Here is a 57,671-nt window from a genome sequence, read left to right as displayed (position 1 = left end):
GAAAACGTTGCAGAAAACCCAATTGCACGCAGAAGCAACACTGAGCTTAAAGGGTACGTACAACAAGCCGCGATTAAAAAGCAGCAAAACTTTGCTCAAGCTGGCGTACTTTACCGTGGCTTTAGTAAGCAAGAACGCACTAACTTAGTTAACAACTTAGCTGGCGATTTAGGCAAAGTAAAAGACAGCAAAGTTATGCACAAAATGCTCAGCCACTTTTACAAAGCCGACAGCGAGTACGGTACACGTTTAACTAAAGCCGTAAATGGCGATATTAAAATGGTTAAACAACTAGCCGCTAAACTTTAATAATTTTACCCAACCAAGAGGAAGGATCGACTCTCCTTCCTCTTTTTTTAAAAGGTAAACCGTATGCGTAAATTCCTTATTATATTTACTTTAGTGATGAGCTTTTCAAGCTTTGGTAATGAACAACAAAGCACTGTAAATGAGCCAACAACCGCCCAAACACAGTACGAAAGCCTACTTGCTTATTACTTTGCAGCCGCACGCACCGACGACACCGCCGTAATAACGCAGTTTGTTGATGCTGGCATTCCTATTAATAGTTACAACAACAAAGGTTACACCGCGCTAATGATTGCCACTTATCACGGTAATAAAAGCACGGTTAACACGCTTTTACAGTTAGGCGCTAATGCCTGCCTTGAAGATAAGCGTGGTAATACGGCCCTAATGGCCGCTATATTTAGAGGCGAATTTAGCATAGCTAAAACACTTGTCAGCCTTGATTGCGATAACGCCCATCAAAACAAAGCCGGCCAAACAGCAGAGCAATTTGCACAAACTTTTGGTCAACAAAAAGTACTCGACTTACTAGCGCAGGTGAATAGTGACGCAAAATAGCTTGTTTTTGATTTTTTGCCATTAGGACATGAACACGGGAAAAATAGTATTATTGCCTCTACTGGTCTAACCAGCTATTCTTTTCACCTGTGTACTTTATATGGAAAATAATAACTCTAATGGCCACACCACACTTTGATCACATCACTATTACCTGCAATAACAGGCAAACATTAAGCGCGCATGTATTTAAACCAGAAGGCACCATAAAAGGCGCAGTAATGATTGCACCTGCAACGGGGATTAAGCAGCAGTTTTATGCAAACTTTGCTACTTACTTGCAGCAAAATGGATTTGCCGTTATTACGTTTGACAACAGCGGGATAGGCCAATCACTTAAAGGCAGCATTAAAAATAGTAAAGCGAATTTGCAATCGTGGGGCGAGCAGGATATGCCCGCAGTGCTAGAACAACTTCAAAAAACATTTCCGAATACCCACTACCATTTGATAGGTCACAGTGCCGGCGGGCAGCTAGTAGGTTTAATGCACAATGCCACTCAACTCAGCTCACTGTTTAACTTTGCGTGTTCCTCGGGCAAATTAACCAATATGCGCTTGGCGTATCAGGTTAAAGCACACTTTTTTATGAATGGGGTTATTCCGGTGAGTAATGCACTATTTGGCCATACTAAATCACAATGGTTTGGTATGGGCGAGCCTTTACCTAAAGGCGTAGCTCAACAGTGGCAAAAATGGTGTAACGCACAAGGGTATGTTAAATCAGCATTTGGCAATACAGTATTTCAACATTTTTATAATGAACTAGTCATACCTTCGCTTTGGATTAATGCCAGCGATGATGATATAGCAAATAACGATAATGTTGCTGATATGCTTTCTGTTTTTCCAAAACTTAACGCACAAACGCTACATTTAAAGCCCAGTGAATATAACCTGAAAGATATTGGCCACATGAAGTTTTTTAGTAAAAGGTCTGCCGCTTTATGGCCTTTAGCACTAGACTGGCTAAACAAACATAGTATTTAACACCATGGTGTGTTTAGCTCCCTATACGCTAAACACACACCTGCTAACTCCATCTAACCTCTGCATACCTAAGCATATTTACGCGCTGTTAAATTTAAAGCCACTTTAGTAATTGACCTTTCGGTCAGTAAAGCTACAATCAATCAACACGTTAAACACGCACAATCAATAATGACTACACAAATAAAACCAAATAAAAAAGAAGTCACTCGGGAAAAAAACCAACTGCTTATATTAAATGCCGCCGAGCAATTATTTTCTCTTAATGGGTATGACGGCGCAAGCATGAGCATGGTTGCAAAAGAGGCTAACGTTCCAAAAGCTAACATACTGTATTACTTTAAAAGCAAAGATGGCCTTTACGAAGCGGTAATAGACAGAATAATAGCAAATTGGAACTTAGGCCTTGATAACGTCACCGCTGAAGACGACCCCGCAGCAGTGCTTTATAACTACATAAAAAGTAAAGTAATACTTGCCGTAAACCAACCTCTTCAATCTCGTTTATTTGCCAATGAAATTTTGCGTGGCGCCCCCTATTTACAAAACTACTTTAGAACAAATACACGGCCTTGGGTTAAACAAAAAATTGATGTGTTTCAATCCTGGATGGACGCAAAAAAAATAGACCAAGTGGACCCCCATCACCTTTTATTTACTATTTGGTCAACAACACAATACTACGCAGACTTTCAAGCAGAAGTACTGCTAGTCATGAACAAATTAGAATATGATGAAACCGACGTGGCACAAATAACACAATCAATTGCCCACATAATTTTAAAAGGTATTGGCTTAAAAATACCCGCCCCAAACGAGGCCTAACACATGGAAAACTTTACAACCCCTGACCTATTCGACGATCACCGCAGCTCGGTTCAAGTAGCAGATAGTGGATTGCGCCACTTTGGTAAAAAAACCACCTTTAGTGGCCAAGCAGTAACGGTAACCTGCCCAGAAGACAACTCGCTTGCCGCCGATGTTTTCCACCAAGATGGTAAAGGGAAAGTGTTAGTAATTGATGGGTTTGCTAGCAAACGTTTTGCTTTTATTGGCGACATTATGGCCGAACGCGCGCTACAAAATGGCTGGGAAGGTGTTGTAATAAATGGTTGTTGCCGCGATATAGAAATACTTGCAACAATGGATTTACCTGTAATGGCGATTGGTTCAACCCCTCGTAGCACACTTAAGCGCGGTTTTGGCGATCAAGACCAAGTTATTAATATGCTAAATACCGCAATAGCACCAAACGATTGGCTGTATGGCGACGTTAATGGCCTAATAATTAGTAAAGCCCCCCTTATTTAATAAATTCGTGTAAATAATAACAACTAGTTTGGTGCAGCAATGCACCAAGTTGGTTTGTTTTGCGGTTAAAAACACCCACTTTAAAACTTCAAAATTATAAATCCGCCTCTGCAACCCCCAAAAACCTGACCAATCGGACAGGAATTTACTTTTGGCATTTGTTTTGCTTGTATTAAGTTCGCTAAAACCAAACCACCGATGCAAAGTACAATTAGTGCTCAGTTAATAAAAATAAGATATTACGTAGAGAGCTGAAAAAAATAACAACACTATTCTCTTTTACTCAATTTAAAATTAGTAAATAACCATTTGGTCAGTTTTATGTAGATGGGTTACAAAATGAACACGCAATTAAAAACTAAAAACACAGGTATATTTTGTGACCATGGCCCCAGTAATTGGCAATCAAGTCAAACGGGCATACTAAGCACTAAGCGCCTAGCCGTAAAAGATGTATTTGCAGTTAAAGGCGAGCGCAACAGCGCAGGTAACCCTAGCTGGTTTAAAGCAGCAAAACCTGCCCAGCAAACAGCAAGTAGTGTTAACAAATTAATGGATGCTGGCTGTATTTTTAAAGGTTTTACCCATACCGACGAGCTTGCCTATAGCTTAGAAGGTAATAATACTCACTATGGCGCAGCACAAAACCCCAAAATAAAAGGGCATGCATGCGGTGGTTCTAGTATGGGATCAGCCGCCGCAGTAGCCGGCAATTTAGCTGACATCGGGTTGGGCACCGATACCGGAGGCTCTATTAGAATACCCGCAAGTTACTGCGGCTTATTTGGTATTAGGCCAAGCCATAACGTAATTGAAAAAGACGGCCTAATCCGGCTAGCTCCCCCTTTTGATACCATTGGCTGGCTTACCCAAAGTGCAGAACTATTAGAAAAAGTAGGGGACGTATTGTTACCAAGCCAAGCTATTAATAGTGTAAATACCTTGGTTATTTGTGAGCCCTTATTTGAGCTAGTCAGCCCAGTTTTACAAGCACCACTTAAACAATTGCTTAAAAAAACCAAACCTTATTTTAAACACCACAAAGAATTTGAACTACCTAACATCAGCTTATTAAGCGAACTCGCTGATAGTTTTAGAATATTGCAAGGACGTGCTATTGCTAAAGCGCACAAAGATTGGCTTCAGTTGCCGGAGCAGCCTCCCCAGTTTGCTCCGGCAATTGCAGCCCGTTTTAAAATGGCATTGGCACTAACCGCCCAAGAAGAAAAAGAAGCACTTAACGTTCAAACCCAATGGCAAACATTAATTGCTAAAAACCTAAATTCAACTAGCTGCTTATTTTTGCCAACAACCCCAACAACCGCACCTAAATTGGGCGCCGACACAAGTGCCTTACGCATGCAAATAATTACGCTATCGGCTATTGCGGGCTTGAGCCGCTCGGCGCAAGTTCACTTACCATTGGCTAATCTAGCAAATGGCCATCCATATGGGTTTTCACTCATGATGAGCCACAATAACGATAAAAGCTTACTTGCCTGCGCAACACAACTAGCTGCATATTTTAAACAGGAAACTCTCACATGAACGCACACAACATTGCCTTTACGGCCCCGCACTTTTCAGCGACCGAGGCAGGCACCTCAATATTAAAGCAAGGCGGCACAGCCACCGAAGCTATGGTTGCAGCAGCCGCTGCTATTAGCGTGGTTTACCCACATATGAACTCAATTGGTGGCGACAGTTTTTGGCTTATTGACAACCCAAACCAAAGCACACCCACCGCTATTGATGCATGCGGGCGTGCACCAAACAACATCAGCGCCTACAGCAATGAGCCACACATACCAGAGCGTGGCGGTTTAAGCGCATTGACTCAAGCGGCTACACTTCGTGGCTGGCAAAAAGCCCTTGAATTAGATGAGCACGCAGTCCTTTCGCTAAGTACTATTTTAGCCCCAGCTATCAAACTTGCCCGCGAAGGGTTTACTGTTACCAAAAGTTTGCAAGCAGGCTGCGAAAAACTCGCGACGGTTACCAATACAAATGATGCATTTAAAGCACTATACATCCCAAATGGCAAACCGTTAAAAGCAGGCCAACATTTTAAAAACCCAAAACTTGCCGATACCTTTGAGCATTTAGCTAAACATGGCTTAAATGCATTTTATGAAGGCGAACTTGCCGACTCGTTTGCAGCCGATTTAGCCAAAGCTGGCAGTATTATTACCCCAAATGATATTGCCAACACGCAAGCCGATGTAGTAAGCCCGCTAAATGCTAATTTGTCGGGTATTAATTGTTATAACTTACCTGCACCTACTCAAGGCGTACATTCGCTACAAATAATCGGAACCGTTGATAAGCTAAAACACAAAGCTAACACCGAGGGCGATTGGACCCACTTAATTGTAGAAGCCACCAAGCAAAGCTTTACCCACCGACCAACGCTTTGGGCCGACCCTAAAGCGCTTGGCGATGATTATAAAAACGCACTAACCGATGAGCGCTTAAGCGAGCTAGCCAACAATATTGATATGAATACCGCCAAAAAATGGCCGTTTGATGCCCAGCCTGGCGATACAGTTTGGATGGCAGCACGTGATAAGAACGGCCAACTAGTGAGCTTTATTCAAAGTATTTACTGGGAATTTGGTAGCGGCATACTCATGAGCGAAGGCGGATTTGTATGGAATAACCGCGGGCTAAGTTTTAGCTTAAACACTAAAGATACCAATGCACTAGCGCCAAATAAACGCCCAGCACATACCCTTAACCCGGCTATGGCTAAGTTTGACGATGGCAGACGCCTTGCCTATGGCACTATGGGTGGTGAAGGCCAACCACAAACTCAAGCCGCTGTATTTGCGGGATACGCGTGGCGAAATAAGTCAATTAGCCAAGCGGTAAGCGATCCGCGCTGGTTACTTGGCCGCACATGGGGCGACACCAGCACAAATTTAAAAATAGAACACAGCCTCGCTGCCCAAATAGACAATGAATTAAATAAACGTGGCCACGACTGGGTAAGTGTCGAGGACAACAACGAAATGATGGGTCACGCGGGTGCTATTTTAGATACCCCTACAACCCTTGAAGCTGCAACGGATCCTCGCTCTGATGGCCGTGCAACTGTTTCATCAACGTAGTAGGAACACACATGACAGAAATAATGAATCAATGGCCAATTATTGCGGCCTTAATAGCAACCGGTATTTTTGCCGGAATTTTAGCAGGACTTTTTGGTGTAGGCGGCGGTATTGTTATCGTACCTGTGCTGTATTTTTTACTACAAGGTTTTGGCGTAAGCCCTGAGTCGGCCATGATGATAGCCACCGCGACATCGCTTGCCACCATAGTGCCTACGTCTATTTCGTCTATTCGCTCGCACCATGCAAAGGGCAACATTGACCTTGCTTTAATTAAATACTGGGCGCCGTTTATTTTAGTAATGGCCGTTGTAGGCAGCTACTTAGCGCACTCAATACGCGGTAATGCACTGGTACTTATGTTTGCGTGTATTGCTATTTTAGTCAGCCTTAACATGTTGTTTAGAGCCGGCGCACCAGCCCTTGTAAGTAAATTACCGGGTAAATTTGGCCAAGGCGTAATGGCAAGTATTGTTGGTGGCTTATCGGTAATGATAGGCATTGGCGGCGGCACAATTGGTGTGCCAATGCTTAACGCATTTAACGTACGTGCCCATGTTGCCGTTGGCACAGCAGCTGTATTTGGCTTATTAATTGCGCTACCGGGCGTAGTTACCTTATTAAGTATTGGCACCACGCCAACCGATGCTCCCCTAGGTACGTGGGGGTTAGTTAACCTCCCTGCCTTTTTACTTATTATTCCACTCACTATTTTGTTTGCGCCTATTGGCGTAAAAATTGGTAGCAAGCTGGATCAAAAACAATTAAAACGCGCCTTTGCCGTTGTATTAATGATAACGGGCATTCGCATGCTTATTCAGACAATCGGAGCCTAAAACATGTTTAGCAACACGCAAATTCAAACTTTAAACCCGCCGCAGCGTTTACTCATGGGGCCTGGGCCAATTAACGCAGATCCACGCGTACTGCGTGCTATGTCGGCGCAGCTAATTGGCCAATACGACCCAGTAATGACCGGTTTTATGAACGAAACCATGGCCCGCTATCGTGAAATATTTAAAACCAAAAACGAATGGACCATGTTAGTTGATGGCACATCGCGCGCAGGCATAGAAGCCGTTTTATGCTCTATTTTACGCCCGGGCGATAAAGTACTGGTGCCCATTATGGGCCGCTTTGGCCACTTGCTTGCTGAAATAGCCGAGCGCGTTGGCGCTAAAGTGCACACCATAGACGTACCCTGGGGCGAAGTATTTACCCCCGAAAAAATAGAAAAAGCCATTGTTGACGTAAAACCCCATGTACTTGCCATGGTGCAAGGCGATACTTCAACAACCATGAACCAGCCGCTTGAATACATTGGTGATATTTGCCAAAAGCACGATGTATTATTTTACTGCGATGCCACCGCCTCAATTGTAGGTAACGATTTACCCGCCGATGAGTGGAAACTCGATGCGCTGTCGGTTGGTTTGCAAAAATGTTTAGGTGGCCCGTCTGGCTCTGCCCCTTTAACACTGAGCGATAAATGCGCCGATTGGATCCAAAAACGTAAAAAAGTAGAAGCGGGTATTCGTACCGCGGAGCATACCGACGGCACCGAGCCATTTGTACGCTCAAACTACTTTGATTTAGGCATGATCATGAATTACTGGGGGGAGGAGCGCCTTAACCACCACACCGAAGCCACCAGCATGCTGTATTGCGCATCAGAATGTGCACGCATTGTTATTGAAGAAGGCGTAGATAACTGCGTTGCCCGCCACAAATTACACGGCGATGCCATGCTAACGGGAATTCAAGCACTGGGCTTGAACGTATTTGGCGACATTAGTCATAAAATGAACAACGTAGTGGGTGTGTATATTCCCGAAGGAATTAACGCCGACCATGTACGCGGACAAATGCTAACCGACTTTGGTATTGAAATTGGCACCTCGTTTGGGCCACTGCATGGCAAAATTTGGCGTATTGGCACTATGGGCTACAACGCCCGCAAAGATACCGTATTACAAACATTGGCAAGCCTAGATGCCTGCCTGCATGCCAACGGTTACAAAGGCCCTAAAGGCGAAGCCGCTATTGCCGCCCTTTCCCATTACAAATAATAAAAAGGATTTAGCATGACGATTGCAAGCCCACTCCATGAGCCATTATTAAACAGCGAGCTGGCTAATAAATTTGCTGCACGCGCCTTAGCGCGTTGTAAAACACTTAGTAGCCTATCGCAAATGCAAGGCGGCATTCACCGTGTGTATTTATCTAAAGAGCACAAAGAGTGTAATAGCGTTACTGCCGAGTGGATGGCAGAGGCGGGCATGCAATCGTGGCAAGACGAAGTAGGCAATTTTTGGGGGCGCTTGGCATCATCAAACCCAAACGCTAAACGCTTAATTATAGGGTCGCACCTTGACACCGTACCCAATGCCGGCGCATTTGATGGCATTTTAGGGGTTTTACTCGGTATTGAAATAGCCGCCCTTGCACACACGCTTAAGCTTGATTTACCCTTTCATTTAGATGTTGTGGGTTTTTGTGATGAAGAAGGCACCCGCTTTGCCACCACATTAATTGGCTCAAAAGCACTAGCAAACGAGTTTGACCCCCAGTGGTTAAATATACAAGATACAAACGGCATTACCATGCGCCAAGCCATGCTGGATTTTGGCCTAAACCCTGATGATTACGCAAAAACTGCCCTTAACAAAAACGAATTACTCGGTTATTGGGAAACCCACATAGAGCAAGGCCCCGTGCTTGAGTCGGTAAATCAGGCGCTAGGCATTGTTACAGCCATTGCAGGGGCCAAGCGCGCTATGATCACTTTAACAGGTCAAAGCGGCCATGCGGGTACTACACCAATGAATTTACGCCAGGATTCGTTAGCAGGCTGCGCCGAACTGATTCTTGCCATAGAACAACTAGCAAAAAACGCGAGTAATGGTGAGGTAGCCACCGTAGGTCAAATTCATGCTCGTCCAGGCGCTACAAATGTTATTGCTGGTAAAACAACCATAAGCCTAGACGCACGTGCACAGAGCGACACCGATCTCGCTAACTTACTAAGCGCCATACAAAGTAGCGCTCAATCTATAGCAAAAAAACGAAATTTAACACTTGATTGGCAGTGGACTCATGCCGCCGAAGCCGTAGCGTGCGACACTCAAATTCAGCATTTATTTACTGGCGCATGCAAACTTAACAACCAAGCATCGCCTTCACTTGCCTCTGGCGCTGGGCACGATGCAATGGCCATAGCCCCTATTTGCCCTGTTGGTATGTTGTTTATACGCAGCCCTGGCGGCATAAGCCATCACCCCGCAGAAGCTGTTATTGATGAGGATGTAACAAAAGCACTCAGCGTAATGTACAGCGCACTTGTACTGTATACACAAACGTTAAAAGAATAGTGAAGCTAATAAGTAATCCAGAGGTTAAAATTTAAGTATTACTCTATTTAACGATTAACCTTGTGAGGTTTTACTCGCATATCTCCAAGATGAGTTACAGCTACAGCTAAAGCAGTAATAGTAAATACCTGCTTTTTATATTCAATTGTAATATTACTGATGTTTAAACGGCGTATTTACGTCAATTATTTAATAATGTAACTAGGTGGTAGGTTAGCAATCAGATTGCGGCTGTGTTTCCATGTATTCTTCCACAATTTCTAGCTGCCCCTTCTCCGTTCTTTTTAGAAGCATATAATAGCCTTTATCGGTATAACATTTCTTTTCAGAATATCGGTGTGCCTTGATCTTGTAGCCATTTCCTTCAGGCTTTATTGCTATGTTTTTGAATGTGCTTTTGTCATTTTTCATTTTTGCCAATGGCATTACACGTTGGACAAGCACCTTCCACTGTTCACCCGTAATTTCCATTTGACGCTCCGTACCATGCGGGTAAACACGATAGGAATGAATTTTGGCATCGTTTGCATATAAAGAAGCAACTTTCACGTCAAAATTACTACCTAACTTCGTATATTCATCAAAAAAACTTTTCGCATTTTCCGATGCATGTGAAATGCTCGACATTAAAACTGCAACAGCGAGTATAACTTTTTTCAAATGTTGGCTCCTTACTAAGATTGATGATTGCTAACGCTCGCATATATTGCGGGGAATGCTTGGCTATAATTAGCAGAGAATGAGTCTCAAAAGAGCATTTAACGCCATTTTTAATGTGCTTGATATATGCTGACTATGCCTGCTGCGGTAATTTTAATTGCTTATAAACTTTCTTACACTTACCACAGGTGATATCTAATTCGAACTTATAGTTAACGCACTGAAAAAAGAAGCCATACACTTTACTTCCAATTTTTATAAACGTCAGAACAAACGCTGTTGCCACCATAAAACTAAATTCATAAGCGCCATTTTCGTAGAGTGCTGAATCTATACACAACTCAACAAATAAAAGTGCCACAACCTTATAGTGCTTGCCAATTACCGCAATAACAAATGTAAAAAAAGCTATAAAATAAGCAAAACCTTGTGACTCTTCAGCTAAAAAAGCCAAGAAACCTATTGGAATAGATAAACAAAGGCTAAGAAAAAGAAATCCCACCATATCGATTTTTGACATCCAAAAATCAGTTTTAAAACTATTTTTTGTTTTGCACTTACTACACTTTAACAACAACTACTCCAAATAAAGGATATGACGCTTGCCGTAAACGGCACACATAATATAGCTTAATAATCCCACCAAACAACTGCAATGTAAACAAGCAATTAGAGGTTATAAAAGTGATTTTTTATAAGATACAAAAGCCGTATTGATAAGGTTATTGGGTTGGGTTGCGAATTAGAGTAAAAGTTGTGGATTATATACATTGTTTGTTTTTAATAGGGGTTTACAGCGCTGCCTTTGCAGCATTATTAATATAGCTATAGTGGAGTATTTAATTAACCTCAAAGTTTATATTATCAAAATACGGGTTGTGAGTGAGCGCTTTAATTACACTAATGCCGGTAAGTTCTATGAGCTTTAGCTCGCCACTTGCATTTAAGGCAATGCACTCTTGTTTGAGTGCATTGCGTTTTGTATCAGTTGCTACACCACATACACTATCACCATTTTTTAATACAAGCTCAATATTCAGCCTGTGCATACAAGCAATTTCGATGTAATCGTAATGGTTGCAACTGATCATAAAGTTCTCTTTACATTATTTAGCTGGCTTAAGCAGCATTAAAGTGGCAATAACAATTAAGTTGCCTATATACCATAAATCTTTAATTACAAATTGGCCTAATCGATCTAATAACGCGCCTGAACTTAATGCGCCGGTGGCGGTAATTAAAAATGTTTGGGTCATTAAAAAAACACTTAAACACGCTAAACCACTAACAATAATGAGCTTTTTATTATTAAGTAAAATACCCACGCCAAGAAGCACTGCAAATAATATATCAAACCCGCCAATTACGTTTGATGCGCCTTGTACGCTAAATACCGTGTATAACCACGACATAAACGGTGAGGTTTCTACTAAGCCCACAATGGCTTTAGCTTCAAACTCATAAAATTTCATGCCGCCAATCCACAGTAACACCATAGCAACCGGTATAAAGTTTAAAAAAACATGTTGTTTGTCGGTGAGCTTATTTTTATAAAACAAAAATAAATACAAAGGAATAACAGCAAAGTATTTAATAATGCCTTGCCCACTGCCAATAATTGGAAAGCCTCCTAACTGTGGCATCCAACGGTTACTAGCCAATAAAGTAAGTAAAGGCACAATGCAAACAATTAACGCTAAAACAGCTACTGGCATAGGCTTTAGTAATTTTAAATGTGCGGCTAGAGTGGCGAGTGCCAATGCAATCATAGCGGTGCCTGTGAGCAAACCTAACGTATCTACACTGAATAACGTATCAAGTTCATAAAAGCTAAAGGTCGCTGTAAGTGTGTTTGGGTTTGCACCTAAAGCAAACGATACACCAAGCAACGCAAAGCTGAGTGTAAGTATGAAGATGAGTGCGTTATTTGTGTGTGTTAAGTTCATTATGTGCTCATTAAATTTGTCATGCCTAATAAAGACCTTGTTCTTTATAAAAAGCATTCAACCTAGCCAAACAAATATTCACTCATATGTAACTTAAAAAGTTATATAAGCGCACTTTTCAAAAACAAAAAACTCACATAAATAAACATATCCTTTTGGTCAGGTTGATGCGTAAAAACTATTAAAACCCTGCCTAAAAACCAACAAAAAAATTTAATCACCTCATATAAAAAAGAATAAAAACAAAATAAACCTCTGATATAAAATATAAAAATAAATACACACCCTTGTTTTTAATGCTTGTTAAATTAACTAAACACCAAAAAGCTAACCGATCGGTCAGATATGGCATATTAACTGCAAAGTATTAATCATAATAAAACAGCTTTTTTCTTACTTGCGCAATAACAATACGAAAAAGCAAACAACAAACCTTATTAAAAACAGGGTGTTAAAAAGCTAAGGGGGTCTGTGTGATTCAGTTTCTATTAAATGACACGCCAATTGAAGAACAAGAATGCTCGCCAAGTCTCACCATTTTGGACTGGCTACGCACCAAAAAAGGGAAAGTGGGCACTAAAGAAGGGTGTGCTACAGGCGATTGTGGCGCGTGCACAATTTTAGTCGGCGAAGAAAAAACAAACTTAAACGGTAACCCTGTTTGGCACTACCAAACCATGAACAGCTGCCTGCTTTTATTAGGCAATGCACACGCAAAACACATAGTAACCGTAGAAGCTGTAACAGCGGGGCTTTACCCAACCCTTGATGACTTACACCCAGTACAACGCGCATTAGTAGAGTGCCATGGTTCGCAATGCGGTTTTTGTACCCCAGGTATAATAATGAGCATGTTGGCGCTTTATATTAATCAACCGAGTTACCCAGGTAAAAAAGCTGCTATTCATGCTTTAGGTGGCAACTTGTGCCGTTGTACTGGCTACAGCCCTATTTTACTCGCAGTAGAAAAAGCCTACAGCTATGAGCGCAAAAATGAGCCTTACTCAGCCATGGCCGCTCAGTTTAAAGCCTCACTTAATACGCAATATGATGACGATGTTCCATTTTTAAAAAATGGCCCACGCAAATTCTACTTGCCACAAAATGCTAAGCAGCTAGTTGAACTAAAAGCGCTTTACCCGCATGCACACTTGGTTGCTGGTGGCACCGACTTTGCCATAGAGCTTAGCCAAAATATGCTATTACCCGATGTAATAATATCCCTAAGCCAAGCTAAAGAGCTGTGCACATTAAGCGATAACGACGGCGAGCTACATATTGGTGCAGCACTCCCTTACAGCCAGTTTGTAGATACTTTTTACAATTACTACCCAGAGTCTAAAGAGCTATTTGAACGCCTAGGCTCTAACCAAGTACGTAACAGTGGCACCTTAGGTGGCAGCATAGGAAATGCCTCTCCAATTGGCGATCCAGCTCCTTTACTCATTGCACTTAATGCCACTATGGATTTATTAAGCGCAGCAGGCACACGCACTATAAACGTGGCCGACTACTTTGTTGATTACAAAAAAACAGTCATTAAAAGCGATGAAGTCATTAGCAAAATTACCGTACCTAAACGCCCAGACTCGTTAAAGCTTGCGTGTCATAAAATTTCAAAACGCTTTGAAGACGATATATCTACTGTGTGTTTAGTACTGGCTATAGAGCAAACGCAAGGCGTAATTAGCAATGCCCGCTGCGCCATGGGCGGTATGGCAGCAATACCCAAACGCGCCACGCACATAGAGCAAAAACTTAATGCTCAGCCCTTACAAGTAAGTACGTTTATAGATGCCGCAGCCGCTATAAATGACGACTTTTCTCCAATGAGCGATGTACGCAGCAGCGCACATTACCGCACTACAGTAAGCAAAAACTTGCTACAGCGTATTGGTATTGAGTTTTGCGATGCACAGCCTAGTAGTAACAATAAAAATAATAACAACATTACCATTACGAGGATCTCACATGCGTCACTTTGAAATGGATAAACTAAAAGCCCAAGGCGGAAGCGTTGGCCAATCTAAGTACCACGAAAGTGCAATAAAACAAGTATGTGGCAATGCAAACTACGCCGACGATAACCCAGAGCCTCATGGCTGCTTACACGCCTACCCTGTACTTGCGCCCATTGCCAGCGGCTTTATTAAATCAATTGATTCAAGCAAAGCGCTTGAAGTGGCAGGTGTTAAGCGTATTTTATCGGCTGATGATGTACCCGGTAAGCTTGATATTGGCCCAATATTCCCAGGTGATGTGCTATTAACCAATCACGAAATTCAATACCACGGGCAACCTGTGCTGGTAGTCGTTGCCGACAGCTACGAAATGGCGCGCCGCGCTGCTCGCTTAGTGGTTATAGAGTGCGAGCAAACCACCCCCATACTTGATATTAAAAAAGCGATAAAAAAAGAGCACTGGGTAAGACCGCCACATTCACTCAAGCGCGGTAATAGCGAGCAAGCCATAAATAATGCAGCCCACCAACTTAAAGGTGAAATACACATAGGCGGGCAAGAACACTTTTACCTTGAGGGGCAAATAGCACTCGCTCAGCCCGACAACGATGGCGGGATTCATGTGCAATGTTCTACGCAGCACCCAACAGAGGTGCAGCACTTAGTTGCCAAAATTTTAAAAAAGCCATTTAGCTTTGTAAACGTAGAAACCCGCCGAATGGGCGGTGCTTTTGGCGGCAAAGAAACTCAAGGCGCGCCGTGGGCTTGCCTTGCAGCGCTTGCGGTTTATCACCTTGGCTGCGCCGTTAAAATGCGCCTAGCCCGCAGCGACGACTTTAAACTTACCGGTAAACGCCACCCATTTTATAATCAATACCATGTAGGGTTTGACCAAAATGGCCTAATTGAAGGCGCTGATGTAACCGTAAATGGATTTTGTGGTTATTCGCCTGACTTATCCGATGCCATTGTAGACCGCGCCATGTTTCATGCCGATAACGCTTATTACTACCCAGCCGCCACCATTAAAGGGAATCGCTGTAAAGTTAATACTGTAAGCCACACCGCCTTTAGAGGATTTGGTGGCCCGCAAGGCATGATTATGGGCGAGCTAATAATGGACGACATTGCAGCTAAATTAGGTAAAGATCCGCTTGAGATCCGAAAACTTAATTTATACAAAAAAGGCCGCGACACCACGCCGTATCATCAAACAGTAGAGCAGCATATTTTAAAAGATATGATAAGCCAGCTTGAGGAGTCGGGTGATTACTGGGCACGTAAAGATGCCATTAAAGCCTTTAATGCATCATCGCCCATTATCAAAAAAGGCCTTGCGATGACGCCGGTAAAATACGGTATATCGTTTACCGTACAGCACTTAAACCAGGCGGGTGCACTCGTACATGTTTATAGCGATGGATCAATTCATTTAAACCATGGCGGCACCGAAATGGGTCAAGGGCTTAATACAAAAATAGCGCAAATTGTAGCCCATGGCTTTGGCGTTGATTTTGACGCAGTAAGCATAAGCGCGACCCGTACCGACAAAGTACCAAACACCTCGCCAACCGCCGCATCAAGCGGTACCGACTTAAACGGTATGGCGGCACTAAATGCAGTAAACACCATAAAAGAACGCTTAATAAACTTTATAAGCGAGCACTTTGAAGTAGACAGCCAAAGTATTGTATTTAAAGATAACCTCATTACCTTTCGCAAAGGCGAAATTAGCTTTAGCGAACTTGCAAACCTTGCTTACATGAACCGTATATCGCTTTCATCAACCGGTTATTACGCCACCCCTAAAATTCATTACGACAGAGCTAAAGGCGAAGGCCGACCGTTTTTTTATTACGCGCACGGCGTAGCACTGAGTGAAGTAGAGATAGATACGCTGACAGGTGAAAATACCGTAACCCGTGTTGATATTCTGCACGATGTGGGCAGTTCAATAAACCCAGCACTTGATATAGGGCAAGTTGAAGGGGCTTTTGTGCAAGGTATGGGCTGGCTTACCACCGAAGACCTACAATGGAACGATAAAGGCCAGCTTGCCAGCTTTGGCCCTGCTAACTATAAAATCCCGGCTATTGGCGATACCCCTGCCGAATTTAACGTAAATTTATATAACTCTGCCAACCCAGAAACCACCGTTTTTAGATCAAAAGCAGTTGGCGAGCCGCCGTTTATGTTGGCCTTTAGTGTGTGGAGTGCGATTCGTAACGCCATAAGCAGTGTGGCTGATTACAAATACACCGCCCCACTTGATACGCCTGCTACACCTGAACGTGTATTAAATGCAATTGAGCAAACCGCCAGCTGGTTTAAGGAGCAGCAACATGGCTAATTTAAATGAGTCGTTTCAGGGTTTTCATACGCAAAATTGGGCGCAAGCTATAAACGAGCACGAACAAAGCGGCACTAATTATGTTATTGCTACTGTGCTTGGCACCAATGGCTCAACCCCCCGTGGCACAGGCTCTAAAATGGTAATAAGCGGCGAGCATATTTACGACACCCTTGGCGGTGGTCACCTTGAATACGTAGTAATAGAAAAAGCACGCGAGCTACTTGCTAAAGGCGAGGCAGCCCAAGTGATAGAGCAATTTAACCTAGGTGCAAATTTAGGCCAATGCTGCGGCGGAGCAGCCACCGTTATGCTTGAGTGCATGCAATGCGAGCGCTTTACGCTTGATATTTATGGCGCAGGCCATGTAGCACAGGCACTTATTGGTATATTGGCGCAATTACCTATTCGTATACGTTGGATAGATAGCCGCGCCGATGTATTCCCACAGGTTATTCCTAATAACGTAATAAAAGTGGTTGATGAAGAGCCAACAGAGCAAGTTAAACGCGCGCCAAAGGCTAACAATTACTTAATATTAACTCATAACCACCAGCTCGACTTTGCACTCACACAAGCCATTATTAAACGCGCTGATGCCAATTGGCTTGGTGTTATTGGCTCTGATACCAAAGCAAAACGCTTTAAACAACGCTTAGCTCATCGCAATTTTACCACCGAGCAAATAAAGCAAATGACCTGCCCTGTTGGACTTGAAAATGTAACGGGCAAGCTCCCTATGGAAGTGGCAATATCAATTAGCGGGCAGTTAATTGGCCTTTATCAGGCTATGCAAACCCATGCGCCCAAACGCCAAGGCTTGCAATGGCGTGCACTTAAAAATGCCTTAATTAGCACCACGCACGAGGAAGAAAACGCATGAGTAGCTTAAAAATTAATAACCTAAATGCAGCGCAAGCGCATCAAGCATTAGAGCATTGCTGCGCCGCTCCTAACTGGGTAAGCGGTATGCTAAATATCATGCCATTTGAAAATAAAGATCACCTCTTTCACAGTGCGCAAACCGTATGGGATAGCCTAAGTGAGAGCGATTATTTGGCCGCTTTTGAAGGCCACCCGCAAATAGGCGATTTATCAACATTAAGTAAAAAGTACGCCGCTACCGCAAAAAAAGCGGGGCACGAACAATCGGGTATGAGTAAAGCAAACGAGCAAACCCTAAAAAAAATGATTGAGCTAAATAAACAATACCTCAGTAAATTTGGCTTTATTTTTATTGTGTGTGCCAGCGGTAAAAGTGCTGAGCAAATGCTTGAACTTATTGAGCAGCGCGTACACAACACCCGCGAAAAAGAGCTAACAATTGCCGCGGGCGAACAAGCCAAAATAACAAAAATAAGATTGGAGTCATTGCTATGAATAAAAGTATGAATAAAAGCCCTATCACTACCCATATTTTAGATACCAGCACAGGCAAGCCAGCTGAAAATGTCACAGTAAAATTGTTTGTTCACACTAATAACGAGTGGGAATTAATCGCCCAAGGTAAAACAAACAGCGACGGGCGAATTACCGACTGGCTAAATACAGACGTAGAATTTGCCACCTATAAGCTAGTATTTGATTTAGATAGTTACTATGAAAACCAGCCTACCCCAGCGTTTTACCCAGAAGCGCAAATAACCTTTAGATTACAAGATCAAAAACACCATCATATTCCGTTATTGCTTAGCCCATTTGGCTACTCAACGTACAGAGGTAGCTAATAATGAGCACGCAAAACAATAATAAACTAACCGTAATTTGTGCCAACATACTCGATTTTGTTGACGACCCTGCCATAGCAGGCGACAACGCCCACCGCTATTTTGAAAAAGGCGCATTAGTTATTCAAAACGGTAAAGTGGTTAACCTTGGTTACGAGCAAGACATACTGCCAAGCTTAGATAAATCAGCCACTATTATTCGCCACGATGGCAAATTGGTTATGCCCGGCATGATAGACACGCACATACATTTACCACAAACCGAAATGGTCGGCGCGTATGGCGAGCAGCTTTTAAGCTGGCTTACAGAATATGCCTTCCCAACCGAAAAAAAGTTTGCCAGTGAAGTGTACTCAAGTGAGGTTTCAAACCGCTTTTTAGATGAGTTATTACGTAACGGCACCACCACCGCGCTAGTGTTTGGAACGGTACACCCACAATCGGTTGATGCGTTTTTTAACGAATCTCAAAAACGTAATTTACGCATGATTGCCGGTAAGGTAATGATGGACCGTAATTGCCCTGACGATTTATCAGATTGCGCACAAACCAGTTACGAACAATCAAAAGCACTCATAAAAAAATGGCACAATGTTGATAGGTTGAGCTACGCGGTAACGCCTCGTTTTGCGCCTACATCAACCCCCGAACAACTGAAAAAATGTACTCAATTATTAGAAGAATACCCCGACACTTACCTGCATACGCACTTATCTGAAAACAAAGACGAGTGTGAATGGGTAAAAGGGTTATTCCCAGAGGCCGATGACTACTTAAGTGTTTACGAGCAAGCTAAAATGGTGCGTAAACGCTCTGTATTTGCTCATAGTATCCACTTATCTGAGCGCGAGCTTTGCTGCCTTGCAGATAACAACGCGGCTATCTCGCACTGCCCTACCTCTAACTTATTTTTAGGCTCAGGCTTATTAAACTTAAAAGCCTGTGAAGAGCACGGTATAAACGTAGGCATGGGTACAGATGTAGGCGCAGGAACAAGTTTTTCTATGCTGCAAACAGGTAACGAAGCGTACAAAATTCAACAGCTTCAAGGTCAAAAATTCTCAGCTTTTAAGGGCCTATACTTAGCAACTCTTGGTGGTGCACGGGCGCTTGATTTAGAGGGCACCATAGGTAATTTTGCAATAGGTTGCGAGGCTGACTTTATTGTAATGGATTACGCCGCCACCTCGTTTTTAAAATTCAGAATTGGCCACGCAAAAACCCTGCACGAGCAACTTTTTGCCATGATGATGCTAGGCGACGACCGCTGCATTGAACAAACCTACATAATGGGTAAAAGCGTATATAAACGCGATGATAAAAAACAGTTTACAGCCACCCAGACACCGCAATTAGAAGAGGCTTAGCCAATGGAAAATTATTTATTTGAGCTTGCTCACTTAGTATTGCGTTATTTTCATGTAATTGCGGGCATAGCCTGGATTGGGGCATCATTTTATTTTGCATGGCTTGATAACAACTTACAAACACCACCCCAGTGGAAACAAGACAAAGGTATAAAAGGCGATTTATGGGCCGTGCACGGCGGTGGCTTTTACGAAGTGGCCAAGTATCAAAATGGCCCTGAAAAAATGCCGCACACCCTGCACTGGTTTAAGTGGGAAGCCTACACAACGTGGATCACCGGTATTTTATTATTTAGCCTACTTTATTATGTTGGCGCCGATGTTTACCTAATCGATAACAGTAAAAGTGAGCTAAGTAAATTTGCCGCTATTGGCGCATCGCTTGGCTTTATTGGCTTAGGGTATGGTGTTTATCGATTATTGTGCAAAACCCCGCTCGTTGAAAACGGTAAAGCGTTTATTGCTGTGGTCATTGGCATATTGGCCCTTTGGACCTACGGGGTTGACCAGCTATTTAGTGACCGCGCGGTGTATATTCATGTAGGTGCGCTTATTGGTACGTGTATGGTTGGCAATGTGTACCACATTATTATGCCAGGGCAACGCTACATGGTAAGCGAAGTAGAAGCTGGCCGCATTCCTGATTCAGAACCGGGTTTAAAAGCAAAGCTGTGCTCTATTCATAATAACTACGCTACGTTACCAGTGGTATTTATTATGCTGAGCAACCACTTTCCTTATACCTACAGCCACAGCTTTGGCTGGCTTATATTAATTGCGTTATTTGGCATTGGCATGTGGATACGCCATTACTTTAACTTAAAGCACCAAGGCGTTAATAAACCTTCAGTACTTGTAAGCGGTATTGCCGCCTTTTTTGCCCTAATGCTTGCTATAGCTCCATGGCCTACCAGCCCAACAAATGCAGGCGAAAACGCACCCTTACAAGCAAGCATTACCGACACTCAAGCGTGGGATATAATCAGCAAGCACTGTACACAGTGCCACAGTGAAACACCTACATCAAAGCTTTTTCAAACAGCGCCACTTGGCTTTAAGCTCGACTCTATCAATGATGTAAAAAAAGCCAGCACGCTTATTCATACCCGCGCGGTTATAACCAAAGACATGCCATTGGCAAATATGACCAAAATGACTGATGCTGAACGCGAAACGCTAGGCTCTTGGCTCACAGCGCTTAAAAAGGAGCAATAACATGAGCGAGCAATTTAAACACTACCCGCGCGATTTAATTGGTTATGGCTCACAGGTGCCCCATGCAAATTGGCCCAATAAAGCCCGCATAGCCGTGCAAGTGGTATTAAATTACGAAGAAGGCGGCGAAAACTGTGTATTACACGGTGATGCAGCGGCCGAAACATTCTTGTCTGAAATAGTCAGTGCTCCGCATGTAGAAGACCGCCACATAAGCATGGAGTCTATTTACGAATATGGCTCGCGCGCAGGCGTGTGGCGCTTACTTAAACTCTTTAAAAAATACGATATACCGGTCACCATTTTTGCAGTCGCAATGGCCCTTGAGCGCCATCCCGATGTAGCTAAAGCGTTTGTTGAGGCAGGACACGAAATTGCAAGCCATGGTCTGCGCTGGATCAACTATCAACATATAGATAAGCAAACCGAGCGCGAGCACATGCAAAAAGCCATTGAGATCATTCAAGCACTTACCGGTAAAAAGCCTAAAGGCTGGTACACCGGACGCACAAGCCCAAATACTGCTGCCCTAGTGGTAGAAAATGGCTCGTTTTTATATGATGCCGATGACTACAGCGACGACTTACCCTTTTACAGCATTAAAGAAGGTAAACCACAGTTAATAGTGCCCTACACGCTTGATGTAAACGACATGCGCTTTGCTGCTGTGCAAGGCTTTAATGCCGGCGATCAGTTTTATAATTATTTAAAAGATGCATTCGATACGCTTTATGAAGAAGGCGACCCACAAGGTGAAAACACCCCAAAAATGATGTCGATAGGGCTGCATTGTCGCTTAATTGGCCGCCCTGGGCGCATTAAAGCCCTCGCACGTTTTTTAAAATATGCCCGCTCGCATGAGCAGGTATGGTTTGCCACGCGCGAGCAAATTGCGGAGCATTGGCTTAAAACCCATCCATACAAATAATTATAATTATGACGACGCTTCTAAAATAATGGCATTGTAAAACATAAAAAGCCCAGCTTAGCTGGGCTTTTGTTACTCTAAGGGGGTGTTACTTAGTTAAATGTTACTGTGACGATGTTAGAACATACGTTATCAGAAACACATAATTGGTAATCGTAGCTAGAAAGTGAAGCACCACGCTCGTAATCACGGTAGCGGCCGTTATCCGACGTAGTATCAATTAGCTCACCATTACGGTAAACGTTCATCGATTCAGCTCCTACTGTGCCCCAGCTAAGATCTACACGCATAGTACCCAAGCGTGATTTATTAGCGCGTTTTAATGTAAGCTCAATATCTACATCACTAACAACAACCGTTTGCATATACGTACTCGTATTACCTTCGCTGTCTGTTACGGTTAGTTCAACGTTGTAGCTGCCAGAGCCGGCATACACATGAGTTGGGTTTTGATCAGACGATGTTGCACCATCACCAAAGTTCCAGCTCCACTGTGTAATATCGTTATTAGCATCAGTGCTTGAATCTGTAAACATGGCCGTTAAGCCTTCTATTTCAGCGTTAAAGTTAGCTTGTGGTGGCTGAGGAGTAACCTCTCCAATAGCACTAAAAGTAAGGGACCAACCATTAATATTACCCGTGTCTAAGCCAGCTGTATCTACAACGCTTAATGTCCAATCGCCTGTTGCAACTTCACCGTTAAATGCGCTTGATGTAAATGTTTTAACAATATCGTCGTCACTGCCACCTTGGTTACTTTGTAACGTAACTTCAGAGCCTTGAGCTGATGTTAGCGTCAGTACCAAGTCACCAGACCAAGTATGTGTAATGTTTACATCGGCAGAAGTGCCAAAAAGAGTTAAATCATCAGCAACGGTAATTACAGAGCTTGCACCTTGTGGATCGTTATCTGGAATAGATACGTTTTCATCACTGCTATATGTAAAATCGTTTAAGCCCGCAGGCTGTAGCATTAATGACACAGTTTGTGTTTTTAACTGCTGATCTGTACTTGCCTCAACAGTAAAATCATAATTACCCCAAGGCGTATCATCAAACGTATTTACAGTTAACACAACTTCATCACCTGGGCGTGCCGTAGAAGCACTTAATGTTGCCCCCTCTAAACCAGCGCTAAGAGAAAGCGCTACATCGCCATCCCACTGCGCAATCGAACCAATTTCAAACGTGTAGGTAACCGTGTCGCCAACAGTTGCTTGCTGAGTTGTTGGAGTAACCGATAATTTAAAGCCAGGTGTAGGGTCAGCATCTAATAATGCCTGGTTTGCATTTAAACGCGTACCTGCAACTGTTTTACCTGTTAAAGCAGTATTAGCATCGCCGCTGCTCATTAATAACTCTTTTAACTCTACGGCTGTTAAATCAGGGTTTACTGAAAGAACAAGAGCAGCCACACCTGCAACATGTGGAGTTGCCATTGAAGTGCCAGAATAACTAGCGTAACCGCCACCTGGAATAGTTGAAAGAATAGCGCTACCCGGCGCGCCCATATCAACACTTTCTAGGCCCCACTGTGAAAAACCAGACATGTTATCACTGCTATCGGTACTTGCGATCGATAGCACGCTGTCGTTTTCGTAGTTAGATGGGTAGTGCGGGTTTACATCGTTGTCTACTGCGCCGTTACCTGCAGCAGCTACAAATAAAATGTCTGCATCTTCACTGGCCGTTATCGCATCGGCTAAAGCTTGGCTATAACCGCCTCCGCCCCAGCTATTATTTAAAACGCGTAAGTTAACACCTGAGTTTTTAAGACCAACCATGTAGTCAATACATTTAATAGCATCAGACGTTGAACCACTACCTGAAGCATCTAAAAATTTACAACCAGCAATAGATACATCATGGTTTACACCCACAATACCTTCGTTATTGTTACCACTTGCACCAATGGTTCCTGAAACATGCGTACCATGTCCTTCATCATCCATTGGGTTACCTGTGTTAGTTATGGCATTAATACCATGAACATCATCAACATAACCGTTACCGTCGTTATCAATTCCATCGCCAGCAATCTCACCAGGGTTAACCCAAGTATTAGCTAAAAGATCGGGATGACTGTAATCAACACCGGTATCAATTACACCAACAACCACATCTCTACTACCCGTAGAAATTGACCATGCTTCAGGTGCATCAATATCGGCGTCAGCCACACCACCAGTTTGACCTTCGTTATTTAAACCCCACAGGTCACCAAAACGCGGATCATTTGGCGTAGTGGCAATGCTTACACGGTAGTCTGGCTCAACATACTCAATAGCCTGATGAGTTTTAAGGCGTTTAATCGCCTCTTTAGTACTCATACCCGTTACTTTAAATTTAGCTAAGCGGCCTGAAAGTAAAGACTTATAGTTATCATCAACCTCATCGCTGTTCATGTCAGAGATTTTGGCTCTTACTAACGACCGAGCTTGCTTACGCATTTTAGCTGACACATTTTTTTTGTATTTAACAATAAGCGAATCACTGCTTGCAGTTACTGATTGCTTAATACTTGTTTCTGGTAGTTGCGCAGCAGCTAAACAAGGAACAAGCGCAAGTGTAATAATAGATAATTTTGTTTTCATTGTTCTATCCATAGTTGATTAAGCTTAAAAATTTAAGCAAGTTTACTGACAACATCGAATAAGAAAGATCACATGGCATGTACCCAGCAAACTAACAAATCAAAAATTACTCAAGTCTTTAAATTGGAAACAATAAAAAATCAACATTTTTGACCAGTAGCGCAACTAAAAAAACACTAAAAGCAGTCTTTTTTATGAGCCAAATTCTTATAATCGGACACTTAAATAGATCAACAATTTTTACTGGTTTTTTAATAAAACAGTGAGAATAAAAATATAAGTACCATAACCAATTGTATTAAAACAATAAAAAAATTGGTAAAAAAAGATGATTTAAGAATTAACAATTCAAGAATACAGTGAATGTGCATTTAAAAAACGCAACACAACATTGAATAACATTTAGATCACAACTTTATACCGGCACGGCATGCTGGAAACGCGAATACTCTATATAAACAAAATAACGTAGGGCATTCGGTATTTTTATTTCAAGGAGAAAATAATGAAGTTAAATAAATCACTTTTAAGCTGTGCAGTGGCAATTGCAATGGGCACAAGCTTCTCTACCTTTGCAGATACAGCAACTAAATCTGGCTCAGTATCTGATTTAAGCACAAAAGTGTCTGTGCAAAGCACGAGCAATTCAATGGTACTTGCGCAAACCCAAGTAGGTAACACAGCATTACTGCTGCAAGATGGTGATGGCAATGCAATGCAGGTTACCACCATTGGTAATGACAACACGACCGAGGTATCGCAATTCCAAACAGGTAACTTTGTAGAAGTAACCACCGTTGGCGATAACAACGTACAAATATACTCTCAGGACGGTTTGTACAATGGTGCTTTAACTACAGTCACCGGCAACAATAATCAGCTTTATGTTTCACAAGAGGGCGAAGGTTTATTTTTTAACAATGAAGCAATCAACTCTATTGTGGGTGATGACAACATTGTTGATATTGAACAAGGTACAGGTGGTCATTGGTTTTACAACATGGACATGCAAGGCAGTGGCAATGAGCTAAGTGCATTACAAACTGGTGAATGGCATGAAGCTGTAATTACAAGCGCTACAGGCGACGATAATGCAGTAATGGTAGAGCAAGATGGCTTTTATAATACGTTCAGAGTGACTTCGCTACAAGGTAACGATAACGAGTTAGACATTGAGCAAGTTGGCGACCAAAATGCTGTAACACTTACAGATCTTTACGGTGACAATAATGAGTTTGGTGTTGAGCAAGAAGGTGCTGACAACACAATTAATTTCACTGCTATTGTAGGTAGCGATAACGAAGTAGGTATAGACCAAGAAGGCTTGGCTAATAATGTTGATTCAGCTTTATTTGAAGGCGAAAACAACGAAGTAATGGCGATGCAAAATGGTGACTTTAATACAACAACTGCGGAGTTAATTGGTAACGATAACGAACTTACAGCCATTCAAAATGGTAGCGAAAATGAAGCATACATGGGCGTGTTAGGCTCAGATAATGAATTTACAATTAGTCAATTTGGCGATGTTAACTCAGCTCATTTAGTAAACTTTAATGGCTTAGGAAATGATGTAAACCTCACCCAACTTGGTGAAGAAAACATCGCCGTTGTTGAATCATCTTACCCTGATGTTTCACTTACATCTAATGAAAACGACATCGAAATTACACAAGATGGCTTGCAAAATGAAACCATGGTTACACTTGCAGGTATTCTTGATAGTAACTTTAACCAAATTGATATTGCGCAAAATGGCGACTTTAACCTTATCGATATGATGGTAGAAGGCAGTGGCCACAGCATAGATATTTCTCAAGAAGGTGAAAATAACTGGGTTGTTGGTACTGAGCAATCACCGTTTTTAGTAGGTGGTGAAAACGTTACATTCAATGTAACTCAACTTGGCAATGACAACATTGTTGAGGGTGGTGTTATTGGTGTTAATAGTACTGTAACGGTTACTCAAATTGGCAACGGTAATACAGCCACAATTACACAAATGTAATTAATAACAATGAAGGGGAGCTTTAACTCCCCTATTTTAAACTATGAAAATAAATAAAAAAATCACTCTCCTGCTATTACTCGCTTTGTATTTGGCCCCTCCAGGTGTTGCTGCAGATGAACTTGAAATTGATGGGCTGTTACTTGATAGAAGCATTAGCCGATTTGGGCATCAATTTTACTATGAATTTTCAAATTACTGGCGAGACTTACCTTCAACGGCTGGTTTTAACATTGAAATCAAAGAAACAGTAATACCTAAAGCTGGAACAAAGCTTACCTTAGTGATGAACAATCAAACTATATATGCAACCTATTTAGGGCGCAGATTAGAGCCATTAGATGCACGCGTTGAACAAGCGGTCTATACGGTGATTGATGCAATGGCTCGCTCAAACATGGCTACATCTTCTAAAGATATGGCTTTAAATGGATGGTAAAATGAAAAAAATAATATTTACAATAATAACAACATTATCCTTTTGCGCATCAGCAACTGAAATGGTTTATACCCCAATAAACCCAAGTTTTGGCGGTAACCCACTTAATGCCAATATGCTATTGAGTAAAGCACAAGCCCAAAATAAACATAAAGCGCCTTCAATCGAAAAAGGCTACGCTGAACAATTTCAGGACTCACTTGAACGTACTTATTTAAACCGTATGGTACGTGAAATAACAGACATGGCCTTTGGGGAAGATATAGAAGACAGTATTTTTGACCAAGACTCAATTTTTATGAGTGGCGATTATCAAATTGAAGTCATCACCAGCACCGCTGATACCATTACAGTCAAAATAACAAATATTATTGATGACACCGTCGTGATTATTGAAGTACCGAGGTTTGGATAATGAAAAAAATAATAACAATAGCAATACTATTACTGCTAAGCGGTTGCTCAACATTAGGCAAATTAATTCCACCGTCACAACAAAATGCAATGAGCCTTGAGCCAACAGAAATATTCAGCGATCTAAAAAACTTACCAAAGCCAGCAGGCAGTATACCGGTTTCAGTTTACTCATTTAGAGATCAAACAGGCCAATACAAACCCCAAACAAATGTAAGTTCTTTTTCTACTGCCGTAACACAAGGCGCTAATTCTATTTTAGTACAAGCGCTTCATGAATCAGACTGGTTTACACCGGTTGAACGAGAAGGTCTGCAAAATATATTAACGGAAAGAAAAATTATTCGGGCAGCCCAATCAGAAAACCCAAACAGTGTTGAGCTCCCTCCATTAACCACCGCTAAAATAATTTTAGAAGGCGGTATTATTAGCTACGATACCAACGTAAAAACCGGTGGTTTAGGGATGGAGTACTTTGGTATTGGCGCCTCTGAGCTTTATAGAGAAGATGCTATTTCAATATATTTACGCGCCGTAGACGTACGAACAGGCCAAGTGCTATTGAGCGTTGCCACCAGCAAAAAAGTACTAAGCCAAGAAATGAGAGCAGGCTTTTTTAGATATGTAAGCTACAAGCGCCTTGCCGAAGCCGAAGGTGGCTTTAGCGACAACGAACCCATGAGTATATGCGTTACTCAAGCAATAGAAAAAGCACTGACCGACCTGGTTACAAAGGGCATTGATAAAGGCTTATGGGCTCAAAAAGCAGCTTAATATTTTATTTTAAAAAACTAAAAAGGCTACATTACGTAGCCTTTTTTATGTGGTTTATGTTGTTATTTAGCCGCAATAAGCTACTTACTCATAGGTAATAATACCGCTACATAACGCTGGGCCCAGTTTGCAAGCTCTACTCTATTTCGTGAATTTGTTTTTTTGAAGGCACTATACAAATGCGTTTTTACGGTGTGATCACTTATATTAAGTTTATCCGCGATCGTATTATTACTCGCGCCTTGAGCAATTAAATGAATAACCGACTTTTCGCGTTTGGTCAGGTGAGCATAATCGTCTTGCTTTAAAGTAATATCGTCTTTTAAAGAGTTAAAAGACGAAGCAACTAATAAAATATCACTAAATGCTTTAGAAATTACTTTTCGGGTAAACCACAGTTCATCGGATGTGATCCTAACTAACCCCTTAAAAATAACTTCTGGCGCATCCGATTTATAAAAAACACCATTAACATGATTTAATAGTAAGTTTTTTTCGCAAACAGCCTCTTGCTCAACATTAAATAAAACAACCTTATGCTTTTTTGCTAAACAAAGTAAATCAGCAGGTAATAAATCAAGCCAGTTATTTTTAGCACCATCAATTAAATATAAATCAAACTTGTCGCGCGCGTCAGGTTTAGGCAATGCATCATCCATTTTTATATCACCAAAAATAGCCTGCATAGTTTTTAATATAATTGTGTAACTTTCACAGTGAAAAGAAGATTGAAAGGTGGTTTTAACAAATACGGTGTGCGGTTTTAGCATAGATTTCATCCTTGAAACTTTGATACTAGATTAACTAAAATATCCGAGGTTTACAATGCGATTTTAGTATTAAGAATAAAGAGAAAAAAGCAGCGAAAAAATTAATACATATAAATAACAATAGCTTAAAAATTAATTTATACTATACCTCATATATTATACTGCTCTGATCTGTTGAGCATTACCTATTAGCTTTATCTCAATACTCAGTACTGAAAAATTATACTGAGCCGTTATTTAAATTTTCCATAAATAACGACCACACTTTAAAACGTTATATTTTTGCCTTTAATTTATTGAGTGCATCAACAGAGAAACCACGGTCGTAAAAATATAATATTTTCCCTGTGCTATCTATAAGAATAACGCGCGAATTGTTAGGACTTTGGTTACCAGTAAACTTTTGCACCGCTTCACCGTCTTTATAAATAGTAATAACACCACCCCATAACTCTTTAGGAATCCCTTTGCGCATACCATTATCAATAAACGTGCTAAACATTCGCGGTGCCATGCCGGCAATGGTAGGTAACTCATAGGTAGGGAGTGTTACACCTGCCATATCTAAACCGATTAACCAGCGATCAATATCAAACTGGCTATCTTGTTTATAGCCTATAAGCAGCAAGGTTTTTTCAGTGTTAAAATCACTCGGAATAACAAATTCTTTCTTCTCTAAGCTTTCGCCAGTAATCGTTGGAAATTGCTTTCCGACAACTTGCTGATTAGGGTATTGCGATGCGCAGCCAGTTATTAAGAGTAACAAAAGCATTGTAAATATTGATCTAATCATTCTAATTAGCCTGTTTGTATAATAAATTTAGCTGCTTATACGCTTTAAAAAAGATCGTCGATCTTTTTTAAAGCGTTTGCTGTGCTATATACCGTTTAAATTTATCGACCTTCATTGGCCGGCCGTATTTCCAACCTTGCCCATAATGTACACCCGCGCTTTTTAACATAGCTTCTTGCTCAGTTGTTTCTATTCCTTCAGCTACACAGGTGTAATTAAATTTACGCACTAACTCCATTATATTAGGGATCATAGACGCTTTTAAACCTTGCGTGGCTATATCTTGTACAAAAGTTCGGTCTATTTTTAACTGGTGGAAACTTAAATTTTGTAAATTTCTTAAATTAGAATAGCCAGTACCAAAATCATCCAGCGACAAATTAAATCCAGAATCAACCAGCGTTCTAAAATGAGCATGTGCAATGCTAGTATCGAGGTACTCGTCTTCGGTTATTTCTAGGCAAATAATAAAGCGTGAATTAATAAGTGCAGGTTCTTGTGTCAACAGCGATACATTTCCAAGCTCTACATCGCAAGGAAATATATTAATAGACACTTTAAAACCCGTTGGTAAATCGTCCAACTCTGTAAGCTCTTTAAGCACTTTTGCTACCATTGCTTGAGTAAACGACCACGTTAAATTATTTTTTCGTATCACCGGAATAAACTCATCGGGGTATAGTGGCCCGTATTTGTCTTCAAAGCGAGCTAGCACCTCACAACCAATTACTTTACCTGTGTGCAAACAAATAATAGGTTGGTAAGTCCAATAAAATGAGCCCTTTGTTAAGCCTTTACGCACTCTATTATTAGTAGAGCGACGAGCGGCAATTTGATAATCCACTATTAGCGCGCTCGACACACCCGTTAGGCAGGTTAATATAAGAGAAATAATCAGCAAAAATTGATTGTCAGCGAAAAACTCACTCCATGGCGTTCTAACCGCAACGCAATATCCTGTATTTTTATCGCTGCACATAAGTGCGGTTTCAAACGGTATTTGTTTGTGGCTTGCAAGCTCTTTACTCAAGCCGCTTTTACCTGCCAAATGAAATGAATCAGAACCCGTTTTATACGTTATTTCCCAGTACGGTGCTGCAATGTTACTGCGACTAATGGCTGCAGTATCCATAATTAAATTATAGTTACCCTGCCTAACTATCACGACTTGCATTATTCGTTCTTCAAAAAGTAAAATTTTTAACTTAGGCTCAAACCGAACTCTGATGTTATTGTCGTTTTTACTTTCAAGATTGTTACGAATATAGTCGGGGGTTCTATCGTTTATTGGGGTTTTTAGTACACCCGAACCTGTGGTACAAACAAGCTGGTTATTTTTAAAAAAGCCGATATCTACAACATACTTGGCATCAAAAAGTGCACGCCGCATTTCAAGTAAGTTTTCGTCGCTACACTCAGAGAAGTTTAATGCATTTAAAGGAAAAAGAATTTGGCGTCGCTCGCTTACAGCAGCGTCTATGTGGTTAACAATTTGCTTTGCATCTTTTTGTATTGCGGCCGCTAATTTGTGCCCAGCAAAATACAATAAAACTAGGCTACCCACTACAAAAACCAAAACACCGGTTAATACTGCAATTAATGACTTTTGTTGGTATTTTTTCATTATGTCCTTATTGCCTATAAAGCATTCACTATCAGTGTGTTCTCCATCATTGCATAATCAGCCTTAAATGCAAATAAGCTCACAATATTCATAGTAAATAGCGTAGTTATAATTTAAGCGTTAGCGTTAATTAAGCATCAACTTCATTTATTAAATTACACACTAAACCCGCTATTTTAGCATGGCTATTGGCTTCTATATGTACCCCATCAATGGGTGAAACAGAAACGATTTTTTGTAAATCATAAAAGTTGGCATTTTTAATACACGCTACATTTTCAAACTCTTTACTCAAAGCTAGGTTTTTACTCGGTGCGCCCTCGTAAACATGTTTATATTGCCCTACACAACTAACATAGGGTGGGCTCAATATTATGAGCTTAGGTTGTTTATAACCCTCGTAAAACCCTTCAATACCGTCTATTAAATTTGCTAAGCCATTCCCTATTTGCTCGGGCGTTAATTTAAAGCGCTTTTTTAAATCGTTAGTACCCAGGGCTATCACTATAGCAGTCAAAGAGTGCGCTTCTAAAAGCGGTTTTAAATAACTTACCCCCGATAAGTCCCCATTAAATGGTGGATTATTCACAAGCGTACGATTAGGCTGCCCTGCTTCTATAATAGCAAATTGGTCACCTAGCCTTTCTGCTAATACCGACGGCCACCTTACTTTTTCCTCAAAACGCTTTCCCGTTGCGGGGTTTAATCCCCACGTATTTGAGTCTCCAAAACATAAAATAGATTTTTTCATTAAAATGGATTCAAAGTGTAACCTTGCTGCTGAAGTTGAGCATGCGCGGTCATAGCAGATAAAGACATGGTAACGCCTTGTATAAGCTGTTTAGGCGTTACTTTAAAGTGAGTAGCCGACTGCCCGCACACAAATACCTGCGTGTTATTTGCCAATAATTGTTTTATTAAGCTTGCGTTTTTATTATCAACGTTAAAGCGTTTTTTATATTCATCGTTCGATAACACATCTACACTTGCACCACCATGTACAACTAATGCTAACTTAATGTTCTCTGGTTTAATGCCATGTGCAACATGCATATTTATAAAGCGGGCAAGTGAGTTCATCGCATTATTTTGCTCGCCTTTTTTAGCGCCATCGGCCACATCAAACGCTATTTTAAATTGAGTCGAATCATTAATCGCTGCATGCTCTGGTACTTTATAGTAATAACCAAAACCGTTAATAGGTTGCTCATTAGCGAAAGATAATGGGCTTAACAACAAAAGTAATAGTAAATATTTCATAAACAATCCTTTGGCTTTTTTAGTGTATAAATAAAGTACCAGATGCTTTGTACAAAAGGCAGTTATTCACGATAAAGTGTGCGAACTTTTATGATGATGCGTTAAAAAACGCATGCCTAAATAACTAAATGTGTTTTTAAACATCGCAACAAAAGCATCTGGCGCCTCACTCGACGACGCATTCGACAGCAACGAAAAATCTTTACTGCGCAGTAAACGTAACTTTGGTTTTAAATGTTCGTCATCCATGTAATCGGTGATTCTGTCTATGAATGTTTTCATTTGTGTTGTGGTGCTATACCAATACACTGGCGAAGCAAATACCCAATGGTCGTAATTTAAAAGTGATTCAAAAAGCGAGAAAAATTCATCATCAGTATATTTTTTACTGTAACTGTAAGGCGGTATTTTAAATTCATCTAAACACACAATATGCAGCTCATTTTGCTCAGCAAAACTTTTAACATGTGCGGCTGTGTTACCATTTTTTCGTGCCGATGAATAAATAATAACGGTGTTACGACTAAGTTTTTGTTGCATTTTTCCAGCTCCTTTTTTAATGTTGAAGGGAGCTTAAAACCTCAAGTTATATTGAGGTCAATACATGGAATAAAATTAATGTCTGCTGAGCAAAAAAAGCTGATCGACGCCACTTTAACAGTAGGTTACGTAGCAAAAAGAAGTGGTGTAAAAGTGTCTACATTACACTTTTACGAAACTAAATATTTAATAAAAAGCTGGCGAAACAGCGGCAATCAACGCCGCTACAAACCCGACGTACTTCGCCGAGTGGCCGTTATAAAAGCAGCACAAGCCATGGGCATTTCGCTAGACGATATAAAACAAACACTTGCCTCACTCCCCGATAACCGCACGCCCACTAAAAAAGATTGGTCTGCGCTTTCAAAACGCTGGCAAGCTCAATTAGATGAACGCATAGCGTATATGCAACGCATACGCGACCGCGTAGATGGATGTATTGGCTGCGGGTGTTTATCACTTAAAAGCTGCCCTATTTATAATAAAGACGATCATTTAGGGAGTGAGCAAAGTGGAGCAGTATTGTTAAAAAGTAAATTATAATAAATTTGAAAGTTAAATTGAATTTATTTTTAATTAAGCGAGGTTAAAAAAGGAATAATTAATATATAAAATCTTAATATTTTTATTATTGCAATAATGATTATATAGTATAAAAAAGCCTTTCTAAAATTCATTTAGAAAGGCCAAAGCAATTATTTTTTACTTGTTAACTCTTTAACAATCGCATTCATTTCTAAAGGCATTTGAGCCAATATAGCGTCATGATCATTTGCTAAAACAAGATCTTTTTCAATAAAAGACACTACTTCTAAATCTTTAACGTTAATTACGCCACCAAAAGCCGTTACGCGTCTTACGCCAGGTACTGGAATACCGCCAGTGCTGTCTACATGCAAAACAATTACATTTTCAAAAGAAAAGTCTTTGTCATCAATAACACCCGAGCTTTTAAGTGCTTTAGTTAACTTTTCCATAGAATACTGTAAGTCAGTAGCAATTCTTTCACCGTAGTAATTTATTTTATAGTCACCTTTATTTGCACCACGGCGAATACTTTCACCTAAAGTCCAAGAAAGGTTGCCTACAACACTGTATAGCTGCTGAGCAGAAATAACTGAAGCGCCATATTGACCAGCAACACCCGCAGTAATAGCTAAACCAACTTCACTGCTGTTACCTGGCACGCCATGTAATGAAACCGGAAAAATCAAAGCTGGGTTATTAGTAGATAAATTGATTGGTTGTTCGTATTTGTCATTAACTTTTAAATCAGTTGTCATACAACCTGTTAATATCAAAGTACTAGAAAGAGTTAGTGTAGTTAAAACTTTTTTTAATAAAGTATTCATTTTCATCCTTTTAATGTTTATTTTTTATCCCGCGCAGAATTATACAAACCATTTCAAAAAAAACAACATTAATATAACAAAAATATTTATTGATAATAAAACAATAAAAACATTCTTATAAGTAAAAATACAACAGCATTAACTATACCAATAAACAGAATAATAAAACTTAACATTCCAAATTAAAAACTGTATTAAATCGACATTTTAAATATTTTACATATGATGGCTAAAAATTTGTAATTATAGTTACGCCTAGTAACAACATGGTTTTATTAACATTTAAAAAGGCTCATTAAACTAAAAACCAATAAAATTAAAACTTAACCTTTAACTTTGAATATGAAAGAATTAGTAAGGTAATCTTGTTTTATGTCAAACAACAAAGGTTCAACGTATAGCTAAACCAATATACTCAAAAGACAACTGAACCAGATGGTAGTAAATGCCTTTAATTATTGATTTCCTGCCTACTTCGGCGGTATATCACATGTTACATTTAGCCTACTTTCATAGTTATTGATAGCCCTTTTTAAGCTGATAATAACGGTATACAAAGTTGAACTTTCAATAATTCAAAAGGAACTTGAACGTGGCCATTATAGGAATTGATTTAGGCACAACTAATAGCGCATGTTGCGTTTGGAAAGGCACAGAGTTAATACAAATTCCCAACCGTTTAAATAAATTTTTGACTCCTTCAGTCGTCACTATTGACGATGAAAAAAATATCATCGTTGGTTCCACCGCCAAACAGAGGTTGATCAGTCACCCGCTGAATACAGTTGCAGTTTTCAAACGCATTATGGGCACAGAGCATGCGATAGAAATTGGTAGTCATGCGTTTACTGCCCCCGAGCTATCTTCTTTTGTTTTGCGCTCACTTATCGAAGACGCAGAAGCTTTTTTAGGCGAAAAAGTAACAGAGGCAATAATTAGTGTTCCTGCTTACTTTAACGAAAACCAACGATACGCAACTAAATTGGCAGGTGAGCTGGCAGGAGTTAACGTAAGAAGGCTAATAAACGAACCAACAGCAGCAGCTATGGCTTATAGTTTAAATGATCGCCAACAAGGTACCTTTATGATTTTAGATATGGGTGGCGGAACATTCGATGTCTCAATATTAGAGTACTTTGAGGGCGTTATGGAAGTTCATGCTAGTGCCGGAGATAATTACCTAGGTGGTGAAGACTTCGTTTATGCCATGTTTGAACAGCTATGTTTAGATAATAACTTTGATAAACAACAGTTTTCTCGCGAAGAACGACAACAAATATTTATGAAGTTAGAAATCATAAAGTGCAATATTGACAATGACTTAGATCATCAATTACAACTATCGTATCAAAACAAAAAATATAAACTTACAATAGAGCAACATTGGTTTTATCGTGTAATAACTCCTCTGTTAATCAGGGCGCAACACCCTATTAATCAAGCCCTACGCGACGCCAACTTACACCCTAATGACATTGATGACGTAATTTTAGTTGGAGGGGCCACCAAGCTTAAAGCCCTGCGGTCTATGGTGAGTAAACTTTTTGGGCGTTTACCTTCTTGCAATTTAAACCCTGAGCTAGTCGTATCAATAGGCGCTGGTGTTCAAGCTGGGCTGGTAGAAAAAAACACAGCCTTGGATGACATTGTTTTAACCGATGTATGTCCCTTTACGCTGGGCACTGAGATACTTGATGATTTTGATAACCCAGGCCAAATGCTTCCAATTATTGAACGCAACTCTATTGTACCTATTAGTGTTGAACGAGATTTATACACATCCAAAGACTATCAAACGACAATGCGAGTTAACATATATCAAGGCGAACACAGACAAGTACATAGAAATATTTGTTTAGGTGAATTAAAAATAAGCGTGCCCAAAGACAAAGTAGGAAAACAACCTGTTACAGTTCGTTACAGCTACGATATGAGCGGGCTGCTAGAGGTCGACGTTAAAGTAAAAAGTACCGGAAAAACTTACAACAAAGTAATTAATAACGCCCCAGGCGCATTAACTGATGAGCAAATCAGTCGTGCTAAAGCAACGCTAAGTCAACTAAAGTTTCACCCTAGAGACAGCGAAAAAAATCGGTCATTAGTAGCAAGAGCCGAACGTATTTACAGTTGCTCTCTTGGTTCTAAAAGAGAAGACGTGGGTCAACTAATCTCTCGTTTTGAACATATACTAGATAACCAAAACCCAAGAGAGATACAACAAGCTCAGGTAGTTTTTAGTGAAGCTTTAGACTCGTTTGATAGCGAACGTTGGTTCTAATGATTGACTGGGAATTACTGCAAATAGAACCAACAAGTGATATTGGTTTAATTAAAAAAGCTTATGCTGCTCGTGTCAAAGTTATTCGCCCTGACGAAAAGGCTACGGAGTTTTCTGCACTTCACAATGCATACAAAAGCGCTATTAAGCACGCAAAGAATGCTATGGATCAGGAAATAGAAACTTCTGAAGACCAAACGTTTTTCTCAAAACAAGATGAGCAAGCTCATTTTTCTGGTGAGAAAACACCATTTTTTAATAAAAACGAATACCTTGCAGATCAACAAGGCGCGGGTAAATCATATACTAATTGCCATCAGCATCATGAAGTATTTATTGAGAACTCATTTCACAATCTAATTAACAAAAACGAACAAAATGTTTTAGAAGAAACAACAACTCCTGACTTGTCAGATAACCAGCAAATTACAATTGAAAACCTGGATGACATATTACAAATATGTGACGATATACTATCTGAAGACGATGAACATGTTCAATTTCAGCGCTGGAATCAATTCAGCCAGAAACAAACACTACTTAATAAAAAAACTCACTTCAAAGTAAGCATATATTTGATTAATGCATTTTACTCTTTAATTAAGGCTGTCGGTGATGGCAAACCCCATGCAAAATACTCAACTGTAGGGCTGGGAACTCAATCAATAATATTATTAAACAACACATTTTTATGGCAAGAAGAACAAGAAACACTAAAAGCGTATGTAAATTCAAACGCATTATACTCAATCTTGGAATACATTGATAATGAAACGCCTAACCATAAACCTCTATCAGCGGTCCAAGGTGGTATCAGTGCTCTCAATCGATACTCTAAAGACGAAATCGCAATGTACGAAGCAGCTAAATCAAGCTTTTTTACTTTAAAAGCGTTGTTTATGATGTGGTGTTTTGTCCTGTTAGTTACTTTCTGTGCTTCATTGTTTACAACACTAAACGGTCTGCTATTTCGCCCCTCAAACTTTCAGAACTTTATGCTCGTATTAAGCCAGTTCATTGTATGTTTTAAGCTCTATCAAAATAGTAAATTAGCGTTTAATTGTGTTTGGCTTATTGCAGTTATCGCCTTGCTATTATTTCCTTTTGGTACCATATGGGGAATATTCGCAATTCGTAAACTTAGAAAAGCACGGCATTATTTTAAATTTGCTAACAACCCACCGATAACTAAATGACAAAAAGCGCATTATTTATATCGATAAAATAAAGTGTTTTTATAGTTCCCATAGTTTGCAAAACACTTACTATCTTAATTTTTAAAACAGCTCATAACCGTTTTTTAAGTACATCTATTTCTTCTTGAGAAAAATCAAGTCCAAGCTCACCATTTGTGTATGCACGAATAAGTTGCTGAGTTGCTAATTTGTCGCCACTACTTGATGCTTTCCTATACCACTCAACTGCTTTTGTATTATTTTGTCCTAAAAAAGGACCATAACCGAAGGCATATGCTAACCCCATAGCTCTTTGACTTTCAATATGACCTAATTCTGCTGCTTGTAACTGATATTGAAGATGTTCTTTTATCATCGCTCTTTGCTGGTAAAAATTAGACAAAACAACAATAGCTTCCACATTTTCCAAGTTGGCAGAATCTTTTAAAAGGCTAACCCCACTTTCTTCATCTAATTTTGTACCAATACCATTTAAATACAAATGACCTAATCGTACTTTAGCAAAGGAAACCCATTGCTTTTCTTTGGCATTTTCCAAAGCAGCAAGAGCAAATTGAAATGCTAACTTTGGCTGGTTGTTGAGTTCATAATGATATGAAAAAAATGCAAGCGATCCAGAATGGTCTTTAGCTTTTAAATAATTGAGGATTACTAATGCTTTTTCTTTTGATTCTTTTTGAATGTGCCCAAAATAAAATTGCTTTGCCAGATTAAAGTTTTCTGTATCTGAACGTTTTACAATATCTGACCTGGTAGTTCCATCATTGATCACTCTAGTCTGACCAACAGAAAATAAATTACCATTTAGATTTTTTACAAGCTTTTTTGCTATACCATTTACTGGCCATATGTGCGCTCTCTCGGGGTTAACACTAAAGACACCAGATGTAAATTCTGTAATATTTAGGAAAACTAGATTCCCTCGCTTGTCTCTTACGAAATAACTATCCGCAGGCTTTCCTTTAAGCGAAAAAAGTAAGTTATCATCAATAGAGAGTAATTCATCTACTGAAGGTATACGCCAATTTCCAATTCCACAATATTTAACTTCATTTAAATATTTGATCACATTTTTGATACTACAGGCTTCAATATCGCAAATACTAGGATTATCAACGTGCACCTTACTTTCCCAACTAAAAATGGAATTACCATCATTGTTTTTATTTAGCCACATTAGCCCCGATACTTCATCAACTAAACAATCATTTGAACTGTTTTTTTCTATTCCTTTTATATCTATACCCATTTCAGTAGCCAATAATTCAGCTATATCAGTTAAATTCAGTTGAATCGCCCAGTCTAATGCTGTAAGTCCATTACTATCTTCTAACTCTAACAGCGCTTTATGAGTACTAAACTCTTCAACAAAATTTAAGTCTGCAACAGATACGGAAAGGTGCAGTAATGAAATTTTATTGACTCCATAACGCTTTTGTAACATTTCAGAACTGGATTTTTTAATTAGTTCCTTGACTAAATCATGTTGTTTAGCAAGTATTGCCATATATAAACTGGAGTAAACATATTTTTCCTCGTCAAAATGACTCTCACTTTCAACTAAGCCATTAGCTAATTGAAATCTACCCTGCTCAATTAAGTAAGCAATTAATGGCATGCCATCAATTATTTGAGCTTGACCTAATCTAATTAGGCTGTTGTGATATTTACCAATATCTACGTATTGAAAAAGCGCCTTTAAAACTTTACCGTCAGGTTTATAATTACTTTCCAAAACCAAACTAACTAGTTTTGCTTCTTGCTCATTGCTTAGTTGTTGAGTTAATACACTCAGTATTAATTTGTTAGCTTTTTTAACATCACCTTGTAATATGTAAGCCTCTATAAAGTCAATTTTCAGATCTTTCGATAAATTGTCATTATTTGGCGATACATACTGTATGACCAGGCCTTTATCTTTAACCGCGTCCAAGAAGAAAACAGCTGCATATGAGTTCAATTTATTCCTGAAGTCAACATGTTCAGAGTTAACATAACTCAGTTCCAATAATGAATTTATAACTTCTCGATAAGCTAACTCATCACCATACAGTAGAAGGCTGCTTCTTAGTGATTCATAATCACTATCTGAGAGCATGTTTCCATAATCTGATATAAGTTCATTAACAGCTAGACTATTTCCACTTTTAGCTGCCAATAGTAACAACTCTCTCCTATTTTTATGCTCATCTAAACTAATATTATTGCCATAAAAGTCGTATTCATTATCGACAATATAATAAACGGCAGGTAAGTGCCCTTTTTTCGCTAAGATTTTTATATTGTCGTAAATATCATTCTTTTTTTTATTAGTATCTGCCTTTAAATAAAATAAAGATCGAATAAACAAAATATGGAGTGGTTCTGCATCTCGGTAATACTTTTTAATTAATTTGTCGAACGTTTTAGAGCTTTTTAAATTTTCAGGAAAAAACAAGTTAAGGTTTGTTATATATTTATTAGCTTTATATTCAGAAAATGTGTTCGTTTCTGGATCACTCAATAATCTGTAATTAAGGATTAAATCGGGAAAGTAATTTGAATTGCTTAAAAATAATGAGCTAGAAAGCTTGTCACGTGGATTTTTATAAGCATCGTAGTTTAACAAATACTGCCAAGTCTTTTTTTGCGATCTCGCTGACTTTTCGTAACCACTTATAATATCATCTCTTTCCAACTTACCATTGTCAATTAAATACTCCAGCAGGCTGATATGTTGACTTTCAATGGCACTTTGCAAAATACTTGAGTTTGCATTTTCTACTACAACCCTGTTTTTATTAATAATAGAGAGTAAACTTTTATAATCTTCGTTTTCAATTTTTTCTATCCACTCTTCCCTGCTAAATACCTCTGCTTTAGAGCAAGCTAAGATCCCTATCATAAAGGTACATAAAACCACTATTCTTAATTGCATTTGTTATCTCCGTATAACTTCAGCATTTCCTTGCTTTTAGAATTGTAAACTGTTTGATAAACAGATTTACCTTTAGAGTTTTTCACACAAACCGGGTAACCATTTTTTATCATCCACTGACTTATCTCAGGAGATTGATTAATTGCGAAAAATAACAACGGCTCAGATTGATATCGAACATCAAACCTAGCTCCGTGTTCAACAGCAACTTTAAATAGATCTAAGCGGAAGCTACGAATAATATGAGCTATTAGTGGGTAATCAGGGTCAATTGAATCATTAATATCTATCCCATTATTTAATAGATATTCTAAAACATTTTTATCGTAGGATAATGACGCCCGGATGATCCTATTATTAGTTGCAACATCAGATTTAACTTTGTAGCCCAATCGTTTAAACATTTTAAAAATATTTGTAATTTCTTCAATATCAACTGCACGATTTCCTTTGAATTGTAGTAAAAATTCTAAATAAATTGACTGCCCTTTGAATAACCCTTTAGTATTTACACCCATACTTTTCAATGCTTCAACACATTCTATAGTAAGATCTTTATCTATAACTTTTTCAAATAATGTTTTTCCTTTTATATCTGTAATGTCTTTAGGCAAACCGTTATCTAAGTAACGTATTAAAGTTGGGCAAGAAAAATAGCTCTTTTTTGGTAGAAATCTTAGCTCAGATAAATTAAAACCAAGTTTTTTATACGTTTTTAATAACTCAGCAGATCCACCATCTTCACCATCTGGGAAAATTTTTCGATAAAGAGCCCAATTATTCTGATAATTTGCAAAGCTAGGGTGTGAAGATATAATTTTAATTACTGAATGTCTGAAACTAAGATATTCAGCTGTTAAGAAGTCTAATGATAAGTTATTAATTAAATTTTCTATAATTGCTTCGGAATAAGGATAAGAAAAAAGTTCTCGCTTAAATTTATGTAAATTTTTGTTTTTCAGCGCAGTTTGTAACCTTGCGGGTGTAGCACTATTAGAATATTTTGGGCTGGCTTCAGATTTATACTCCGTCAATATAGATTTAAATAAAGTAGATGCCCACCCTAAACTTTTAACTTTTTCTTCCAGTACTTCAGAAAGCTCAATACCTTTTGTGTTTTCTAGTGATAATACAGATACGCCATGTGATTCAATATAATCAGTAAAATAAGAAAAATCTTCAGACTCTATAGACTCAAACAAAAAAGCAATTTTAGCTTGGTGACTAAACAAGCTTCCATCATCTAATAGGTAGTCCCAGTTTATTTCTTCATCTTCTTGAATCATATTTATTGATGTAATAGAACAGCTAACATTATTTTTTACTAAAAGATACTTAGCTCTTTCAAGCTCTCGCCCATAACTTTTAGTTATAAAGAACGCACATAATTTATCTTGAAACCAAGGTTCACGAATAAAAAAATCATGGGAAGCATTATTATCTGATAGAAAAATTTTAATATAGTCAGTATTTTCTAGTTGTTGCTTTATTAATGATTCAAATCTATCACTTTCAAGGCCAAAAGCTTCAAAGAAGCTTAGTTTTTCTAAGAAATAACCATTTTTTTTCAACTCTTCGTCGAATATAATTAAAAACTTCGATTTATCTATATCAATAAAACCATCAGAAAATAAAGATCGGAGAACATTAGGATGCTTGTCTATTATATCCACTAAAGCATCCAGCTGTTCATCCTCACTTAAATTATTAATTGTGTTCCATATCTTTGAAAGCAAGTTTTTATCTGACGTTCTCGAAAAAAAACAAAGCAGCTCATTTTTATTCAAACCACCTATATATATGTATTCGAGCAAATACATATATTTATTTACTTTATCATTGCAACCATTTATTAAACCTAACTTCGCAGCATCTTCTAATACCTTTGGCATAAAAGCGTAGTACCATTCTAGTGGAGCTGCTGTAATCTCAAAAAATACAATTGGCTTCATCTTGGCCTCATGTAATGGGATATTGTAATTCGAAACTAAATTACGAACTAAGTATTGATGATCAACACTCATCGCCCACTCAAGTAAATGTAACCTCGAAGACTCATTTAGAGCATTAATATCAATCATTGAAATTTGCTTTTCACTGTAGGGAACAAATAGCTCAAGATTCTGTACTATATTGTTTAACTCTTCATATGGTTTACCGTCAATAACTAAGTCAGTTTCAGGTTTTGTTTGACTAAGTACCTTAATGTTCTTTTCAACCATCTCTAATTCATGTTGCTCTAATTTAATATGGCCTAAATCAAACAAATTCTTGAGTAATTGACTTTCAAATTCAACATATTCACTATTCAGAACTAATTTAACATCTAATTGACTTCCATGTAATTGATACCAAACGGATGTAGCTTGCTTGCTTATAAAAGCATTAGTGTATGGAAATGGTTGTATTAGCTCAGGATTATTTAAAAAAGCCTCTTTCGCCATATTTAAATACTCTAATGTAAAGTTTTCGCTAGATTGAAATTTTATCCATGCATTGAAAATACGCAATCTATCAACCTTTTCGTTACTTCTATCTGTTTCAGAAAAGTTTTGAACTCTAAGCTCTTTAACAAACGACTCTATTAATGAGGTATTCCCACTCTCCATAAAACGAAGAAGCATTTCTAATTTATCAATATTTTCATAGTTAGATAGATCTACACTTTGGGCTGTTTGTAATGCAGCATCATATTCTTTATTATCTAATTCGAATATGATTGCGTCTTTATAAACTGTTTGTTTTAACCACCCGTTAGATATCCAAGTAGCTATTTTGTCTTTATGATAACCTTTCTTAATTAACCGTGAATAAAGATCTCGCTGACTGTCAGCATCTAATTTTTCACTGTAACCATTTTTAAATCTAGCAATTAAATCTTTTTCTGAGAGGTAGTTTGCAGCAAATGAAGGGGTTAGAAAGTTTTGAGCTGTATGCTCAGAGATTATAGAGTTTGAGTTTACATCAAATGAGAAAACAAGCCCGTAAAAAAGGAGCCATTTTAATAACCTTTCCATTTACCATCCTTAGTACATATTGAATTTTTTATTAAAATAAAAATCATTCCATGAATTAGATTAATCATAATAAAAGTAAAAGTAAAAGTAAAAGTAATACTACATAAAAATAAAATTTACTTATTAAACTATCTATTAAATGAAGGAAATTAAACTAGACAGCCACTTTAATTGTGCAACCTTAACTATGCCATAAGATCTACTTTTTAGGTTAAAAACTTACCTTTCCTTATCTATTTCTTTCATTTAACTCATTAAATAAAACATTACCGCTGTTAAACCTAAATTACATGCACGAAAATAACTGCATGATGCAGTTGTGATTTATTACTAAATACTTTTACTGAGCAGTTTAAGTCTATGCGAGTAGCTTTTCACATTTACTGGTGTTCGCTCGCCGTTTTCTATTTAAATTTTCACAGTAGCCGGCTTGTGAGGGTGGTCTCCCCTCTGCACTATGGAATACATGTGTAAATTGGGTTGTGAGTTTTAACCAGTTTTCTGGCGATATATTCACTCTTTCTAGTAAAGGCAAATATGTACTTTCAATATACCCTCGCTTATCTTCTCGTATACAACGTCCTGTTAATTCAACAGGTTCAAGGTACGATTTAAGCTCAAACGGTAACCCTTTTGGCATTATTTGACGCGACATACCTGCAAAGCGCAGTAACTGTTTAGGTTGCTTACCTTCTGTTGCGCTTGTTAAACGCTTTTGAACACTGGTATGGTCCGATTCTTCAGGAGTATTAGCCATTTTCGCTCTAATGGGGTTTCAGTCTACATACGCCATACATGCTTCAAGTGCAGCTTCATCTAATAAAGCTTGCGATTTAAAGCGACCTTCCCAGAATCGGCCTGTGCAGTTATCTACTTTGTTTGCTTTGCGCGCAATGTCTTCATTTAATAATCGCATAAACCAGCTAATACTTGATAAACGTTCGCGGTATTGTTTGACTGTTTGATTAAAAATATGAGTTCTATTTGGCTTAGCTTTTCGCCCTAGATGTATTTTTGTGTAATCAACGTACCTTTACAAAGCTTATGCCAGCGAATAACAATCGCTTTGTCATTCAGTCTATTGGCTTTCTTATCATCTACATACAAGACTAAGAGCGTATGATTACTCATTACGGCATAAGCACATACATCAATACAAATACCTTCGCTAATTCAAGTAACTTATCTTCAACCCAGCCTCGTCGATGTTCGTAAGACTTCCCCGTAAAATGGTCTTCACCACATAAAATGCGCGGCGAACACACCGTGAAATACAATGATAATATTTTGTATCAACTAAACTTACTTGACGCTTTCTTGCAATTGCCATAAGACACCCTGCTTATTTTTGCACTGATAAAAGCCTAGTACTTAGTTTGCCAAACTGTAAAATTAGGATGGGTGTCTAGTTTATTGTTGTAATAGCGGCAATACATAGAGTCACGCTCGTCTGTCGCAATTTCACTTCTGAACTTTTCATCTTGCTTACCTCTGTAAGCTGTTTCAGCATACTGCTCAAGCATATTCTATTCCTTTACTATCATTGCTTTGCATTTCACCATTTCTCAACCCTAGAGTAACAATAAACTTAGGTGATGAATAACGACTAAGTTTGAATTCCTTTTATGATTGTTAAAGGTCAATATTAAGAATGGCTATTTACGGTAAACCACAGGTTAGCTGGATAAATAACCGCTTGGCTTTGTATTTCCAATTAAGTGTTTCTTTACGCTCTGGTTCGGCTGTCCAGCGTTGCCACGGCTGGGTGATTTCGGGCTGGGGGGCATCGTTATACCAATCTATTTTGTATGCCTCAGCATATAGCTCATCATATATTTCGGTTTGTTGTTTAAAGCTCATATCACGCCAATACACTTCTGGGCGATTATTGTGTGTATCAAACTCAGCGGTAATTGGGTCAAGGTGCCTGTAGCCTTCGTATTCTGGAATGTCAGGTAATGGCTTGGTATTATCCATAAAACGCACTAGGCGCTCCCAAAACAACAAACAATAGATAGGGTTTTGTGCAAGTTCAGTGACCACTATGGTCATTTTGGTATCTGGGTATTTATCTCTGTCTTTGTGCGATATCACCGGGAAAAAGGCACGAGAACCTCCTTGGTCGGTGCTTTGGTTTACCAATACACATTTCATATCACGCCAATCAAAACAGCAATTACCAAATTCATCCCGCTCGTCACAACCAGGAATATCGAAGGTATAGCCCACTTTACCTGTTTTGCGGTCAAAATAGGCTAAATTAGGTGTTCTTATTCTCCCCCAAACCGGCATAAGGTTTAAAAATAATAAGTTCCAGCCCAGCACTAAGTATAGTAACCACCAATGAAAAGTGTCCTCCTCTCCATGAAATGGGATTAGCATAATATCTAAAGCAACAACTAAACTCCCAACAAAGCCTAAAAACATGGGTCCTAAAGTTAACGCTCGCCAACCATCATTACCGCATGAATGTACCTGAAAACGCTGTGAATCATTTAAATATATTTTTTTTTCTTCAAATAACCAGTGATGCAATAAACACACCCCTTTAAATTTCTTTTCTAATTCAAAGTCGAGTTCTTTTTTGAAAAATTGATTAAAGATTGTTTTTCTAGGTAGAGCTCCACCCAAATATTTCAATATACTCATAATACTCCTTTATACAATCCATGGATTTGGATAGCTTGGGTTCTCGATTGGTGTTGCTATTGCCTCAAAATTAAGCGGTAGTGTGAGGTTTTTATCATATCTTAGCTCTGGGAACGGCCTTACCTTATCGATTTTAAGTAGCTGCCTTGGGTTATCAAAAACAATGTTAATGGTATATAGCGCTTTAATAAGCTGCCCCTTTTCATCATGCACTGGTTGGTATTCTTTTATGCCTGTAACGCCTGTATAATTATAATTTTTATTCTCAACACTATGAGGGGTTAACAGGTTTTTTAACTTGTAGCCAAATTTAAGTGCGAGTTCTGACTCCCCTTTAATAAAGTTAGGGATGCTCACCTCTACTGTGTATTGATTTTTAGTGACTTCGGTATAATCCGCTTTGGGTGAAAACAACACTGCCACAATAAATTTATGGTAACTATCTGGATTTGAAAAATCATTATACTCAGCACCATGATCACCGAGCCATATACCTTTTTTATTTTTTGCAAATGGGCCAAACTTACACCACTTTTCAGCTTCAGTATCCATTAGGCTTACCGCTACAATTGAGAGGACAATACTGCCTAAAAATAACCCCCAGCCAATGGGGCCCATGCTTACGAATATTGCACCATAAATAGCCGAGGTCATGCCCATCATACCGGCAACCATATTCACTGTTGCGGCATCTCGGTCATGCTTATTCCACATTTCGACCGCATCAGCCATTTGCACGCCAGTCATGAACACTCCCATAATGCCACCAAAGGTTCTTAAATAAGTAAACTTAACCTCACCTTTAGCAAATTTAGCAACCTTAGAAGCTGCCGTCTCCAGCCTTGCTTTTGTTAAAACGCTATTCCCTGCTGCTGATGAGTAATTCTCCCATACAGAGCCAACGGCTGCGATAACTCCACCTATTACAGCAATATGTTTTAGTCCTTTATAAAGTATATCTTTCCCTTCAAACTCCTTTTCATATTCTGCGTAAATGTAATAGGCGGTTATGCCTGTTAAAGCGAGCAGTGCAATTGATGAGCCTCGCTTTGCTTCAAACCACATTTTACCAAAATTATTTGGTGAGACCATTCGGGCTGCCACTGCAGGGTCTAAATCGCGGTTATGCTCATATATAATACTTGCTGGAGTATCGCCTGCGGGAGCGGTAAGTACTTTACCTACAGTACCCGATACCGTTTTAAACGTGCCTTGAATATCATTGACCTCGTTGAGCATTTGCAATATTTCTGCGCGTACTTGTTTGAGCATATAAGGCTGACCACTTTGCGTTTTAAATTGAGCCGCCCCTTCTGGGTGCATATCCATATGGAGCTCGCGGGCAATGGTGATCAGCTGGTTGCTATTAACGGGCTTACCTTTTGCTATACTGGCTAATGCATTTTTAAGCGCAGCTCGCCCTTTCGTTGATTTTATTTTTTCAATAAGCGGGTGGCGCACAAAGCTCATACTTATGATCATTCTATCACTGGGCACAGCGTCCATATCATGAAGTTGAATATCGTGCAGTGGTGATACGTCAAAGCTTTTAGCTAATGAGCCTACTCGGGCATAAAATAAGCGTTCCTCACGCCCTGCAAATGCTCGTTCTTTAAAAATTCGTTCCCAATACATGAGTGTTTCTGAGAGAATTTTTTCAATAACCGAGAGCAATCGAGACTCTACAAAAAGTGCTGGAATGTCTGGTTGTTTTAGCTCAGCATTTTTTAACTCTTGTTGCAGCTTTCGTGGATCAAAAGCCCCGAGCTCTTGGCCTATTTTATCTTCATCTGCGGTGGCTGCACTTAAGTTTTGCCCGTATAAGTCATCATTTGGGCAAAACTGTACATTGAGCCAAGAGCTGTCATCCCCCACTAATCCCTCGTTATAAGCTTTACCGTTATTGAATAACTCATTTAATTCGCTTGATAGCCGCTGTTTTTCAGTGTCATTAGTTAACGCGGGTATAAATGCCGGTATGAGTGTGTTGGGTAACATTAAGCTTGCTAATTGCTCATGGCAAAACTCAAATGCAAACGGATACCCGCAAGGTGATAACGTGGAAAAGTCACACATTACGGCTTGCCAGCTAGCAGGTGACTGAACTAAATTACTCGAACATATATTACTAAAAGGTTGATCTGATTGGCTGCATTTCGACTCATGTAAGCCTTGTAAATGTTTACGTGCTGTAATGTAATTATCTAAGCGCTCAATGATCCAATCAGGATTTAAACCAACTAAGTATTTTTCTAGCTCGTCGGGTGATAAATGTCGACCAGCATCACGGGCTTGTTCACTTTGCTCATCTTTTAATACCAATGTTGGGTATTCAACTTGCCTTCCTGTAGGAGGGGTTGTGAGCTTGGTTTCCCATAGCTTTTCATTTAAAAACAACTGATGGGCAAGCATTGCTGATTTGTAAAATGGGTTACGCTGCAAAATAGCTTGATGTTCTTTGAGCAAGTGTAGCTCATAGTCAGCATCCAATTTTTGTGACTGCGCAATACCCACTAAGTCATGAACATAAATACACGGCTTACTATTTGGTGCCCCCATATTCTCTATACTTGCCCAGCTTGGGGCACTCGTTAGGTCGATAGATTGCATCCGCGCCGCACGATTATCCGTTGCTTGATTTATGTTTTCACATTTTGATAACTGAGGGCTTTTATCAAAGCGAGTATCGCTTGGCCACATGCCGCCCATTTTGTTTATATAATCCCATGACCATTGCACTCTCGAAAATGCAATTTGTAAATCGGGCACATCAGCACTTGTACTTGTAGATAATAAACCAATAGCTCTAGTAGGAATGACTAACTCAAATGCATTAGCGGTATTAAACGAGCGAAAGTTTTTGTCGTGATATAGCCTTAAATCAACCTCACTTAATGCACCTTGTGGTAAGGCGGCTACTTCACGCCATAAAAATCCATTTATAAATATATAAAAATAACCAATGGCCTCATTTTCTCCCAGTTTATCTTTTCCTTTAAACATTGGAATAAATTCAGCATTACCTGCTTTACTTTTATCAAGGCTTGGATCCTTAAACACCAATAAGTCGACCGCCACTAAATCTGGCAACTCTACCATTTGTTTAGGGGCAGATTGCTTTTGAGTCGCGGCTTGGCCATACGGGATCACACAGACTTCACCGCCTAAAGTTGGCATTTTTAAATCAAGCGCACACTGTTGCGTATCATCAGCAATTTTAGGCTTATGAACATATTGTACCGTCAAATTATTCTCCTTGATTTAACATGCGTGAAGATTTCTGCCCGCCTTGCGACACTTCAAAATGACCTTGCCCTAATAATTCAGAACTGGATGGTGCATTCACGTTGTAAACAGCCTCTGCTGGGTCTTCGCTTTCTGCGCCTAAATCCCTCACTTGCACACTTAACCCTCTTGGTGATGCGCCACCTGATTGCGCTAGCGGCATAGGTGGGGTGTTTTTAGCGTTTGATATCATTAAATCGCCTTGGCGTACTGCGGGCTTACCTTCAATCAGCACATTAAATGAGCCTAATATAAACTCGGCTTTGCCGTCGTTTGTACCGCTTGCAATGCCTTTTTTATCGCCGGGTGAATCCCCGCTACTTTGCGAAAAGTAACTTTTTATATTACCCGCGCCATTACCATTTATTTTTACTGAGCTTGCTACGCTTGTAATATCGCTTGTTTGCGCTTTGTTTGCGTAAGGAATAGGTATAACACTTGTGCCCACGGTGGTTAAACACACATCAATAGTGGTTAACTTTCCGCCGCTATCTGTGTGTACTGCCGTTCGGCCATTAATTAATACATTTTGACCAGACACGGTGGCCACTTGCGCGGCTTGCGCTTGCGAATCTTTAATTAATTGCGCTTGAGTGCCGGCTTCCCAACCTAGGTGGCTTGATACTAAATCTAAAAATGCTTGGGCATTGGTAATGGGTTTATTAACATCCATATTGGTTTGCGACTCATTCCACGGCAATATGGGCTCGTTTTTTTGGCTATCCCATTGTGGGGGTGGAATTATGTAGTCGGGTATGAAGGTATTAACCATTTCACCGAGTGTTTTTTCGCGGTATTTGGGGCGGCCAATTTCGGCTAAAAATGCGGCGTCGCCGCTGGCTCTGTCTTCAAATATGGCTATGCCATTTGCTTTTCCTAACGCGCCATTACTTCGGGCGCTATTATTTAACCCTAATAAAGTAGGGTTATTGTGTCGCCATGTTACAGAGCCACCGCTGCGTACATCGGCTGTGAGTGCATCAATATCGTATTGCACAGTGCCTGTTTGTTTACCTGCCATTGCATTAATGTAGGGCATTAAGTTTCACTCCTTGAAATTTTTATTAATTGATCACTGGGTGAATTAAATAATAAAAAAACATGCGGTAACCCTTTATTTAGTGGGTTATTTAAATAGCTATTTGCGAGGGCAAGCCCTGCAGGGTCGTTTGCAACACCCTGATAGCCAATCGTATTATTTAAATTGGCAAGTTCTATTAGCTCGTCTTCTGGGCTATAGAATGTTTGTGTATTTGCAAACCATTTTTTTTGCCATGCTAACGAGTCTTTACCTGCAAATAGGTAAGTATTATTAACGCAAGCCTGTGCTTGGTTGAGCTGCTCGTTTATTTCACCACTATAAAATTGTGCGCTAAGGCTGCCTTGTAAATGAGTTAGTAATGCGTATCCACCTTCACCATTTATAATACCAGGCGGGCCGTTTAATACTTGCACCGCGTTATTTTTGGCCTGGTTACTTACATATTGGTAGCTTACACACGAATCTACTGCAATTATGAGCGTATCGGGCGCTATGCTTTTTAAATCAAGCGTTGTAGTTTGGTTAAAGTCGGGCACTTGCTGCAAAATCACGTCAGACAGTAGTTCAGCGAGTGTGTCGTTATCGATAACAGGGTTGCCTAGTTCGTCTTGAGGGAGTACAAACACAATTTGGCTAATGCGCGACGTTTGCCTAAGCGTGGGTATATCAATATGTTCGAGTAATTGGCTTAATAAAAGCAGGCATTTAGTTTGCCTGTCTAACTGAGCTAGTTCATCTATTTCGACCATTATGTATGGGGCATCTAAGCTTATGTCGCATCGTATTAGCGCTTTGCTTGGTTTAGAAAACAGCATTTGGTTTGCAACCGCTGTGTACAAGCTGCTGGCAGCGGATCCCGTTGCATTTATGTGGCAAAGTACATCAAACGTCATTGTTGCTTTCCTTTTTTGCCACAATTATTTGGCTATTTTCTGCAACATTTATTGCATCAATATGCCCTCGCCATAGTAAAGAAAACTGCTGAGAGTCTGAGTCAATAACCAGTGTGTCGCAGTGCATGGCCAATGTATGCCTATTAAATGTATTCACAATTTGTACTATGGGCTCTTCAAAAGGAAGGTTTACTCGCTGTTGCTGGCCATATTCTTGCAGTGGATACAAACCCGATAGTGTAAAAGCCCAGCCTTGTGTAAATTTTTTATTTACCCGCTGATCTATCGGTGCGGTGTTATTAAAAAATTCGTTAAGCTGCGTTTTAAATGGGTAGTTACCCGCCATAAGTGCTTTTTGATCTATTTCTGGTATAAGTTCTACCCGGGGTGACCAATGCGATGGAATGGCCGAAAAACTGGCAACCGGTGTTGTATGGCTTGGCTTACGTAAAAGCGCTGTTGCATATTCAATACACGGTAATTGCTGCCCTACCGCGTGTTTATTTTTTAGTTTATAACCGCTGCCTAATGGGTTTTCTAGTAAGTAGTCGGTATCGTCATTGAGGTTTTTGCCACCAAATGCATGGCTGTAATCAACAGGCGTTGGTTTAATTATGAGTGGGTCTGTGGCAACGGGCCCTAACAATGAGCGTTTCCAAAAGCGCGTGCCTGTAACACGTAAACGTTTATTAAACAGGGGCTTTGTATGTTCATAAAGAGCAAGCTCCACCTCTATTACGCGGGCTTGTTTTACTTTTGGCGGATAGGCTGTAAAGTTGCCATACACTTCAAAACCCGTTTTAAATGCAACCTGTTCGTTTACTTCACTAAGTGATGAGTTATCGGGCTCGTTGTAATAATCATCTGCTAATATTATTTCGTCACCCGGATTGGTTGGTGTGACATTACCTTGCTCGTCAAACTCAAAGTTTTGTTTAACAAGCACTACTTTAGCCTGCGTGCGGTCGTGCAACCAGCCATCAAAAAAGCTAGCCTGCCAAGGAGAGAAATTATTAAGCATTTGTAGTCTCCTTTACAATTTGCTGCCATTGATTGGCACTCAGTAATAAATGATATAAAGCGCACGCTTGTTGGGGCTCATAATGTGTAGCTAAAACACGTTGTACCACTGTTCCACCCAGGCCTTTTAACTGCTGAGTGGCATTGCTGCTTGTAAAGCTTATGCCATTGAGTAACTGCTCTCCTGGGGTGAGCGCAAAAGCTTGCCTTGCGTGTTCTGCATCGTCTAAATTTAAGCCGCTTTGAGGGGCTATACCCGTATTTACTGCTGACATTTTGTCTGCTTTTGCAAGCTCACGATTGGTAATGGTTAGCCATGCAGCGTAAGCTGGCTTTTGGGTTACCCCTTGCGCCATTAAATTAATAAAAAGAGGCAGTGCCCGCTTATAAACAAAGTGGCTTAATACATATTCACATTGGTCTGGGTTGGCTTTACAAAATAAAAAACACGGTTCGTCCCAGCGGGGATCGTTAGTAAAGCCAGCTAATGCAAGTAGCTTAGCTTTGTGTGAGTCATCACTCGTTTTTGCAAATACTTTAAATAACATGTCTGATACATGGTCAGCTTTAGTGCAATACGCATTCACTAAAGCGGCATACGCAATGTTAAAATTGGGGTGCAGCATGGCGCTGTTTTGCTCTGCCTCCCCCAACGACTGGGAAAAAAGTAAGGTAGTTATGCTTTTATCAAGAACTTCTTTTTCACTTATAAGGCTATTGCGCAGTGCTTTGTTTTCACTTATTTGCCAGTAGCTTATTAAATACTTTAATAAGGTGTAGTAACCCAAGTTTTCTGTCGACTTTAACTCGTCAAACGTTTCGTCGCTATTGCGAGTGTGTTCAAAATTAAGCGTTTGTATAAGTAGGGTGTAAATATCGCTGTGTTCTGCATTATTAAGCGCAAGTTGAATAAATTCATCGAGCGTTAGTGTGCTAACCTCAGAAAGGTTTTTGCCCGAAAAGTAATCTGTTGGCGCTTCACTTTTTAAGTCACTTAATGTGTATAAGTGGTTAAGTAATTGGCTTTCAATCACGTTTAAACGCGCAAGCGAATACACCCCTTGCTGTTGCAATTTTTGTTTATGTTTTAGTAATGTGGTTAAACGTTGTTTGTGCTGTTTAACTTTGGTGACCTGTGCAAACATAGCGTTAGTTAAGCCTAATTGGCCAACCAGCCAAGGTTAGGTCTTGCTCGCTGTTTGCCGTTATATCTTGCCCTTCGAGCACAATAGTACCGTCAGCAAATATTTCTATTAGGCCCTTAGCTGTTTGCAACGTTATGCTTTGCTGCGCTTCAATTGTGATGTGCCCTTCGCTGTTTTTTATTAGTGCCGCAGGGGCTTGGTCTTCACTTGCCAATACCGCCGTTACTACAAACCCTTGTGAGGTATGAGTGAGTAGTACGGTGTCGTTAGTTTTACATGGTGTTATGTGTGCAGCCTGCGCGATAATTTCATGGGCTACATTGTTTATCAAAACGGCTTTAACCTTTCCTAAACGGTCAACACGGTTCACTAACGCAAGTATTTGCTGATCATTAAAAATACTTTTAACTTGTGCACTCATTAAATTACTCCTTTAACTTAGTTGTTACTAATTGCACTGCCTTTAATAGCTATATTAGTGGCGCTCAGCGTTATATTAGTGGCATCAATCGTTAAGTTGCCCGCTGCATCTATTTCAATACTTGCTCCGCCTTGGCTTAATTGAATAGAGCCCTGACCATTGGCTTTTATAGTAATGTTATTGCCACTATTGAGCTCTAAATCGCCCTGTGGCGCTTGAAGTTCAAGGTTTCCGTCAACAGAGTAAACACTTACATCTTGCTGGGCTTGCACTTTAAGCTCTTGCGCTGCTTTTAATTCTAAACTGCCGTCGGTTGCTTCAATGCGCGTATTGGCCGTCGACTTTAAACTTAAATCGGCTGCTGAGGTGACGGTAATATCACCTTCACGCGTTTGAATTTGCAGGTTGTTTTCAACACGGGTAGTAAAGTTATTTGCCACGGTAAAATTAGCGTCATTTTCAGCTACAAATTGCAGGTTTTCTTTTGCCGAAATTTTTACGTCACCATCAACCGACTTAAGCGTTGCTTGATGTGCACCGTTTGTTGCATCAAGCAGTAACTGATTTTTATTATTTTTATTGGCAAGGCTTATTTTTTCTTCGCCTTTCTTGTCGTCCATTACAAAACTGTGCCCCGCTTTGGTCACCAGTTTGTTTTCTGTTGGGTTTTGGCTTGTTACTGGGTTAGGCGCATTTTGATTATAAAGTGCCCCCAAAATAATGGGCCTGTCTAAGTCGCCATTTTCTCCACAAACGAGTACTTCTGTGCCCTGTGTTAACGGAAAATGCATGCCATGGCCACTGCCCCCATACGGTTGCATTAAGCGTGTTGAGCGACTTTCTTGCCCTTCGCCATCTTGGTTAAAAGGCAGCTTTACAACGTAATTACCTTTGTCATCTATTTCTTGTTCAATTAATGCGTTAAAGGTTGCAAATACTCGTCTGGCGGGAATTAATGGAGCTTTGTACACTTGGTCAACACTAATTAAGTACGCTTGGTTTTTATACGTTAGGCCTTTAACATTAGAGCCATATTCAACGGCTGCATTTTGGCTGCCTTTATGCTCAACACGTGTTACTAAGTATTGCCCATCGTGCTCTGGGTGGTCATAAATATTTAAGCGCATGCCAGGGCGTAAAGCTCTGCAATCGGTATCAACTATTATTTGCTCTCGCTGGCAATCAAACGCCTGCTGCCTAATGGTTGCAAGTGTTTGCCCATCTCCTGATTGCGCATAGTTGTCGCCATAATGGCTGTCTTCACCAAACCCTGTTACCGATGCACTATTATTTTGCGATACTTGTAAATTTCCTGGTGCTTGGTAGTTGTAGTCGTTTAAGTGTGTACTTTGCACAAACAATTGTGCTTGCCTGCTTATCGCAAATATTGATTCACTTGTTCTAACTTGCCCCGAAGGCGGAATGTAACTTAAATTAACCTCATCAAATTTTTGCGCAATATCTTTAGAGTCATTACATATATGCAGTGTACAGTCACCGCCTGTTTGCTCAATAAAGCTATACACAAAGCCGTATTTACGCATTAATCGGGTTACAAACTCGTAATCTGTTTCGTTGTATTGAACGGTCATATCAAGCGAACTCGAACTTGCCTGAACACTTAATTTTTGAGTAGGAAACCCTGCTTTTTTAAACACACTGCTAATTATTTTACCTGCATCCATGGCAGTAAATACACGGTTAGAGTGCTGATGTTTAAGGAGCGTTAAATGGGAGTTCATGACCAAGGTATAATGATACCCTTGGTGACTTTGTCCATGAGCTATAAACCCGCTAATTAATCCTGATATAGTGCGGTCAGTCATCGACCACACCATAGAAAGCGATACGTCTTTTCCTATTAACATATCAGACGTTAAATGCTCTGGGCTCAAAACTTGGATTTTAAATTCATAGTCTTCACATAAACGATCGTTTTTAGACTCAAAGTCGGTTACATACACCATGCCGTCGGGCATGCCTTGTATTGCAACACTAAAATGACTTGAGCTGGCTTTTAATTCGTTAAATACGTCCATGAATCCCATTTTGTTGTCCTTTTATTTACGCATTATCGGCAAATGTTGCTGTAATTTCGTCTTGCTCATCAACAGCTAACGTTAAAATGTCTGGCATGTCTTCTTCTGCCATAAATTCTAAAATTGATTTGGCTATCCCTGGCAGTATTTGCTGTTCAATGACCGCATTGACCATACGTGCACCGCTGTCAGAAAGCGTGCATTGAGTGGTTAGCTTTTCAAGCACACTGGCATCTACACGTAACTGCATTTTATGGTTTTCGTGTAAACGATTAGCGATGGCTTCGAGTTTTAAGCTAACAATTGACTGTAATGCATCAGAGTCGAGTGCTAAGTAAGGAATAACCTGCATTCGGGCTAATAAAGCGGGTGCAAAAAAAGCAAGTAATTGAGGTTTTATTAAATCCGTAAGCGCGCCAATAGTAGGCACTGACCAAGCTGTTCCGTCTTCGTTAATGGGCGCTTGCGCTGGATTGAGGGCTTCGTTAATTGCCGCTTCGTGCTCAGTTTGTTGCGACTCTTCGTCGTCCTCTTTTGGACTTAAGTCTATTACCGTAGGTGGTGTGCAGGCGTCAATTAGCTCAGCAGAGCCTAAGTTAGATGTCATGATAATAACGGTGTTTTTAAAGTCTATTTCGCGCCCTTCACCATCGCGCATGCTGCCACGCTCAAACACTTGGTAAAACATATTCATCACGTCTTTATGCGCTTTTTCTACTTCATCGAGCAAAATAACAGAGTACGGGCGCTGTCTTACGGCTTCGGTTAACACACCGCCTTCGCCGTAACCTACATACCCTGGTGGTGAACCTTTAAGCTGCGACACAGTATGTGACTCTTGGTATTCACTCATGTTTATTGTGGTTAAAAATTTGTCTCCACCAAATAACTGTTTAGCTAAACAACGCGCTGTTTCTGTTTTACCTACACCCGATGGACCCGCTAATAAAAATACGCCAAGCGGACCTTCATCGTTACTTACACCTGCTTTACTTACTCTGAGCGTTTGCGCAATTTTTGCAATCCCCGCCTGCTGACCTATTACTTCTTGGCCTATGGTGGCTTCTAAATTAATCAAATTACTAATTTGATCTTTAACCATTGCTCCTACTGGCACGCCGGTCCACTGTGAAATAATTTGCGCAACGGCATCGGCATCTACTTCACTAAATAAACCATTGTCTTGCGTATTTTGTTCTTTAAGTGACTGGCGAAGCATTAATAACGATTCGCTATCAAGGTCTTTATCGTTTGCTTGTTTTATTTCATTAATTTGGCTTAAGGTTGATATTTGCGATTCGCGCGAGTGTGTCAACTCAGCTAATTTACTTTGGGCATTAACTAACTCTTCTACTAGGTGCGTTAGTTTATCTTGATCTACCGCCAAGCCTTGGCCTAA

49 protein-coding genes and 1 pseudogene (2 of these 50 cut by a window edge) are annotated in these 57,671 nt (G+C 39.8%); 25 read left to right on the top strand and 25 right to left on the bottom strand.

Annotated elements, in window-relative coordinates; genetic code table 11:
* From AC27JL_RS04525 to AC27JL_RS04480, 10 genes are all read left to right on the top strand, one after another.
* A protein-coding gene (locus AC27JL_RS04525) for a catalase (RefSeq protein WP_487194927.1) crosses the window boundary here: on the top strand, positions 1 to 309 show its final stretch. The gene continues 1,224 nt to the left of window position 1, outside the view; 309 of the gene's 1,533 nt are visible here — the last part of the coding sequence; the start codon falls outside the window, past its left edge; it ends in the stop codon at positions 307 to 309.
* Between the two features lie 63 nt (positions 310 to 372).
* A complete protein-coding gene (locus tag AC27JL_RS04520; protein ID WP_487194926.1) occupies positions 373 to 867 on the top strand; it encodes an ankyrin repeat domain-containing protein in 495 nt (164 codons plus the stop codon).
* Between the two features lie 119 nt (positions 868 to 986).
* The gene (locus AC27JL_RS04515; protein WP_487194925.1) at positions 987 to 1,856 is read left to right on the top strand and encodes an alpha/beta hydrolase family protein; all 870 of its coding nucleotides are present in this window, start codon (positions 987 to 989) and stop codon (positions 1,854 to 1,856) included.
* Between the two features lie 171 nt (positions 1,857 to 2,027).
* Positions 2,028 to 2,681: a TetR/AcrR family transcriptional regulator gene (locus AC27JL_RS04510; protein ID WP_006792620.1), complete on the top strand. Its 654-nt coding sequence runs from the start codon at positions 2,028 to 2,030 to the stop codon at positions 2,679 to 2,681.
* 3 nt (positions 2,682 to 2,684) lie between these two features.
* Positions 2,685 to 3,167: a putative 4-hydroxy-4-methyl-2-oxoglutarate aldolase gene (locus tag AC27JL_RS04505; protein WP_487194924.1), complete on the top strand. Its 483-nt coding sequence runs from the start codon at positions 2,685 to 2,687 to the stop codon at positions 3,165 to 3,167.
* Between the two features lie 339 nt (positions 3,168 to 3,506).
* Positions 3,507 to 4,715: an amidase family protein gene (locus tag AC27JL_RS04500; RefSeq protein ID WP_487194923.1), complete on the top strand. Its 1,209-nt coding sequence runs from the start codon at positions 3,507 to 3,509 to the stop codon at positions 4,713 to 4,715.
* Complete coding sequence (locus AC27JL_RS04495) at positions 4,712 to 6,277, top strand: gamma-glutamyltransferase family protein (RefSeq protein ID WP_487194922.1); 1,566 nt, start codon at positions 4,712 to 4,714, stop codon at positions 6,275 to 6,277. Before AC27JL_RS04500 ends, AC27JL_RS04495 begins: the two co-directional genes overlap by 4 nt.
* An 11-nt stretch (positions 6,278 to 6,288) precedes the next feature.
* Positions 6,289 to 7,113: a sulfite exporter TauE/SafE family protein gene (locus AC27JL_RS04490; protein ID WP_341219292.1), complete on the top strand. Its 825-nt coding sequence runs from the start codon at positions 6,289 to 6,291 to the stop codon at positions 7,111 to 7,113.
* A gap of 3 nt (positions 7,114 to 7,116) precedes the next feature.
* The gene (locus AC27JL_RS04485) at positions 7,117 to 8,346 is read left to right on the top strand and encodes a pyridoxal-phosphate-dependent aminotransferase family protein (protein WP_487194921.1); all 1,230 of its coding nucleotides are present in this window, start codon (positions 7,117 to 7,119) and stop codon (positions 8,344 to 8,346) included.
* A 15-nt stretch (positions 8,347 to 8,361) separates the two neighbouring features.
* On the top strand, positions 8,362 to 9,648 hold the full coding sequence (locus tag AC27JL_RS04480; protein WP_487194920.1) for an allantoate amidohydrolase: 1,287 nt from the start codon (positions 8,362 to 8,364) through the stop codon (positions 9,646 to 9,648).
* A gap of 213 nt (positions 9,649 to 9,861) precedes the next feature.
* Here the strand turns inward: AC27JL_RS04480 and AC27JL_RS04475 are convergent, their stop codons facing one another.
* The 4 genes from AC27JL_RS04475 to AC27JL_RS04460 all read right to left on the bottom strand — a co-directional run bounded on the left by AC27JL_RS04475 (position 9,862) and on the right by AC27JL_RS04460 (position 12,254).
* On the bottom strand, positions 9,862 to 10,308 hold the full coding sequence (locus AC27JL_RS04475; RefSeq protein ID WP_487194919.1) for a hypothetical protein: 447 nt from the start codon (positions 10,306 to 10,308) through the stop codon (positions 9,862 to 9,864).
* 133 nt (positions 10,309 to 10,441) lie between these two features.
* Positions 10,442 to 10,828 carry a hypothetical protein gene (locus AC27JL_RS04470; RefSeq protein ID WP_138739542.1) on the bottom strand — a complete coding sequence of 129 codons (387 nt, stop codon included), beginning with the start codon at positions 10,826 to 10,828 and terminating at the stop codon, positions 10,442 to 10,444.
* A gap of 319 nt (positions 10,829 to 11,147) precedes the next feature.
* Positions 11,148 to 11,399, bottom strand: coding sequence for a Rho-binding antiterminator (locus AC27JL_RS04465; protein WP_487194918.1), 252 nt, complete (start codon positions 11,397 to 11,399; stop codon positions 11,148 to 11,150).
* A 15-nt stretch (positions 11,400 to 11,414) separates the two neighbouring features.
* Positions 11,415 to 12,254, bottom strand: a complete 840-nt coding sequence (locus AC27JL_RS04460; RefSeq protein ID WP_487194917.1) for a DUF417 family protein — start codon at positions 12,252 to 12,254, stop codon at positions 11,415 to 11,417.
* A 473-nt stretch (positions 12,255 to 12,727) separates the two neighbouring features.
* Here AC27JL_RS04460 and xdhA point away from each other — a divergent pair, with 473 nt between their 5' ends.
* The 8 genes from xdhA to puuE are packed head-to-tail and all read left to right on the top strand — an operon-like array spanning position 12,728 to position 21,802.
* Positions 12,728 to 14,239: a xanthine dehydrogenase small subunit gene (xdhA, locus tag AC27JL_RS04455; protein ID WP_487194916.1), complete on the top strand. Its 1,512-nt coding sequence runs from the start codon at positions 12,728 to 12,730 to the stop codon at positions 14,237 to 14,239.
* The gene (gene xdhB, locus AC27JL_RS04450) at positions 14,226 to 16,565 is read left to right on the top strand and encodes a xanthine dehydrogenase molybdopterin binding subunit (RefSeq protein ID WP_487194915.1); all 2,340 of its coding nucleotides are present in this window, start codon (positions 14,226 to 14,228) and stop codon (positions 16,563 to 16,565) included. Before xdhA ends, xdhB begins: the two co-directional genes overlap by 14 nt.
* Positions 16,558 to 17,448: a xanthine dehydrogenase accessory protein XdhC gene (gene xdhC / locus AC27JL_RS04445; RefSeq protein ID WP_487194914.1), complete on the top strand. Its 891-nt coding sequence runs from the start codon at positions 16,558 to 16,560 to the stop codon at positions 17,446 to 17,448. Before xdhB ends, xdhC begins: the two co-directional genes overlap by 8 nt.
* Complete coding sequence (gene uraD, locus AC27JL_RS04440) at positions 17,445 to 17,945, top strand: 2-oxo-4-hydroxy-4-carboxy-5-ureidoimidazoline decarboxylase (protein WP_487194913.1); 501 nt, start codon at positions 17,445 to 17,447, stop codon at positions 17,943 to 17,945. Before xdhC ends, uraD begins: the two co-directional genes overlap by 4 nt.
* The gene (gene uraH, locus AC27JL_RS04435; protein ID WP_487194912.1) at positions 17,942 to 18,292 is read left to right on the top strand and encodes a hydroxyisourate hydrolase; all 351 of its coding nucleotides are present in this window, start codon (positions 17,942 to 17,944) and stop codon (positions 18,290 to 18,292) included. The genes uraD and uraH overlap by 4 nt, the downstream gene beginning before the upstream one ends.
* A 2-nt stretch (positions 18,293 to 18,294) precedes the next feature.
* Positions 18,295 to 19,659 (top strand): guanine deaminase, encoded by a 1,365-nt coding sequence (gene guaD / locus AC27JL_RS04430; protein ID WP_487194911.1) that lies wholly within the window; start codon positions 18,295 to 18,297, stop codon positions 19,657 to 19,659.
* 3 nt (positions 19,660 to 19,662) lie between these two features.
* Positions 19,663 to 20,874, top strand: a complete 1,212-nt coding sequence (locus tag AC27JL_RS04425) for a urate hydroxylase PuuD (protein ID WP_487194910.1) — start codon at positions 19,663 to 19,665, stop codon at positions 20,872 to 20,874.
* A 1-nt stretch (position 20,875) separates the two neighbouring features.
* The gene (puuE, locus tag AC27JL_RS04420) at positions 20,876 to 21,802 is read left to right on the top strand and encodes an allantoinase PuuE (RefSeq protein ID WP_487194909.1); all 927 of its coding nucleotides are present in this window, start codon (positions 20,876 to 20,878) and stop codon (positions 21,800 to 21,802) included.
* Positions 21,803 to 21,894: 92 nt separating this feature from the next.
* Here the strand turns inward: puuE and AC27JL_RS04415 are convergent, their stop codons facing one another.
* The gene (locus AC27JL_RS04415; protein ID WP_487194908.1) at positions 21,895 to 24,396 is read right to left on the bottom strand and encodes a S8 family serine peptidase; all 2,502 of its coding nucleotides are present in this window, start codon (positions 24,394 to 24,396) and stop codon (positions 21,895 to 21,897) included.
* A gap of 505 nt (positions 24,397 to 24,901) precedes the next feature.
* Between AC27JL_RS04415 and AC27JL_RS04410 the strand changes: the two genes are divergently transcribed.
* Genes AC27JL_RS04410 through AC27JL_RS04395 form a run of 4 tightly spaced genes read left to right on the top strand, consistent with a single transcriptional unit; the run spans position 24,902 to position 28,031 of the window.
* Complete coding sequence (locus AC27JL_RS04410) at positions 24,902 to 26,404, top strand: curlin (protein WP_487194907.1); 1,503 nt, start codon at positions 24,902 to 24,904, stop codon at positions 26,402 to 26,404.
* A gap of 43 nt (positions 26,405 to 26,447) precedes the next feature.
* On the top strand, positions 26,448 to 26,843 hold the full coding sequence (locus AC27JL_RS04405; protein WP_006792600.1) for a curli production assembly/transport protein CsgE: 396 nt from the start codon (positions 26,448 to 26,450) through the stop codon (positions 26,841 to 26,843).
* The gene (locus AC27JL_RS04400) at positions 26,833 to 27,258 is read left to right on the top strand and encodes a curli assembly protein CsgF (RefSeq protein ID WP_006792599.1); all 426 of its coding nucleotides are present in this window, start codon (positions 26,833 to 26,835) and stop codon (positions 27,256 to 27,258) included. The genes AC27JL_RS04405 and AC27JL_RS04400 overlap by 11 nt, the downstream gene beginning before the upstream one ends.
* Positions 27,258 to 28,031, top strand: coding sequence for a CsgG/HfaB family protein (locus tag AC27JL_RS04395; RefSeq protein WP_006792598.1), 774 nt, complete (start codon positions 27,258 to 27,260; stop codon positions 28,029 to 28,031). Before AC27JL_RS04400 ends, AC27JL_RS04395 begins: the two co-directional genes overlap by 1 nt.
* 80 nt (positions 28,032 to 28,111) lie before the next feature.
* On the opposite strand, the gene AC27JL_RS04390 is transcribed toward AC27JL_RS04395, so the two are convergent.
* From AC27JL_RS04390 to AC27JL_RS04365, 6 genes are all read right to left on the bottom strand, one after another.
* The gene (locus AC27JL_RS04390; protein ID WP_487194906.1) at positions 28,112 to 28,801 is read right to left on the bottom strand and encodes a helix-turn-helix transcriptional regulator; all 690 of its coding nucleotides are present in this window, start codon (positions 28,799 to 28,801) and stop codon (positions 28,112 to 28,114) included.
* A gap of 274 nt (positions 28,802 to 29,075) precedes the next feature.
* Positions 29,076 to 29,594 carry a hypothetical protein gene (locus tag AC27JL_RS04385; RefSeq protein ID WP_006792596.1) on the bottom strand — a complete coding sequence of 173 codons (519 nt, stop codon included), beginning with the start codon at positions 29,592 to 29,594 and terminating at the stop codon, positions 29,076 to 29,078.
* A gap of 67 nt (positions 29,595 to 29,661) precedes the next feature.
* Positions 29,662 to 31,218 (bottom strand): EAL domain-containing protein, encoded by a 1,557-nt coding sequence (locus tag AC27JL_RS04380; protein WP_305472862.1) that lies wholly within the window; start codon positions 31,216 to 31,218, stop codon positions 29,662 to 29,664.
* A 130-nt stretch (positions 31,219 to 31,348) separates the two neighbouring features.
* The gene (locus tag AC27JL_RS04375) at positions 31,349 to 31,969 is read right to left on the bottom strand and encodes an SGNH/GDSL hydrolase family protein (protein ID WP_487194905.1); all 621 of its coding nucleotides are present in this window, start codon (positions 31,967 to 31,969) and stop codon (positions 31,349 to 31,351) included.
* Positions 31,969 to 32,478: a DsrE family protein gene (locus AC27JL_RS04370; protein ID WP_138739529.1), complete on the bottom strand. Its 510-nt coding sequence runs from the start codon at positions 32,476 to 32,478 to the stop codon at positions 31,969 to 31,971. Before AC27JL_RS04370 ends, AC27JL_RS04375 begins: the two co-directional genes overlap by 1 nt.
* A 66-nt stretch (positions 32,479 to 32,544) precedes the next feature.
* Positions 32,545 to 33,018, bottom strand: a complete 474-nt coding sequence (locus tag AC27JL_RS04365) for a flavodoxin family protein (protein ID WP_487194904.1) — start codon at positions 33,016 to 33,018, stop codon at positions 32,545 to 32,547.
* Between the two features lie 78 nt (positions 33,019 to 33,096).
* Between AC27JL_RS04365 and soxR the strand changes: the two genes are divergently transcribed.
* Complete coding sequence (gene soxR, locus AC27JL_RS04360; RefSeq protein ID WP_487194903.1) at positions 33,097 to 33,561, top strand: redox-sensitive transcriptional activator SoxR; 465 nt, start codon at positions 33,097 to 33,099, stop codon at positions 33,559 to 33,561.
* A 152-nt stretch (positions 33,562 to 33,713) separates the two neighbouring features.
* On the opposite strand, the gene AC27JL_RS04355 is transcribed toward soxR, so the two are convergent.
* Positions 33,714 to 34,370, bottom strand: coding sequence for a hypothetical protein (locus AC27JL_RS04355; protein ID WP_010556879.1), 657 nt, complete (start codon positions 34,368 to 34,370; stop codon positions 33,714 to 33,716).
* A 592-nt stretch (positions 34,371 to 34,962) separates the two neighbouring features.
* On the opposite strand from AC27JL_RS04355, the gene AC27JL_RS04350 reads away from it, so the two are divergent.
* Positions 34,963 to 36,648, top strand: a complete 1,686-nt coding sequence (locus tag AC27JL_RS04350; RefSeq protein WP_487194902.1) for an Hsp70 family protein — start codon at positions 34,963 to 34,965, stop codon at positions 36,646 to 36,648.
* Positions 36,648 to 37,844: a hypothetical protein gene (locus tag AC27JL_RS04345; protein ID WP_487194901.1), complete on the top strand. Its 1,197-nt coding sequence runs from the start codon at positions 36,648 to 36,650 to the stop codon at positions 37,842 to 37,844. Before AC27JL_RS04350 ends, AC27JL_RS04345 begins: the two co-directional genes overlap by 1 nt.
* 91 nt (positions 37,845 to 37,935) lie before the next feature.
* On the opposite strand, the gene AC27JL_RS04340 is transcribed toward AC27JL_RS04345, so the two are convergent.
* From AC27JL_RS04340 to tssH, 13 genes and pseudogenes are all read right to left on the bottom strand, one after another.
* Positions 37,936 to 40,761: an ankyrin repeat domain-containing protein gene (locus tag AC27JL_RS04340; protein ID WP_487194900.1), complete on the bottom strand. Its 2,826-nt coding sequence runs from the start codon at positions 40,759 to 40,761 to the stop codon at positions 37,936 to 37,938.
* A complete protein-coding gene (locus tag AC27JL_RS04335; protein ID WP_487194899.1) occupies positions 40,752 to 43,778 on the bottom strand; it encodes an ankyrin repeat domain-containing protein in 3,027 nt (1,008 codons plus the stop codon). Before AC27JL_RS04335 ends, AC27JL_RS04340 begins: the two co-directional genes overlap by 10 nt.
* Before the next feature lie 358 nt (positions 43,779 to 44,136).
* Positions 44,137 to 45,108, bottom strand: a pseudogene (locus AC27JL_RS04330) (transposase).
* A gap of 34 nt (positions 45,109 to 45,142) precedes the next feature.
* The gene (locus AC27JL_RS04325) at positions 45,143 to 45,301 is read right to left on the bottom strand and encodes a hypothetical protein (protein WP_487194898.1); all 159 of its coding nucleotides are present in this window, start codon (positions 45,299 to 45,301) and stop codon (positions 45,143 to 45,145) included.
* Between the two features lie 136 nt (positions 45,302 to 45,437).
* Positions 45,438 to 46,427 (bottom strand): hypothetical protein, encoded by a 990-nt coding sequence (locus tag AC27JL_RS04320; protein WP_487194897.1) that lies wholly within the window; start codon positions 46,425 to 46,427, stop codon positions 45,438 to 45,440.
* A gap of 9 nt (positions 46,428 to 46,436) precedes the next feature.
* Positions 46,437 to 49,673, bottom strand: coding sequence for a hypothetical protein (locus AC27JL_RS04315; protein WP_487194896.1), 3,237 nt, complete (start codon positions 49,671 to 49,673; stop codon positions 46,437 to 46,439).
* A gap of 1 nt (position 49,674) precedes the next feature.
* The gene (locus tag AC27JL_RS04310; protein ID WP_487194895.1) at positions 49,675 to 50,751 is read right to left on the bottom strand and encodes a DUF4150 domain-containing protein; all 1,077 of its coding nucleotides are present in this window, start codon (positions 50,749 to 50,751) and stop codon (positions 49,675 to 49,677) included.
* Complete coding sequence (locus AC27JL_RS04305; RefSeq protein ID WP_487194894.1) at positions 50,751 to 51,647, bottom strand: hypothetical protein; 897 nt, start codon at positions 51,645 to 51,647, stop codon at positions 50,751 to 50,753. Before AC27JL_RS04305 ends, AC27JL_RS04310 begins: the two co-directional genes overlap by 1 nt.
* Complete coding sequence (locus AC27JL_RS04300) at positions 51,637 to 52,668, bottom strand: DUF2169 family type VI secretion system accessory protein (protein ID WP_487194893.1); 1,032 nt, start codon at positions 52,666 to 52,668, stop codon at positions 51,637 to 51,639. The genes AC27JL_RS04305 and AC27JL_RS04300 overlap by 11 nt, the downstream gene beginning before the upstream one ends.
* On the bottom strand, positions 52,661 to 53,812 hold the full coding sequence (locus tag AC27JL_RS04295; protein WP_487194892.1) for a hypothetical protein: 1,152 nt from the start codon (positions 53,810 to 53,812) through the stop codon (positions 52,661 to 52,663). Before AC27JL_RS04295 ends, AC27JL_RS04300 begins: the two co-directional genes overlap by 8 nt.
* A gap of 4 nt (positions 53,813 to 53,816) precedes the next feature.
* Positions 53,817 to 54,233 carry a hypothetical protein gene (locus AC27JL_RS04290; RefSeq protein WP_487194891.1) on the bottom strand — a complete coding sequence of 139 codons (417 nt, stop codon included), beginning with the start codon at positions 54,231 to 54,233 and terminating at the stop codon, positions 53,817 to 53,819.
* Between the two features lie 17 nt (positions 54,234 to 54,250).
* The gene (locus AC27JL_RS04285; RefSeq protein WP_338109307.1) at positions 54,251 to 56,272 is read right to left on the bottom strand and encodes a type VI secretion system Vgr family protein; all 2,022 of its coding nucleotides are present in this window, start codon (positions 56,270 to 56,272) and stop codon (positions 54,251 to 54,253) included.
* Between the two features lie 25 nt (positions 56,273 to 56,297).
* Positions 56,298 to 57,671, bottom strand: the 3' portion of a protein-coding gene (gene tssH, locus AC27JL_RS04280) for a type VI secretion system ATPase TssH (RefSeq protein ID WP_487194890.1). It continues 1,359 nt past the right edge of the window; only the last 1,374 of its 2,733 coding nucleotides appear in the window; its start codon lies beyond the right edge, outside the window — the gene reads right to left on this strand; it ends in the stop codon at positions 56,298 to 56,300.

The sequence above is a fragment of the Pseudoalteromonas sp. 4NS20-0020 genome (assembly GCF_057554385.1).
The sequence above is the reverse complement of the archived record's forward strand: the minus strand, read 5'-3'. Positions and strand labels throughout refer to the sequence as shown.

Bases quoted from the DNA above. Each gene is read 5' to 3' on its own strand.
- soxR (WP_487194903.1), top strand. From the start codon at position 33,097: ATGTCTGCTGAGCAAAAAAAGCTGATCGACGCCACTTTAACAGTAGGT.
- AC27JL_RS04395 (WP_006792598.1), top strand. From the start codon at position 27,258: ATGAAAAAAATAATAACAATAGCAATACTATTACTGCTAAGCGGTTGC.
- guaD (WP_487194911.1), top strand. From the start codon at position 18,295: ATGAGCACGCAAAACAATAATAAACTAACCGTAATTTGTGCCAACATA.
- AC27JL_RS04410 (WP_487194907.1), top strand. From the start codon at position 24,902: ATGAAGTTAAATAAATCACTTTTAAGCTGTGCAGTGGCAATTGCAATG.
- AC27JL_RS04300 (WP_487194893.1), bottom strand. From the start codon at position 52,668: ATGCTTAATAATTTCTCTCCTTGGCAGGCTAGCTTTTTTGATGGCTGG.
- AC27JL_RS04485 (WP_487194921.1), top strand. From the start codon at position 7,117: ATGTTTAGCAACACGCAAATTCAAACTTTAAACCCGCCGCAGCGTTTA.
- AC27JL_RS04325 (WP_487194898.1), bottom strand. From the start codon at position 45,301: ATGCTTGAGCAGTATGCTGAAACAGCTTACAGAGGTAAGCAAGATGAA.
- AC27JL_RS04490 (WP_341219292.1), top strand. From the start codon at position 6,289: ATGACAGAAATAATGAATCAATGGCCAATTATTGCGGCCTTAATAGCA.
- AC27JL_RS04345 (WP_487194901.1), top strand. From the start codon at position 36,648: ATGATTGACTGGGAATTACTGCAAATAGAACCAACAAGTGATATTGGT.
- AC27JL_RS04375 (WP_487194905.1), bottom strand. From the start codon at position 31,969: ATGAAAAAATCTATTTTATGTTTTGGAGACTCAAATACGTGGGGATTA.
- AC27JL_RS04385 (WP_006792596.1), bottom strand. From the start codon at position 29,594: ATGATTAGATCAATATTTACAATGCTTTTGTTACTCTTAATAACTGGC.
- AC27JL_RS04370 (WP_138739529.1), bottom strand. From the start codon at position 32,478: ATGAAATATTTACTATTACTTTTGTTGTTAAGCCCATTATCTTTCGCT.
- puuE (WP_487194909.1), top strand. From the start codon at position 20,876: ATGAGCGAGCAATTTAAACACTACCCGCGCGATTTAATTGGTTATGGC.
- AC27JL_RS04465 (WP_487194918.1), bottom strand. From the start codon at position 11,399: ATGATCAGTTGCAACCATTACGATTACATCGAAATTGCTTGTATGCAC.
- AC27JL_RS04380 (WP_305472862.1), bottom strand. From the start codon at position 31,218: ATGAAAAAATACCAACAAAAGTCATTAATTGCAGTATTAACCGGTGTT.
- xdhC (WP_487194914.1), top strand. From the start codon at position 16,558: ATGGCTAATTTAAATGAGTCGTTTCAGGGTTTTCATACGCAAAATTGG.
- xdhB (WP_487194915.1), top strand. From the start codon at position 14,226: ATGCGTCACTTTGAAATGGATAAACTAAAAGCCCAAGGCGGAAGCGTT.
- AC27JL_RS04500 (WP_487194923.1), top strand. From the start codon at position 3,507: ATGAACACGCAATTAAAAACTAAAAACACAGGTATATTTTGTGACCAT.
- AC27JL_RS04520 (WP_487194926.1), top strand. From the start codon at position 373: ATGCGTAAATTCCTTATTATATTTACTTTAGTGATGAGCTTTTCAAGC.
- AC27JL_RS04425 (WP_487194910.1), top strand. From the start codon at position 19,663: ATGGAAAATTATTTATTTGAGCTTGCTCACTTAGTATTGCGTTATTTT.
- uraH (WP_487194912.1), top strand. From the start codon at position 17,942: ATGAATAAAAGTATGAATAAAAGCCCTATCACTACCCATATTTTAGAT.
- AC27JL_RS04285 (WP_338109307.1), bottom strand. From the start codon at position 56,272: ATGGACGTATTTAACGAATTAAAAGCCAGCTCAAGTCATTTTAGTGTT.
- AC27JL_RS04505 (WP_487194924.1), top strand. From the start codon at position 2,685: ATGGAAAACTTTACAACCCCTGACCTATTCGACGATCACCGCAGCTCG.
- AC27JL_RS04355 (WP_010556879.1), bottom strand. From the start codon at position 34,370: ATGAATACTTTATTAAAAAAAGTTTTAACTACACTAACTCTTTCTAGT.
- AC27JL_RS04460 (WP_487194917.1), bottom strand. From the start codon at position 12,254: ATGAACTTAACACACACAAATAACGCACTCATCTTCATACTTACACTC.
- AC27JL_RS04295 (WP_487194892.1), bottom strand. From the start codon at position 53,812: ATGTTTGCACAGGTCACCAAAGTTAAACAGCACAAACAACGTTTAACC.
- AC27JL_RS04320 (WP_487194897.1), bottom strand. From the start codon at position 46,427: ATGAGTATATTGAAATATTTGGGTGGAGCTCTACCTAGAAAAACAATC.
- AC27JL_RS04365 (WP_487194904.1), bottom strand. From the start codon at position 33,018: ATGCAACAAAAACTTAGTCGTAACACCGTTATTATTTATTCATCGGCA.
- AC27JL_RS04290 (WP_487194891.1), bottom strand. From the start codon at position 54,233: ATGAGTGCACAAGTTAAAAGTATTTTTAATGATCAGCAAATACTTGCG.
- AC27JL_RS04515 (WP_487194925.1), top strand. From the start codon at position 987: ATGGCCACACCACACTTTGATCACATCACTATTACCTGCAATAACAGG.
- AC27JL_RS04310 (WP_487194895.1), bottom strand. From the start codon at position 50,751: ATGCCCTACATTAATGCAATGGCAGGTAAACAAACAGGCACTGTGCAA.
- AC27JL_RS04335 (WP_487194899.1), bottom strand. From the start codon at position 43,778: ATGGAAAGGTTATTAAAATGGCTCCTTTTTTACGGGCTTGTTTTCTCA.
- AC27JL_RS04340 (WP_487194900.1), bottom strand. From the start codon at position 40,761: ATGCAATTAAGAATAGTGGTTTTATGTACCTTTATGATAGGGATCTTA.
- AC27JL_RS04415 (WP_487194908.1), bottom strand. From the start codon at position 24,396: ATGAAAACAAAATTATCTATTATTACACTTGCGCTTGTTCCTTGTTTA.
- AC27JL_RS04470 (WP_138739542.1), bottom strand. From the start codon at position 10,828: ATGTCAAAAATCGATATGGTGGGATTTCTTTTTCTTAGCCTTTGTTTA.
- AC27JL_RS04400 (WP_006792599.1), top strand. From the start codon at position 26,833: ATGGATGGTAAAATGAAAAAAATAATATTTACAATAATAACAACATTA.
- AC27JL_RS04495 (WP_487194922.1), top strand. From the start codon at position 4,712: ATGAACGCACACAACATTGCCTTTACGGCCCCGCACTTTTCAGCGACC.
- AC27JL_RS04510 (WP_006792620.1), top strand. From the start codon at position 2,028: ATGACTACACAAATAAAACCAAATAAAAAAGAAGTCACTCGGGAAAAA.
- AC27JL_RS04305 (WP_487194894.1), bottom strand. From the start codon at position 51,647: ATGACGTTTGATGTACTTTGCCACATAAATGCAACGGGATCCGCTGCC.
- AC27JL_RS04480 (WP_487194920.1), top strand. From the start codon at position 8,362: ATGACGATTGCAAGCCCACTCCATGAGCCATTATTAAACAGCGAGCTG.
- AC27JL_RS04405 (WP_006792600.1), top strand. From the start codon at position 26,448: ATGAAAATAAATAAAAAAATCACTCTCCTGCTATTACTCGCTTTGTAT.
- uraD (WP_487194913.1), top strand. From the start codon at position 17,445: ATGAGTAGCTTAAAAATTAATAACCTAAATGCAGCGCAAGCGCATCAA.
- AC27JL_RS04390 (WP_487194906.1), bottom strand. From the start codon at position 28,801: ATGCTAAAACCGCACACCGTATTTGTTAAAACCACCTTTCAATCTTCT.